Source organism: Phreatobacter aquaticus, assembly GCF_005160265.1.
In the GTDB taxonomy this organism is placed as follows: Bacteria; Pseudomonadota; Alphaproteobacteria; order Rhizobiales; family Phreatobacteraceae; genus Phreatobacter; species Phreatobacter aquaticus.
Genome location: NZ_CP039865.1, coordinates 2825214 through 2880068 on the forward strand (window position 1 = coordinate 2825214; position 54855 = coordinate 2880068).

55 protein-coding genes and 1 riboswitch (2 of these 56 running past the window's edge) are annotated in these 54855 nt (G+C 65.8%); of the genes, 24 read left to right on the forward strand and 31 right to left on the reverse strand.

Annotated features, from left to right (window positions below):
• Both pepN and E8L99_RS13260 read right to left on the reverse strand, forming a co-directional pair.
• On the reverse strand, positions 1-524 hold the 5' end (the start) of the coding sequence (gene pepN / locus E8L99_RS13255) for an aminopeptidase N (protein ID WP_137099988.1). It extends 2116 nt beyond the left edge of the window; 524 of the gene's 2640 nt are visible here — the first part of the coding sequence; its start codon is at positions 522-524; the stop codon falls past the left edge of the window.
• Positions 525-573: 49 nt separating this feature from the next.
• Positions 574-1968 (reverse strand): cation diffusion facilitator family transporter, encoded by a 1395-nt coding sequence (locus E8L99_RS13260; protein ID WP_137099989.1) that lies wholly within the window; start codon positions 1966-1968, stop codon positions 574-576.
• Between the two features lie 137 nt (positions 1969-2105).
• Here E8L99_RS13260 and E8L99_RS13265 point away from each other — a divergent pair, with 137 nt between their 5' ends.
• Together E8L99_RS13265 and E8L99_RS13270 are read left to right on the forward strand one after the other, a co-directional pair.
• Positions 2106-2927 carry an alpha/beta hydrolase gene (locus E8L99_RS13265; protein ID WP_137099990.1) on the forward strand — a complete coding sequence of 274 codons (822 nt, stop codon included), beginning with the start codon at positions 2106-2108 and terminating at the stop codon, positions 2925-2927.
• Positions 2928-2994: 67 nt separating this feature from the next.
• Entirely contained in the window at positions 2995-3351 is a 357-nt protein-coding gene (locus E8L99_RS13270; protein WP_137099991.1) for a c-type cytochrome, read from the forward strand.
• Positions 3352-3429: 78 nt separating this feature from the next.
• Here the strand turns inward: E8L99_RS13270 and E8L99_RS13275 are convergent, their stop codons facing one another.
• From E8L99_RS13275 to E8L99_RS13320, 10 genes are all read right to left on the reverse strand, one after another.
• A complete protein-coding gene (locus tag E8L99_RS13275; protein ID WP_137099992.1) occupies positions 3430-4647 on the reverse strand; it encodes an acyl-CoA dehydrogenase in 1218 nt (405 codons plus the stop codon).
• Between the two features lie 90 nt (positions 4648-4737).
• Positions 4738-5949 (reverse strand): MFS transporter, encoded by a 1212-nt coding sequence (locus E8L99_RS13280; RefSeq protein WP_137099993.1) that lies wholly within the window; start codon positions 5947-5949, stop codon positions 4738-4740.
• 70 nt (positions 5950-6019) lie between these two features.
• Positions 6020-7720, reverse strand: a complete 1701-nt coding sequence (ade, locus tag E8L99_RS13285) for an adenine deaminase (protein ID WP_137099994.1) — start codon at positions 7718-7720, stop codon at positions 6020-6022.
• A 45-nt stretch (positions 7721-7765) separates the two neighbouring features.
• Entirely contained in the window at positions 7766-9382 is a 1617-nt protein-coding gene (locus E8L99_RS13290; protein WP_137099995.1) for an ABC transporter ATP-binding protein, read from the reverse strand.
• Positions 9379-10320, reverse strand: a complete 942-nt coding sequence (locus E8L99_RS13295; protein WP_391527447.1) for an ABC transporter permease — start codon at positions 10318-10320, stop codon at positions 9379-9381. Before E8L99_RS13295 ends, E8L99_RS13290 begins: the two co-directional genes overlap by 4 nt.
• Positions 10317-11258 (reverse strand): ABC transporter permease, encoded by a 942-nt coding sequence (locus E8L99_RS13300; protein WP_137099996.1) that lies wholly within the window; start codon positions 11256-11258, stop codon positions 10317-10319. Before E8L99_RS13300 ends, E8L99_RS13295 begins: the two co-directional genes overlap by 4 nt.
• Positions 11259-11326: 68 nt before the next feature.
• A complete protein-coding gene (locus E8L99_RS13305) occupies positions 11327-12931 on the reverse strand; it encodes an ABC transporter substrate-binding protein (RefSeq protein ID WP_137099997.1) in 1605 nt (534 codons plus the stop codon).
• A 170-nt stretch (positions 12932-13101) separates the two neighbouring features.
• On the reverse strand, positions 13102-14517 hold the full coding sequence (locus E8L99_RS13310; protein ID WP_137099998.1) for an amidase: 1416 nt from the start codon (positions 14515-14517) through the stop codon (positions 13102-13104).
• 100 nt (positions 14518-14617) lie between these two features.
• A complete protein-coding gene (locus tag E8L99_RS13315; protein ID WP_137099999.1) occupies positions 14618-14929 on the reverse strand; it encodes a hypothetical protein in 312 nt (103 codons plus the stop codon).
• A 256-nt stretch (positions 14930-15185) separates the two neighbouring features.
• Positions 15186-15938, reverse strand: a complete 753-nt coding sequence (locus E8L99_RS13320) for an extensin family protein (RefSeq protein ID WP_315862585.1) — start codon at positions 15936-15938, stop codon at positions 15186-15188.
• Positions 15939-16227: 289 nt separating this feature from the next.
• On the opposite strand from E8L99_RS13320, the gene dusA reads away from it, so the two are divergent.
• Positions 16228-17253, forward strand: coding sequence for a tRNA dihydrouridine(20/20a) synthase DusA (gene dusA / locus E8L99_RS13325; protein ID WP_168201670.1), 1026 nt, complete (start codon positions 16228-16230; stop codon positions 17251-17253).
• Positions 17254-17311: 58 nt separating this feature from the next.
• On the opposite strand, the gene E8L99_RS13330 is transcribed toward dusA, so the two are convergent.
• Entirely contained in the window at positions 17312-17572 is a 261-nt protein-coding gene (locus E8L99_RS13330) for a hypothetical protein (RefSeq protein ID WP_137100001.1), read from the reverse strand.
• A 274-nt stretch (positions 17573-17846) separates the two neighbouring features.
• Here E8L99_RS13330 and E8L99_RS13335 point away from each other — a divergent pair, with 274 nt between their 5' ends.
• Complete coding sequence (locus E8L99_RS13335; RefSeq protein ID WP_137100002.1) at positions 17847-18701, forward strand: sulfite exporter TauE/SafE family protein; 855 nt, start codon at positions 17847-17849, stop codon at positions 18699-18701.
• 11 nt (positions 18702-18712) lie between these two features.
• On the opposite strand, the gene E8L99_RS13340 is transcribed toward E8L99_RS13335, so the two are convergent.
• The 3 genes from E8L99_RS13340 to E8L99_RS13350 all read right to left on the reverse strand — a co-directional run bounded on the left by E8L99_RS13340 (position 18713) and on the right by E8L99_RS13350 (position 22056).
• Complete coding sequence (locus E8L99_RS13340; protein ID WP_137100003.1) at positions 18713-19567, reverse strand: hypothetical protein; 855 nt, start codon at positions 19565-19567, stop codon at positions 18713-18715.
• A gap of 156 nt (positions 19568-19723) precedes the next feature.
• Positions 19724-20548: a class D beta-lactamase gene (gene blaOXA, locus E8L99_RS13345; protein WP_137100004.1), complete on the reverse strand. Its 825-nt coding sequence runs from the start codon at positions 20546-20548 to the stop codon at positions 19724-19726.
• A gap of 83 nt (positions 20549-20631) precedes the next feature.
• The gene (locus E8L99_RS13350; protein ID WP_137100005.1) at positions 20632-22056 is read right to left on the reverse strand and encodes a class I adenylate-forming enzyme family protein; all 1425 of its coding nucleotides are present in this window, start codon (positions 22054-22056) and stop codon (positions 20632-20634) included.
• A 230-nt stretch (positions 22057-22286) separates the two neighbouring features.
• On the opposite strand from E8L99_RS13350, the gene E8L99_RS13355 reads away from it, so the two are divergent.
• Positions 22287-23105, forward strand: a complete 819-nt coding sequence (locus E8L99_RS13355) for a Bug family tripartite tricarboxylate transporter substrate binding protein (RefSeq protein WP_168201671.1) — start codon at positions 22287-22289, stop codon at positions 23103-23105.
• Positions 23106-23115: 10 nt separating this feature from the next.
• Here E8L99_RS13355 and E8L99_RS13360 read toward each other — a convergent pair whose 3' ends face one another.
• Both E8L99_RS13360 and E8L99_RS13365 read right to left on the reverse strand, forming a co-directional pair.
• Positions 23116-23820 carry an outer membrane protein gene (locus E8L99_RS13360; RefSeq protein ID WP_137100007.1) on the reverse strand — a complete coding sequence of 235 codons (705 nt, stop codon included), beginning with the start codon at positions 23818-23820 and terminating at the stop codon, positions 23116-23118.
• Positions 23821-24264: 444 nt separating this feature from the next.
• Positions 24265-25689, reverse strand: coding sequence for a class I adenylate-forming enzyme family protein (locus E8L99_RS13365; RefSeq protein ID WP_137100008.1), 1425 nt, complete (start codon positions 25687-25689; stop codon positions 24265-24267).
• Positions 25690-25844: 155 nt separating this feature from the next.
• Between E8L99_RS13365 and E8L99_RS13370 the strand changes: the two genes are divergently transcribed.
• The gene (locus E8L99_RS13370; RefSeq protein ID WP_137100009.1) at positions 25845-26819 is read left to right on the forward strand and encodes a Bug family tripartite tricarboxylate transporter substrate binding protein; all 975 of its coding nucleotides are present in this window, start codon (positions 25845-25847) and stop codon (positions 26817-26819) included.
• A gap of 10 nt (positions 26820-26829) precedes the next feature.
• Here the strand turns inward: E8L99_RS13370 and E8L99_RS13375 are convergent, their stop codons facing one another.
• Together E8L99_RS13375 and E8L99_RS13380 are read right to left on the reverse strand one after the other, a co-directional pair.
• Positions 26830-27528 carry an outer membrane protein gene (locus E8L99_RS13375; protein ID WP_137100010.1) on the reverse strand — a complete coding sequence of 233 codons (699 nt, stop codon included), beginning with the start codon at positions 27526-27528 and terminating at the stop codon, positions 26830-26832.
• Between the two features lie 167 nt (positions 27529-27695).
• The gene (locus E8L99_RS13380) at positions 27696-29231 is read right to left on the reverse strand and encodes a bifunctional metallophosphatase/5'-nucleotidase (RefSeq protein ID WP_137100011.1); all 1536 of its coding nucleotides are present in this window, start codon (positions 29229-29231) and stop codon (positions 27696-27698) included.
• Here E8L99_RS13380 and E8L99_RS13385 point away from each other — a divergent pair.
• Together E8L99_RS13385 and E8L99_RS13390 are read left to right on the forward strand one after the other, a co-directional pair.
• Entirely contained in the window at positions 29209-29589 is a 381-nt protein-coding gene (locus tag E8L99_RS13385) for a hypothetical protein (protein ID WP_137100012.1), read from the forward strand. The genes E8L99_RS13380 and E8L99_RS13385 overlap by 23 nt on opposite strands.
• 2 nt (positions 29590-29591) lie before the next feature.
• Positions 29592-30026 (forward strand): hypothetical protein, encoded by a 435-nt coding sequence (locus tag E8L99_RS13390; protein WP_137100013.1) that lies wholly within the window; start codon positions 29592-29594, stop codon positions 30024-30026.
• Here the strand turns inward: E8L99_RS13390 and E8L99_RS13395 are convergent.
• Genes E8L99_RS13395 through cobS form a run of 3 tightly spaced genes read right to left on the reverse strand, consistent with a single transcriptional unit; the run spans position 30023 to position 31737 of the window.
• Positions 30023-30739, reverse strand: a complete 717-nt coding sequence (locus E8L99_RS13395) for a retropepsin-like aspartic protease family protein (RefSeq protein WP_137100014.1) — start codon at positions 30737-30739, stop codon at positions 30023-30025. The two genes, E8L99_RS13390 and E8L99_RS13395, sit on opposite strands and share 4 nt — an antisense overlap.
• Complete coding sequence (locus tag E8L99_RS13400) at positions 30736-30924, reverse strand: DUF1289 domain-containing protein (protein WP_137100015.1); 189 nt, start codon at positions 30922-30924, stop codon at positions 30736-30738. Before E8L99_RS13400 ends, E8L99_RS13395 begins: the two co-directional genes overlap by 4 nt.
• Positions 30925-30942: 18 nt before the next feature.
• The gene (cobS, locus tag E8L99_RS13405; RefSeq protein WP_137100016.1) at positions 30943-31737 is read right to left on the reverse strand and encodes an adenosylcobinamide-GDP ribazoletransferase; all 795 of its coding nucleotides are present in this window, start codon (positions 31735-31737) and stop codon (positions 30943-30945) included.
• 108 nt (positions 31738-31845) lie between these two features.
• Here cobS and cobT point away from each other — a divergent pair, with 108 nt between their 5' ends.
• Positions 31846-32889 (forward strand): nicotinate-nucleotide--dimethylbenzimidazole phosphoribosyltransferase, encoded by a 1044-nt coding sequence (cobT, locus tag E8L99_RS13410; RefSeq protein ID WP_137100017.1) that lies wholly within the window; start codon positions 31846-31848, stop codon positions 32887-32889.
• A 15-nt stretch (positions 32890-32904) separates the two neighbouring features.
• Here the strand turns inward: cobT and E8L99_RS13415 are convergent, their stop codons facing one another.
• From E8L99_RS13415 to E8L99_RS13430, 4 genes are all read right to left on the reverse strand, one after another.
• Positions 32905-33525 carry a response regulator transcription factor gene (locus E8L99_RS13415; RefSeq protein WP_137100018.1) on the reverse strand — a complete coding sequence of 207 codons (621 nt, stop codon included), beginning with the start codon at positions 33523-33525 and terminating at the stop codon, positions 32905-32907.
• Positions 33522-34739 (reverse strand): sensor histidine kinase, encoded by a 1218-nt coding sequence (locus E8L99_RS13420; RefSeq protein WP_137100019.1) that lies wholly within the window; start codon positions 34737-34739, stop codon positions 33522-33524. The genes E8L99_RS13415 and E8L99_RS13420 overlap by 4 nt, the downstream gene beginning before the upstream one ends.
• A 180-nt stretch (positions 34740-34919) precedes the next feature.
• Complete coding sequence (locus E8L99_RS13425; protein WP_137100020.1) at positions 34920-36101, reverse strand: pyridoxal phosphate-dependent aminotransferase; 1182 nt, start codon at positions 36099-36101, stop codon at positions 34920-34922.
• Between the two features lie 117 nt (positions 36102-36218).
• Complete coding sequence (locus tag E8L99_RS13430) at positions 36219-37592, reverse strand: HD-GYP domain-containing protein (protein ID WP_137100021.1); 1374 nt, start codon at positions 37590-37592, stop codon at positions 36219-36221.
• 188 nt (positions 37593-37780) lie between these two features.
• Between E8L99_RS13430 and E8L99_RS13435 the strand changes: the two genes are divergently transcribed.
• From E8L99_RS13435 to gcvPB, 6 genes are all read left to right on the forward strand, one after another.
• A complete protein-coding gene (locus E8L99_RS13435) occupies positions 37781-38443 on the forward strand; it encodes a hypothetical protein (RefSeq protein ID WP_137100022.1) in 663 nt (220 codons plus the stop codon).
• Positions 38444-38547: 104 nt separating this feature from the next.
• Positions 38548-39012, forward strand: coding sequence for a DUF805 domain-containing protein (locus tag E8L99_RS13440; protein ID WP_137100023.1), 465 nt, complete (start codon positions 38548-38550; stop codon positions 39010-39012).
• Positions 39013-39079: 67 nt separating this feature from the next.
• Positions 39080-39186, forward strand: a riboswitch (glycine riboswitch).
• A 178-nt stretch (positions 39187-39364) separates the two neighbouring features.
• On the forward strand, positions 39365-40510 hold the full coding sequence (gene gcvT / locus E8L99_RS13445; protein WP_137100024.1) for a glycine cleavage system aminomethyltransferase GcvT: 1146 nt from the start codon (positions 39365-39367) through the stop codon (positions 40508-40510).
• 21 nt (positions 40511-40531) lie between these two features.
• A complete protein-coding gene (gene gcvH / locus E8L99_RS13450) occupies positions 40532-40906 on the forward strand; it encodes a glycine cleavage system protein GcvH (RefSeq protein ID WP_137100025.1) in 375 nt (124 codons plus the stop codon).
• Positions 40907-40989: 83 nt separating this feature from the next.
• A complete protein-coding gene (gene gcvPA, locus E8L99_RS13455) occupies positions 40990-42345 on the forward strand; it encodes an aminomethyl-transferring glycine dehydrogenase subunit GcvPA (protein ID WP_137100026.1) in 1356 nt (451 codons plus the stop codon).
• Between the two features lie 11 nt (positions 42346-42356).
• On the forward strand, positions 42357-43931 hold the full coding sequence (gcvPB, locus tag E8L99_RS13460) for an aminomethyl-transferring glycine dehydrogenase subunit GcvPB (RefSeq protein ID WP_137100027.1): 1575 nt from the start codon (positions 42357-42359) through the stop codon (positions 43929-43931).
• Positions 43932-43940: 9 nt separating this feature from the next.
• On the opposite strand, the gene E8L99_RS24100 is transcribed toward gcvPB, so the two are convergent.
• Positions 43941-44834, reverse strand: coding sequence for a class I SAM-dependent methyltransferase (locus E8L99_RS24100; RefSeq protein ID WP_315862537.1), 894 nt, complete (start codon positions 44832-44834; stop codon positions 43941-43943).
• Here E8L99_RS24100 and E8L99_RS13470 point away from each other — a divergent pair.
• A complete protein-coding gene (locus E8L99_RS13470; protein WP_315862538.1) occupies positions 44818-44994 on the forward strand; it encodes a hypothetical protein in 177 nt (58 codons plus the stop codon). The two genes, E8L99_RS24100 and E8L99_RS13470, sit on opposite strands and share 17 nt — an antisense overlap.
• A 45-nt stretch (positions 44995-45039) precedes the next feature.
• On the opposite strand, the gene E8L99_RS13475 is transcribed toward E8L99_RS13470, so the two are convergent.
• Positions 45040-45609, reverse strand: coding sequence for a type 1 glutamine amidotransferase domain-containing protein (locus tag E8L99_RS13475; RefSeq protein ID WP_137100028.1), 570 nt, complete (start codon positions 45607-45609; stop codon positions 45040-45042).
• A 154-nt stretch (positions 45610-45763) separates the two neighbouring features.
• Here E8L99_RS13475 and E8L99_RS13480 point away from each other — a divergent pair, with 154 nt between their 5' ends.
• From E8L99_RS13480 to E8L99_RS13515, 8 genes are all read left to right on the forward strand, one after another.
• On the forward strand, positions 45764-46537 hold the full coding sequence (locus tag E8L99_RS13480; protein ID WP_137100029.1) for a hypothetical protein: 774 nt from the start codon (positions 45764-45766) through the stop codon (positions 46535-46537).
• Positions 46538-46739: 202 nt separating this feature from the next.
• A complete protein-coding gene (gene ileS, locus E8L99_RS13485; RefSeq protein WP_137100030.1) occupies positions 46740-49694 on the forward strand; it encodes an isoleucine--tRNA ligase in 2955 nt (984 codons plus the stop codon).
• A gap of 510 nt (positions 49695-50204) precedes the next feature.
• On the forward strand, positions 50205-50450 hold the full coding sequence (locus E8L99_RS13490) for a hypothetical protein (RefSeq protein ID WP_137100031.1): 246 nt from the start codon (positions 50205-50207) through the stop codon (positions 50448-50450).
• Between the two features lie 125 nt (positions 50451-50575).
• On the forward strand, positions 50576-50821 hold the full coding sequence (locus tag E8L99_RS13495) for a hypothetical protein (RefSeq protein WP_137100032.1): 246 nt from the start codon (positions 50576-50578) through the stop codon (positions 50819-50821).
• Positions 50822-50946: 125 nt separating this feature from the next.
• On the forward strand, positions 50947-51195 hold the full coding sequence (locus E8L99_RS13500) for a hypothetical protein (protein ID WP_137100033.1): 249 nt from the start codon (positions 50947-50949) through the stop codon (positions 51193-51195).
• 210 nt (positions 51196-51405) lie between these two features.
• Positions 51406-52125, forward strand: a complete 720-nt coding sequence (lepB, locus tag E8L99_RS13505) for a signal peptidase I (RefSeq protein ID WP_137100034.1) — start codon at positions 51406-51408, stop codon at positions 52123-52125.
• 98 nt (positions 52126-52223) lie between these two features.
• Positions 52224-52571, forward strand: a complete 348-nt coding sequence (locus E8L99_RS13510; RefSeq protein ID WP_137100035.1) for a YciI family protein — start codon at positions 52224-52226, stop codon at positions 52569-52571.
• A 4-nt stretch (positions 52572-52575) separates the two neighbouring features.
• Positions 52576-53826: an RNA polymerase sigma factor gene (locus E8L99_RS13515; RefSeq protein WP_137100036.1), complete on the forward strand. Its 1251-nt coding sequence runs from the start codon at positions 52576-52578 to the stop codon at positions 53824-53826.
• On the opposite strand, the gene E8L99_RS13520 is transcribed toward E8L99_RS13515, so the two are convergent.
• Both E8L99_RS13520 and E8L99_RS13525 read right to left on the reverse strand, forming a co-directional pair.
• On the reverse strand, positions 53816-54244 hold the full coding sequence (locus E8L99_RS13520) for a hypothetical protein (RefSeq protein WP_137100037.1): 429 nt from the start codon (positions 54242-54244) through the stop codon (positions 53816-53818). The two genes, E8L99_RS13515 and E8L99_RS13520, sit on opposite strands and share 11 nt — an antisense overlap.
• Positions 54245-54583: 339 nt before the next feature.
• Positions 54584-54855 carry the 3' portion of a hypothetical protein gene (locus tag E8L99_RS13525; RefSeq protein WP_252511107.1) on the reverse strand. Its footprint extends 157 nt past the window's final position, so 272 of the gene's 429 nt are visible here — the last part of the coding sequence; the start codon falls outside the window, past its right edge; the stop codon is at positions 54584-54586.

The following is a 54855-nucleotide window of genomic DNA, read 5'->3' on the forward strand; positions in this document are numbered from 1 at the left end:
TCCTCAAGGTCTCCGGTTTCGACGAGATTGCCGTTGCCCAGCAGCACCGGCGCCAACGCCCTGTCAGCCTCGATCCGCGTCGTATAGACGGCGAGCACGTCCGGCCGGTCGGGGAAATAGGTGATGCGGCGGAAGCCCTCCGCTTCGCACTGCGTGCAGAACGTGCCGGAAGACCGATAGAGCCCCATCAACTGCGTGTTGGCCTCTGGGTTGATGCGGGTCTCGATCTCGAGAGCAAAGGCGCGCGCCGGCGGATTGAAGATCGTCAGGCGCTCGGGTGTCGCCTCAAACCCCTCTGGGGGCAGTGCCACGCCGTCAACCGATAGCGAGACCAGCACCAGGTCATCGCCGTCGAAGACCAGCGGCGCGCCGGCGACGCCCTGCGGATGTGGCACGACGTCGATACGGGCATTCACGCGGGTGGCAGTCGGATCCAGCGCAACATCGAGCGCAACCGTCGTCACACTGTGGTTGGCGACGCGATATTCGGAGAGCCTGACAGGCTGGGCCTGATCGGTGCGCATGACGGATGATCCTGCAAGCGGCTCAAGGGGCCGCGGATGTCGGCCGAGCCTAGGGCGCAGTGGCCGGGGAGGGAAGGGAACGGGTCGGTTCCGTATGACCAACCACCCGCACCACCTTCGGAAAGGCGCGCCGGAAGCGCCGCTCGACCATGTCCACGGCGTCATGGACGTCATTCACCGGCAGACCTGGATTGGCCCTGCAATGATAGTTCACCACCAGCCCATGCCGGGTCTGGCGGGCGCGGACGCTGTGCACATCGGTGATGGTGCCGACCTCCGCCGCAAGCGACGAGAGGCTGGCGGTCAATTCGGCGAGCAGGGCCGGATCGCAGTCGGTGCCAGCCAGCATTTCGACCTGGAGCGGCTCGATATGCGTTTCCACCTCCACCTCGGTTCCCAACTCGCCGCGGATCGCCTGCTCCAGATGGCTCGCGACGTCGTGAGCCTCCCCCAGTGACAGCGCGCCGTCGACCTCCAGATCGAGCCCGATCGACAGCTTGTCGCCGAGATGTTGCACGGTGACATGGTGCACCGCGAGGCTTTCCGTCCGCGCTGTCAGGTGCACACGCTCCATCACGGTCTCGTCGTCGAGGGCGATCGGATTGGCGGTGACGGTTGCGACGGTGCCGGCATGCGCCGCCTCGGCGGCGCGCGCCACCGACGCCTTGATTTGCGCGACGCGTTCCAGCGGCAGCGTGCGGTTCACCGCAACGATGATCTCGGCCAGCACCTCCGCACCCGCCTCGCGAACCCGCACCTGCTCCAGTTCCACGACCCCTGGCACTGCTTCCACGGCTTCCTGGATCGCTTCGGTCGCGCCTTTCGGAGCGCGATCCATCAGGGCGTCGATGGTCCGCTTTCCAAGCCTGAAGCTCATGACGCAGATCATCAGGGCAACAATGATCGCGGCGATCGCATCGGCAAGCGGAAAACCCAGCCAGACGAAGCCGAGACCTGCCAGAACGACCGCCGAACTCGCCATATCCGCGGCGAAATGCAGCGCGCCCGATTCCAGCGCGTGGCTGCCGGTCTCCGCCGCGATCCGGCTCATCACCCTGACACGCCAGAAGTCCACGGCGATGACGCCGATCATCAGGCCGGCCATGATCGGCGTCACCTCGACGGCATGGCCACCGCCGGTCAGGCGACGCACGGCCTCGGTGACGACGATGCCGGACACGAGGAACAGGAATGCCGTCTCGGCCAGTGCAGCCAGCGATTCGACCTTGCCGTGGCCGTACTGGTGGTCGTCATCGGCGGGCTTGTCGGCAAGCCGCACCGCGTAGAAGGTGAGCAGGGTTGCGGCCGTGTCGACCAGGCCGTGGGCTGCCTCTGCCAGGATCGCAATCGACCCGCTGGCAAGGCCGACGGCGAATTTCGCCGCGGTCAGCACGACTGTGATGAGGATGGACGCGAGCGCCGCTTTTTGCTTGATCGAAGCCATGGGATCGGATCCGGACGGTGCCAGCGCTACCCGTTACGGACTGCGCCGCAGCCGGTCAATGCCGCGCCCCCAAAACTGTTGTCGCCCTGCCAAAGTCGGCGAAGGGCTGTGGAATTCACCTGCTGGGATCTCCCGCCATGCCGATTGATCTGGAAGTCGAATATAACAACCGGGCACGGGTGCCGGAGCATCCGGCGGTGATGGCAGGCTGGGCGGCGGATGCCGCGGCCTTCCGCGCCTCCAGGCCGGACGCCCAGCTGGACCAAGCCTACGGGCAGGGCGAGCGACACCGCTACGACCTGTTTCCAGCCCCCACGCCGCGTCCCGGCGCACCCGTCCTGCTGTTCATCCATGGCGGCTACTGGCAGGCGCTCGACAAGTCCTGGGCAAGCCATATGGCAAGGGGTGCCAATGCCCACGGCCTGGATGTCGCGGTGATGAGCTACGACCTCTGCCCCGCGGTCCAACTGGGCGACATCGTCGACCAGGCGATCCTCTGCGCCCGCGAGCTTCACAAGCGGACGGGCCGGATGGTCCTGCCATTCGGGCATTCGGCAGGCGGACATCTCGCCGCCTGTCTGGCCGGTGCCAACTGGTCCTGGATCGGCGAGGCCAAGCCGGTCATCGCCGCAGCCATGCCCATCTCCGGCCTGTTTCACCTGTCGCCTCTGCTGCAGACCTCGGTCAACAAGGCGGTCGGGATGGATGTCGGTGCCGCTTCCCGCATGTCGCCGCTGGTCTGGACCCCGCCGGTCGGTCTCAAGGTCACGGCCGTGGTCGGTGGCGACGAATCCAGCGAATACCATCGCCAGACGCGCGCGCTGGTCGAATGCTGGGGTGCGGCGGGTGCCGAGACGAAGGAGATCGTCGTACCGGGTGCCAACCATTTCACCATCATCCTGCCCTTCGCAGATCCGCAATCGGCGTTGACGGCGGAGCTTGTGGCGCTGGCGACTTGAGGGACCGCAAGGCGGCGCGGATGCCGGTGAACCATGCTGGCGCAAATCAGCATGGAGAATCTGGCCGATGGTCCGCTTTGGCGCGCTCGCACTTGTGTTTCTGGCTCTCTCGCCCCCTGCGGAGGCCAGCGACCGCCGCCATCGGCAGAACGCCCTGATCGAGCGCGGGCGTACGCTGGTGCGCGAGAACTGTTCGCGCTGCCATGCCATTGACCGCACAGGCACGAGCACGTTCCAGGGAGCTCCGGTGTTCCGGGAATTGTGGCGGCGCTATCCCGTGGATGTGCTCGAGGAGGCCTTGGCCGAAGGCTTCTCGGCCGGCCACCCGGCCATGCCCGAATTCACCTTCTCCGGCGAAGGCGCGGCCGCCATCGTCGCCTATCTGATCTCGATCCAGACGCGTCCACTGCCGCGTCCACGCTGACCGCGTGTGCGAGTGCCCGCAACGACAAAGGCCGGCCCGAAAGGGCCGGCCTTTTCGTGATTCTGGTCGAGTTTCAGATCAGAAGAACGCCTGGATGCCGGTCTGCGCGCGGCCGAGGATCAGCGCATGCACGTCATGGGCGCCCTCATAGGTGTTGACCGTCTCAAGGTTCACCATGTGACGGATCACATGATATTCGGCCGAAATGCCGTTGCCGCCGTGCATGTCGCGCGCCATGCGAGCGATATCCAGCGCCTTGCCGCAATTGTTGCGCTTCAGCAGCGAGATCGCCGGCGGGGCCGCGGTGTGGTCGTCCATCATGCGGCCGAGACGCAGCACCGAATGAAGCCCGAGCGTGATCTCGGTCTGCATGTCGGCAAGCTTCTTCTGCACCAGCTGGGTGGCAGCCAGCGGCCGGCCGAACTGCTTGCGATCCAGCGTGTACTGGCGGGCACGGTGCCAGCAATCTTCGGCAGCGCCCATGGCGCCCCAGGCGATGCCATAGCGGGCGCGGTTGAGGCAGCCGAACGGGCCGGACAGGCCCTTGGCATTCGGCAGCATGTTCTCGGCCGGCACGAACACGTCGTCCAGCACGATCTCGCCGGTGATCGAGGCGCGCAGCGACACCTTGCCCTCGATCTTCGGGGTGGTGAACCCCTTCATGCCGCGCTCGACAATGAACCCGCGGATGCCGTCGTCGGACTTCGCCCAGACGACCGCCACGTCGGAGATCGGCGAATTGGTGATCCACATCTTCGAGCCCTTGAGCACGAAGCCGCCATCGACGCGGGTGGCGCGGGTCTTCATCGACGACGGATCGGAGCCGGCATCGGGCTCGGTCAGGCCGAAGCAGCCAACCCATTCGCCGGTCGCGAGCTTCGGGAGATATTTGCGGCGCTGCTCGTCCGAGCCATAGGCATAGATCGGATACATGACGAGCGACGACTGCACCGAGCACGCCGAGCGATAGCCGGAATCGACGCGCTCGACCTCGCGGGCGATCAGACCATAGGCGACATAGCCGAGATCGGCGCCGCCGAACTCCGAGGGGATGGTCGCGCCGAGCAGGCCCAGTTCACCCATCTCGGTCATGATCTCGCGATCGAACCGCTCCTCAAGGAAGGCCGACGTCACGCGCGGCAGGAGCTTTTCCTGGCAATAGTCGCGCGCGGTGTCGCGCACCATGCGCTCTTCCTCGGTGAGCTGGCTGTCGAGGTTCAACGGGTCTTCCCAGTTGAAGTCCTCGTTGTCCTTCACATAGGAGCCGGGGGCGGTGTGAAGTGCTGCAACCGACATGGCGTCTCTTCCTCGAAACTTGATGATCGCGGATGTCTTAGACGCAAATCTCGCCGAACTCCAAGCGGCCAACTGTCATAGGCGACCTGCTCATCGGGCAGTGGAGGGTGTCGGCATGTGCGTCAGACGGGCCAGAGGCGAGGCGACCGAGACCAGCGCCGAGATCGCAAAGGCAGCAGCCACAAGCATCATCGCCGCATCGAGACCGAAAACCTGCGCGGTAAGTCCTCCGGCAAGTGCGCCAATCGGCCTGATGCCATAAATCGCCACCTGGATCGTCGCGGTCACACGGCCGATCAGATGGGCCGGCGTCACTGTCTGGCGGACCGATGTCTGCATGACCAGCCAGAGCATCGGCCCGAAGCCGATCAGCCCGAAGGCCAGCGCCGCCACCGGCAGCCCGCCGATCCGGGGCGACAGCACCATCAGCAGTGCTCCGATCGTCGAAGAGATCGGGCCGAACAGCAGGACGGTGCGCGGCTGGACGCGCGCGAAGATGAAGGGAGCGGCCGCAGCCCCCGCGATCATGCCGAGCCCATTGATGCCCTGGGCAAGGCCCGCACCGGCGACATCGGTGCCGAGGCGCTGGAGCGCGAAGGGCACGAAGATCGCCAGCAGAGCCACGAAGGCGAAGTTCCAGAAGATCGCGCAGAGACCGATGGCGCCGAGGATCGGCTCGCGGAGCACGAATCGCGCGCCCTCAGCGATGGCCTGGGTCACCGGCGGCCTCTCGGGAGCCGCAATGCGCGATGCGGGCGGGCGCAATCCGTAGGCGAGGGCGAGCGAGCCAAGCGCGAGGCTTGCCGCGAGAGGATAACCTGCCAAAGGCGACAGCCGTTCGGCCAGAAATCCCACGACGAAGGGCGCGGCAGTGGCCGCGAGCGCGCGTGACAGTTCGATCCGGGCATTGGCCTTGGGAAACTCTGCCGGGGCCACCAGTTGCGGCACAAGGCCGATCTGGACCAGCACGAAGGTCACTGTGCCGACTGCCGCGAGGAAGGCCGCCAGTGCCAGAATAGCCAGGCTTCCCGCGAAGGCCGCGAGCGTCGCCGCAGCCATGGCGATCACGCTGAGGGTGAGGGCGGCCAGCAGCACCACCCGCTTGTCACTCCTGTCGACCAGCACACCGGCCGGCAGCGACACGACGAGCCAGGCGGCCGTTTGCGCCGCGACCAGCGCGCCGACCAGGCCTGGCCCGGCATGCAGAACCAGAACCGCTGTGACGGGCAGGGCGGCAAGGGCGATCTGGTCGGCAGCCTGGACAAGACCGGCGGTGGCAAAGAGGCGGGCAAAGGGCGTCATGGCGTTCTCCAACGCCTATTTCGTCTCACGCGCCGCGCTTGCCCGACACCCGAAAACTCCGCCCGTTTCCTCAGATCAGCGCGAAGCGGTCGACATCGACCATGCCGCGATCCGAGATCTTCAGATGCGGAATGACCGGCAGCGGCAGGAAGGCGACCTGCAGGAAGGGTTCCGCCAACACGACCCCCAGCGCCCTGGCTGCCTTGCGCAAATCTTCGAGCGGCGTGATCAGGCTCTCGAAGGGCTGGTCGCTCATCAGGCCGGCAATCGGCAGGGGTAGTTCGGCCCGGACCTGTCCGCCTTCCACCACCACGAAGCCTCCGCGGATCTCCACAAGGCGGTTCACCGCGATCGCCATGTCGGCGTCATCGGCGCCGACCACGCAAATATTGTGGCTGTCATGGCCGACAGACGAGGCAATGGCGCCGCGCTTCATGCCAAAGCCATGGACAAAGCCGCGCCCGATATTGTCGTTGATGCCATGCCGGGCGACGACCGCCACCTTGACCGCATCCTGGCCGAGATCGATGTCGACGAAGCCGCCTGCGACCGGCAGGTCCATCATCAGGTGCTGGGTGATGATCTTGCCGGGCATCACGCCGATGACGGGGACGGCGCCGATGGATGCCGGCACGCGGAAATCCTCAGCCGAGACGCGCCGTGCCTTCATGCTGTCGAGCCCGACCGGCGTGACAGGCTGGCGTCCGGCATAGGCCGCTTCCTCAATCCGCACGCCACCGCAGAAGACGTCGGATACGGCGCAGGCTTCGAGATCGTCGAGCAGCACGATATCCGCGCGTTTCCCCGGCGCGATCATGCCGCGGTCCCTGAGCCCGAAGGTGGTTGCCGCCGTCAGCGAGGCCGAGCGATAGGCGGCCAGCGGCGGCACCCCCAGCTTGATCGCGGTGCGGATGATGAAGTCGAGATGGCCTTCTTCGGCAATGTCGAGGGGGTTCCTGTCATCGGTGCAGAAGGCGAGGAACGGCGAGGTCGCGACCGTCAGGAGCGGTGCCAGAGCATGAAGGTCCTTGGACACAGATCCCTCGCGGATCAGGATCGTCATGCCCTTGCGGATCTTCTCCATCGCCTCGTCGGAGGTCGTGGTCTCGTGGTCGGTGCGGATGCCGGCGGCGATATAGCCGTTGAGATCAAGGCCACGCAGCAGGGGCGCATGGCCGTCGATATGCCGGTCGGAAAACGCCTCGATCTTGGCGAGGCAGCCCGCGTCGCCATGGATCACGCCGGGGAAATTCATGAATTCGGCGAGGCCGATCACTTTGGGATGGTCGCGGTAGGCGATCAGGTCGGCCGCCTCCAGGCGAGCCCCCGAGGTCTCCAGATGGGTTGCCGGCACGCAGGACGAGAGCTGGACGCGCAGGTCCATGACTGTCCGCGACGCTCCCTCCAGCATATAGTCGAAAGCGGCGCGTCCCAGCACATTGGCGATCTCGTGCGGGTCGCAGATCGCCGTCGTCACCCCATGCCTTGCGACGCAGCGGTCGAACTCCATCGGCGTGACCAGCGAGGATTCGACATGCAGATGGGTGTCGATGAATCCGGGCACCGCGATCCGCCCGCGCCCCTCTATCACCCGTGCGCCCTGATAGGCGCCATAGGTCCCGACGATCGTGTCGCCGCATATGGCAATATCGGTTGGAACGAGATCGCCGGTGACGAGATCAAGCAGCCGGACGTTCCGGATCACCAGATCGGCGGGTGCCGAACCGCGCCCTTGCGCGATCCGGCGGGACAATGTTGCGGCATCCGTCATGCCCAAGCCTAGCGCTGTCACGCCTGCTTCGCCAAGGGTGCGGCGTCAGGCGACCCGGGCGAACTCGAAATCCTTGCCCGGTGCGGCCTCGAACAGCGCCTTGGTATAGGCGTGGGTCGGATTGGCGAAGATCTCCGTCGTCTTTCCGTGTTCAACCACCACACCGTTCTGCATGACCGCGATCCGGTCGCAGATTTGCGCTGCCACCCGAAGATCGTGGGTGATGAACAGCACGGCGAGCTCGAACTTCTTGCGGACGTCATCCAGCAGAGCGAGGACCTGCTTCTGCACCGACACGTCGAGCGCCGAGACTGCCTCGTCCGCAATCAGCACTTCCGGCTCCATGGCAAGCGCCCGGGCGATGCAGATGCGCTGGCGCTGGCCGCCCGAGAACTGATGCGGATAGCGGTCGAGCGCATCGGGGGCCAGCCCGACAAGCGCCATCAGGTCGCGCGCCTTTTCCAGAGCCTCGGCGGGTGAGACGCCGAAATTGATCGGCCCCTCGACGATCGACTGGCCGACCAGCCGGCGTGGATTGAGCGACCGGTACGGGTCCTGGAAGACGATCTGGCAGTGCTTGCGATGCGGCCGCAACTGCCGCTCGGACATCAGCGCGACGTCCATGTTGCCGACCAGGATAGCTCCCGATGTCGGTTCGATCAGACGGGCGATGCAACGCGCAACCGTCGATTTGCCCGAGCCGCTCTCGCCGACAATGCCGAGCGTCTCGCCGCGGCGCACGCGGATATCGACATCGGAGGCAGCCTTCACCTCCCGCTTCTTCTGGAAGAAGCCGCCGCCGCCATAGGTCTTGTTCAGCTTCACCGTCTCCAGCGCGATCGGCCCTTCCATCACCTCGCGGTGCGGCGGGGTCAGGGTCGGCACGGAATTGATCAGCATCTGGGTATAGGGGTGCTGCGGCCGGGTCAGCACGTCCTTGGCCGCACCGGTCTCGACGACCTTGCCCTTCTGCATCACCACCACCCGGTGGGCGATCTCGGCCACCACGCCGAAATCGTGGGTGATGAACAGCACGCCCGTTCCCCGCCGCTGCTGCATTTCCGCAACCAGCTTCAGGATCTGCGCCTGCGTCGTCACGTCGAGCGCCGTGGTCGGCTCGTCGGCGATCAGGAGCGAGGGGTCGAGGACCAGGGCCTGCGCGATCATGATGCGCTGCCGCTGCCCGCCGGAAAGCTGGTGCGGATAGGCGTCGAACATTTTCGCGGGATCAGGCAGGCGCACGGCCTCCATCACCGCCAGCACCTTTTCCTTGCGCTCGGCCTGCGAGAGATCGGTATGGATCTCCAGCACCTCGTCGATCTGCTCGCCGCAGGTGACGACGGGATTCAGCGCCGTCATCGGCTCCTGGAAGATCATCGACATCTTGGTGCCGCGCAGCGCGCGGAGGCGGCTCATCGGCGCGGTCACCATGTCCTCGCCGTCGAGCAGGATCTGCCCGCCATCGACAGCAAGCTGGCCCTTGGGCAGAAGCCCCATGACCGAATGCGCCGTCACCGACTTGCCAGAGCCGGATTCACCGACAACGCAAACGATCTCGCCCGGATTGACCGAGAAGGAAACGTCTTCCACCGCATGCACCCGATCGCCGCCCTTGGGCAGGCGAACCGAAAGATTGCGGATTTCGAGGACCGGGCCGCTCATCCGCGCTTCTCCATTTTCGGATCCAGCGTGTCACGCAGACCATCGCCGAGCATGTTCACCGCCAGCACGGTCAAGGCGAGGAAAATGCCGGGGAACAGGATGTTGTGGGGGAAGACGCGGAACAGCTGACGGCCCTCGGCCATGATGTTGCCCCAGGTCGGGATCTGCGGCGGAATGCCGATGCCGAGGAACGACAGGATGGCTTCCACCAGAATGGCCGAGGCACAGATGAACGTGCCCTGGACCAGAAGGGGCGCGACCGTGTTCGGCAGCACGTGGCGGATCAGCAGCAGATAGGTCGGAGTCCCCGACATGACGGCCGCTTCCACATAGGGCTCCTCGCGCACCGACAACACGACGGACCGCACGAGGCGGACCACCCGTGGCACTTCGGGCACGACGATCGCGACAATGACCGTCAGGACGCCCGCCCTCGATAGAGACACCAGCGCAATGGCGAGAAGGATCGCCGGGATGGCCATGAGGCCGTCCATGATCCGCATGATCACGCTGTCCAGCCAGCGGAAATAGCCAGCCATCAAACCGATGAACAGGCCGATCGACACCGACAGGACAGAGACCGCAACGCCAATGAAGATCGACACGCGCGCGCCATAGACGACGCGCGAGTAGACATCGCGGCCCAATGTGTCGGTGCCCATGTAATGGACCATGGTCTTCCGCGTTCCGTCATCGGTGCGGAAGCTCGATTCCGCCATGGGAACGCGGTTTCTGGCGGCCGGGTTGATGCCGCTGGGGTCGCTGGTTGCGATCAGCGGCGCGATCAGGCCGATGAACACCATGACAAGCACGATGATGGCGCCGACCATGACGGTCGGATTGCGCAGGAGCTTGCGCACGACCGTTTGACGAGCGGCAACCGCGGTCACGGTCTCCGTTGCGCCGGCGGCGGGCGATATGTGGGCAGGCACGGTCAATAGCGGATCCTCGGGTCGAAGATCGTGTAGGAAAGGTCGACGAGCAGATTGATCAGCACGTAGACGAGCGAAAAGGCGAGGATGATCGCCTGGATGACCGGGAAGTCGCGCGCCAGAACCGCATCGACCGTCAGTCGTCCGAGGCCCGGGATCGAATAGACGCTCTCGGTGACCACGACGCCGCCGATGAGCAGGGCGACACCGATGCCGACGACTGTCGCAATCGGCACGGCCGCGTTCTTCAGGGCGTGCTGGAACAGCACCTTGATCTCGGTCTGCCCCTTGGCGCGGGCAGTCCGGATATAGTCCTCATTCAGCACTTCCAGCACGCTGGTGCGCGTCATACGGGCGATCAGCGCGATATAGATGACCGACAGTGTGAAGGCCGGCAGGATGAGGCTCTGCAGGAAGCCGCCTATGCCGTTGGCGAAGCGCTGGTAGCCCTGGACCGGAAACCAGCCGAGCTTGATGGCGAAGACATAGATCATCAGGTAGCCGATCACGAAGACCGGCACCGAGAACCCGATCACCGAGAATCCCATGACGATCCGGTCGATCCAGGTGCCCTGCTTGTAGGCTGCGAGCACGCCCAGCGGGATCGCCACAACGACCGCGATGATCATGGTCAGAAGAGCGAGCGAGAAGGTCGGCTCCAGGCGGTCGGAAATCAGTTCCCAGACCGTCTTGCGGAAGAAGAAGCTCTCGCCGAGATCGCCGCGGACGATGTTCCCCAGCCAGATGAAGAATTGCTGCAGGATCGGCTGTTCTAGCCCGAGTTTGGTGCGGATATCGATGATCTGCTGCGTTGTCGCATTGTCGCCGGCGATGATCGCCGCAGGGTCGCCAGGCGTCAGGCGCAGCATGAGAAACACCATCACCGCGACGGTGAACAGCACGGGCACGATCGCGAGGAGGCGGCGGAGGATGTAGGAAATCATGAGATGCTTGGCCGGATATCCTTCGAGGAGGTGGCGGCCGGATCAGTCCGGCCGCCCTTGACCGCTGATCAGGCGCGGGCCTTCTCGATGTTCCAGAACACCGGCGCAGGGGCCGCGAGCCAGCCCGAGATGTTCGGGCGCGTGGCACCCGGCAGGTACCACTGGCCCAGATGCACGTGGGTCGGGTTCTCGGCGACGCGGCGCTGGACGGCCTCGGCGATCTGCTTCTGCTCGGCCGCGGTGCTGGCACGCGCGAACCTGGCGCGCAGGGCTTCGATCTCCGGGTCGGTCGGCCAGCCGAAGGCCGCCTTGTCACCGGAGGAGTTGAAGAAGCCGGCCATGACCGGGTTGAGGATATCGGCCGAGACCCACGAGGTCAGCATGGCGCTCCAGCCACCCTGGGTCGGCGGGTCACGCTTGACGCGGCGGGCAACGACGGTCTGCCAATCCATCGACTGCATGTCGACGGTGAAGCCGCCCTTCTGCAGAAGCTCCTTGGCGACCGGGGCCAGGTTGGTGAGAACCTGAAGGTCGGTGGAGTGCAGCAGGACAACCGGCTCGCCCTTGTAGCCTGCTTCCTGCAGCAGCTGCTTCGACTTGGCGAAATTCGATTCCAGCTTGTCTTCCATGCCGGCCAGCGTCTCGAGCGGCGAGCCGCAGACGAACATGGCCTTGCAGACCTTGTAATATTCGGCATCGCCGATCGTGGCCTTGAGGAAGTCTTCCTGGTTCAGCGCATAGAGGGCGGCCTGCCGCACCTTCTGGCTGTTGAACGGTGCGGTCGTGTGGTTGAACCGCATCGTGTACTGGTTGCCGAGCGGGTTCCAGTTGAAGATCTTGATGCTCCTGTCCGCCTTGATCAGCGGCAGAAGATCGTGGCTCGGAGCCTCGATGATGTCGACTTCGCCGGCCAGCAAAGCGTTGACCGCCTGCTGCTGGTCGGTGATGACCCGCCACTCAACGCGGTCGACCTTGACCACTTTACCACCGGCGAGGCTGGAGGCCGGCTCGGGGCGCGGCTTGTAGCCCGCGAACTTGGTGTAGACGGCCTTGTCGCCCGGACGCCATTCGTCGCGCTGGAAGACGAACGGGCCGGAACCGATGAACTCGGAGATCTGCGTGTTCGGGTCGGTGTCCGCGACGCGCTTCGGCATCATGAACGGAACGTTGGACGACGGCTTGCCGAGCGCGAAGATGAGGAGGCCGGTCGGCTCCTTCAGCTTGATCTCGAAGGTCCGGGCGTCCTTGGCGGTCATCTCCGCCACGAAGCCCATGACCGTCTGTCCCAGCGGATCGCGTGCCGACCAGCGCTTGATCGAGGCTACGCAGTCTTCCGCCGTGACCGGCTTGTTGTCGTGCCAGAGGAGGCCATCGCGCAGCGTGAACGAATAGGTGAGCTTGTCGGCGCTCTCGGTGAACGTATCCACCATCTGCGGCTTGATCTGACCCTGCGCGTCCATGGCGAACAGCGTGTCGTAGATCATGTAACCGTGGTTGCGCACGATATAGGCGGTGGTCCAGATCGGATCGACGATCCGGAGATCCGAGTGCATCACCACCCGGAGAACATTGGCAGCGCCCTGGGCGCTTGCCTGGCTGGTCGCCGAAAGCGCTCCAGCTGCAGCGGCAGCGCCGGCGACGACGGTGCGGCGGGACAATTTGACGGACGACATAGGGCTACTCCCAGACCAGCCAAGCGGAGAATTGGCGACCCGCTCTGGACGCCGGATGAGACGACGCCTGTCGCAACAGAGTCAATCCCGTTCCGCAGGCAGTCCGCGGCCAAAATGAGTGCAAATGCGGATTGGCTGTGCTGCGCCGTTCGAACGCATCAAGGCTTGCATCAGTGCCCTTGCACGCGGTGGAATGGTTCCACGCTCTCGAATGCGCGCATGGCTTGCAGAACCATTGCGTCGTTGCGTCGCGGACCGACGATCTGCAGTCCGATCGGCAGGCCATCGGCGTCAAGGCCGCAAGGCACCGTGCCGGCGGGCTGCTGTGTGACGTTGAAGGGCGGCGTGAACGGGCACCAGTCGGTCCAGAGCGGCCCCCAATCCGCATGGCCCGCAAAGCCCGCGGGTGGCAGGTCCGCGCCAAGCGGGATGGCTCCGGTTGGCATGGTCGGGGTCATCAGCAGATCATAGCGCTCGTGGAATTCGGCCATGGCGATGATCGTCTTGGTCCTGCGATAGAGCAGCGCGTCCAGCAGGGCGGGGGTCGTCATGGCCTTGCCGATCTCCGCGCAGGCAACCAGGCCCGGATCCATCTGAGCAAGTTCGGCCTTGGAGAAGAGAGCCAGCGCCAGGGCCGCGCCGGCGTTCCAGATGTCCCAGGCAATCGGCGCCGGGTCCCCGATCGGCGGATCGACCTGCTCGACGATCGCGCCCAGTTCCTCGAAGCGTTTGACGGCTGCGGCCACCGCCTTCTCCACGGCGGGATCGACCTTGGTCGCGAAGCCGAGCCGGGGCGAGTAGGCGATCCGCAGACCCTTGACCCCGTCCTCCAGGCCAATGGAGAAATCGGGCGCGGCCGTGTTCCAGGCCAGCGGGTCGCGATGGTCGGGGCCGGAGAGGATCGACAGCAGCCCGGCAACCTCGCGAACTTCGCGCGCCAGCGGCCCGAGATGCGACAGTTCGCCCATCACCGAGAGGGGATAGGCGGCCACCCGCCCGAAGCTCGGCTTGAGGCCGGCAACCCCGCAATAGGCGGCGGGAATGCGGATCGAGCCAAGGCCGTCGGAGCCCAGATGAAACCGCCCGATCCCGAGCGCTGCGGCCGCAGCGCCGCCCGACGTCGATCCGCCGGCGGTGCGCTCGCGGTTCCACGGATTGCGCGTCATCCCGGTCAGAGGCGAGGTCGACAGACCGATCCAGCCGAATTCAGGCATGGTTGTCGTCGCGAGCACGACCAGACCTGCTTCCTGGCAACGCGCGGTGACCGGCGCGTTGAAATCGACCGGTGCGGATGTGGTGACCCGGGAGCCCTTGCGCGACGGCCAGCCAGCCACCGCCATATTGTCCTTCACCGTGACGGTCACACCATCAAAACGGCTCTTCGGCTCGCCCTTCAGCCAGCGGGCCTCCGATTCGGCCGCCCAGGCCAGCGTTCGCGGACGGTCGATGGTCACGAAGGCGTTGATCGACGGCTGCGACGCCTCTGCCCGATCAAGGGCATCCCGGGTGGCTTCCACGGGTGAAAGCTGCTTGCGCCTGAAGGCAGAGGCGAGTGCGAAGGCGTCGAGATCGGCGATGGCTGTCATGAGATGCTCCCGTGCCATAGGCTGACACGGGACGAGGGGCTTCGTTAAGCCCCTTCCTGTGACCAACCGTCATGTGCCGGCTGACGAGGCGCATCCGGAGTCATGGACCGGACTTGCGTCGGCGCTTGCGGCGAGCGGCCTTGATCTCCGCGATACGCTCGACGTCCTCCACCTGCAGGTAGCGGCCGCGCTCCATGATCTCGAGGCTGTATTCCTCATAGGTCAGGCCGAGGCGGTCGGCCTTCTCCATGCGGAAGCGCATGACATCGGCAGAAACGCTCTTCCACGCCGCCCTGTGGGCACGTTGCCAGTGCAGGAAGATGTGCGGATCGCCCTTGCCCCAGGGTGGGCCTTCGTAATCGTCGAGCGGCGGGCCGCCATTGTCACCGGGGCGCGGTTTGCGAGCCTTCATCGCGCGTCCATTCCCTTAGCCATGGCGGCCATGCTCTGCTATGTGAGACTGTGTTCCACTATAAGAGAAATGAGTGCCGAGGCAAGTCCCGGCCGGACGCGTGGCCGGAGAGAGGTCTCTGTCCTGTTCCATGATGTCTCCGCCTGGACGGGCCGGAACGGGCGCTCCGAGCCGGAGCGAGGTCTCTTTCTTGTTCCGAGATGTCTCCGCCGTGGCCGCCTGAACGGAGACAGGCTTTCGCTGCCGCCAACGGGGATTACTGGCAGAGGCGGGACTGGCCATCGCGGCCGCGGCGCTCGCGGTCGAAATGGAGATGGTTGGCGTGGGATGGGTCGGAGCCCGGGCCCAGCACCGTCGTGAACCAGCCGCAACCGGCCTTCCGGACTGCGCCGATGAACCGGGCACCGACCGGCGTTGCCGGACGCTCCACCATGATGCGGCCAGCACTGGTTAGTTCGAACCAGGCGATATCCACGGCCAGCCCCATTCCGTGCGCGCTCATCTTTGCGCCGGCGGCCCGGTTGCGCGAGCGGCATTCGAACCCGTTGCCCGTGCCGAACGCGACCAGCGCGTCATCGGCAAGACCACGGGCGAGGGGGGCGGTGATGTCGCGGGTGAAGCTTGCGAGGCTGAGGGCCAGTGAGCATGCGAGCAGTGGCTTGTCCGGCAACCGCACCACGCGTCCATCCAGACTGATCGCTTCGATCCGGACGGGATTGTCGATCCGGCATTGCGCTTGGCCTTCGGGGGCGGCGGCGGGCGCGAACCGCACGCCCATCTCGTTCAAGGCCCGGTGGCAGGCGGCGACATCACCATCGCTCCCACCATTGGCACTTGGCTCAATGGCCGGGGCAGCAGGCACGATGGCTGGAGGCGTTGCGGCCGGCGGCGTCAGCTCGGTCCGGGGCCGGGGTTCCGGCACGGGCGCGGCGAAGGACGGAGGCTTTGCGCGTCGGCCCTGCGCCATGGCTCCTTCGGGAGCGAGGCTCAACAGCGCCGCAATGACCATTGCCACCAGGCATGGCGCAGTGAAGCCGCTGGCTGTCCCTCCACGTGGCTGCGCTGGTATCCTCAAACTGCGTCCTTGATCGCCGGGCCAAGCTTGGCAGCGAGCGCGCCCGCCCAATGCAATCAATCAAACGCGCGGAACGCCCGAAGGTTGCTCGGAGCACGGCTCGTCACGTGATCGCGATATCGCGGCCTGTGCTCCCGTTTGGCGCCGATCTGGTGTAGAGAGGCGCCCAACCGAGCAGAGAAACCCCGTTGTACCGAGCTCCCCTGACCGCCGCGCCAACTGCATGACTGATCCGACCGACACCAAGAACTGCATGCGTCGCATATCCATCGCCCCGATGATGGATTGGACGGACCGTCATTGCCGGTTCTTTCACCGTCAGCTGACGCGCGACGCGCTGCTCTACACGGAAATGGTCACTGCCAATGCGGTGATCCATGGCGACCGCCAGCGCCTGCTCGGCTTCTCGGCGGACGAGCACCCGGTGGCTCTCCAGCTGGGTGGCTCTGATCCGCAAGCCCTTGCGCAGGCAGCCAAAATCGGCGCCGATTTCGGCTATGACGAGATCAATCTCAACTGCGGCTGCCCCTCTGACCGGGTCCAGGGGGGGAATTTCGGCGCCTGCCTGATGGCAACCCCCGCCCTGGTGGGCGACTGCATCGCGGCCATGAAGGCGGCTGTCGATATTCCCGTCACCGTCAAATGCCGGATCGGCATCGACGACCAGGATCCGGAACAGGCTCTGGATGCCCTGGCCGACTCTGTGGTCGCAGCCGGCACCGACGCCATCATCGTTCATGCGCGCAAGGCCTGGCTGCAGGGACTGTCGCCGAAGGAAAACCGCGAGATCCCGCCCCTCGACTATGGGCGCGTGTTTCGCCTGAAAGCGCGGTTTCCCCACCTGCCGATCTCGGTCAACGGGGGCATCGCCACGCTTGGCCAAGCGCGCGCGCTGCTTGAGCCGCGGGACGGCGTGACGCTCGATGGCGTCATGATCGGGCGCGCCGCCTACCAGAACCCGGCCATCCTCGCGGGCGTGGACGAGGACAGCGACGCCGTGGCGCCGGAAATCCTCGACGCCGCCTTCGAGGCCATGATCCCCTATGCCGAGACGCACCTCGCAGAGGGCGTCCGTCTCTCCTCGATCACGCGCCATCTGCTCGGCCTCTACCAGGGAGTTCCCGGCGCGCGGGCCTTCCGCCGTCACCTCTCCGAGAATGCCGTGAAGCCCGGTGCCGGCCTTGACGTGCTTCGTGACGCGATGGCGCTCGTCGTCGCGCGGCGCGGCACCGCTGCCATCGCCGCCTGATCCGCAAACGAAAAGGGCGGCCCGGAGGCCGCCCGCGTTGCCCGGTGTGCCGCCAGGCTCAGCGACGCGGAACCACGTCGCAGAAGTGGCCGCGGAGGAACTCGTAGCGGCAGCTGGTGCCCTGGCCAGGCTGGTTCTGCGGAGCAGCCTGGGGCGGCGCCGGAAGCTGGATGGCCGCGATCGAGCCATCGGGGCCACCGAAGCTGCCGGCGTCGCCACCGGCAGCACCGCCACCACCGCCACCGACGGCAGCAGCCATGGCGGAACCCGCGGTGAGCGCGAAGAGGGCGGCGACGGCAAGGGTCTTGATCGAGGTCATGGTCCTGTCTCCTGTTGATTGGGGCGGTGCGTCCCATGGCCGTTCAGGCCCGTGGATCCGTTCGCCGATGACGCCCTTGTCGCAGGCCTCCTTTGCAGCCCGGCGCCGCGGGAGGCTCGCTGCGTTTCCCCTGTAACCGTCATGTTTCCGGGCTTGTCCGATGTCCTGTCGGCCAGAATCAGCCCCCTTGCAGGCCGGACACGCGGCGGCGGGTCTTGTTCGCGCGCAGATGCGGGTTTAAGCCGCCCACTCGTTTCCCGCGCGGATGTCCCCCATGCTCTTCGGCGTTCCCTACGACCAACTCGCGATCCTTGCCGTCGGCCTTCTGGCCGCCGGTGCTGCCACGGGCATCCTGGCCGGTGTTTTCGGCGTGGGTGGCGGCGCGGTGATCGTGCCCGTCCTTTACGAGCTCTTCGGTGTGGTCGGCGTGCCGCTGGAGATCCGCATGCCGCTCTGCGTCGGCACCTCGCTTGCCATCATCATTCCGACCTCCATCCGCTCATTCCAGGCCCACAGAGCCAAGGGCGCGGTCGACATGGAGGTGCTGCGCGCCTGGGCCGTGCCGGTTGTCGTCGGCGTGATCGTCGGCTCGGCGGTTGCCCGCTACGCGCCGCCCGGGGTGTTCAAGGCGGTCTTCATCTTCGTCGCGGGCCTCTCGGCCTATCGCCTGCTCACCGGCAAGGAGCTGAAGTTCGGCACCGGCATGCCCGGCCCCGCCGGCATGGTCGCCTCCGGCGGCATCATCGGTGTCCTGTCGAGCCTCATGGGCATTGGCGGCGGCCAACTCGGCAATCTCGTCATGATGGCCTATGGCCACACGATCCATAAGGCGATTGCCACGTCCTCCGGTCTCGGCGTGCTGATCTCCATTCCCGGCGCGCTTGGATACATCTATGCCGGCTGGCCCAAGGCCGCGGAGTTTCCGCAGGTCGCCGCCATCCAGTTCCCTTTCGCGCTCGGCTACGTGTCGCTGATCGGATTCCTGCTGTTCATCCCGACCTCGATCTGGACCGCTCCGATCGGCGCGCGCATCGCCCATTCCCTGCCCAAGCGCAAGCTTGAGGTGGCCTTCGGCCTGTTCCTGCTGATCGTGTGCCTGCGCTTCCTGTGGGATGTCGTGGCGCGCTAGGCCGGCTTCGCCTAAGGGCGGCGCCGCGCACGCGCCGCTTGCCGCAACGCCTCGCCAATATCCGATGTACCGGGTGATACCGCCTGAGGAACGATTACCGCCCCGATTGTCGCTGGGCTGGGAACAGGTTGGCGCAATGCCTGGAGGTTCGTGCCCCCCACGGAAGCCACGCGCTGTGTCAATTCAATCCGGATTGGTCCCGCTCTGGGCGACGGTTGCACGATCGAAATGTCCAGGCTTTGAACGTCGTCTCGCTTGTTGAAGCCCGCTGCGCTGACTGTTACTGGGACCAACTCAATTCCGGCATTTCCTGACAATTTCGATGTTGCGCCGAAATCGACGCCGTACTCGTAACTTTCACCATTCAATTGCGCACCATTGGTACTCTGAGCGTAAGTGGCCTGCAGCCAGTTCTCAAAACCCAAGCCGTTGATAACTGGAAACGCATCCGTCGATCGAAATGGTCCGTTCGGAGTAATGCGCTCACATGGCCTCATCGGTGCCTGCGAATTGATCGAGAACTTGAATGTCGTCTTGCGGGTTGTATTGGAGGTATGTTCCCACCCGAACCCGAAGTTCAATGTAAGTGGCGAGCCGCCAAGTGCGGCGATTTTCGCGTCCGCTCCTGCCGTCGCCTGGCTCGAGTTGACGATTTTGACCTCAAGCTCACCAGATATTTGCCATGGCCCCTTCAAGAAGGGGGCATTTGGATTTCGTAAGGCAAAGCTAGCAAATTCGCATCTGACGCCATTGAGAATACTCGAAACCGGGATGAAATCGCCCCCATCAACAGGTGGGATTGATGCGGTTGAGCAACCAGACAGCCCGACTGACAGAACAGCGACGGAAAGGTATGTTTTGCACATATCTATCATCCGGAAGTTATTGTGGATTAACAATTAGCGCATCAAAAAAAAGTGTATAGTCAAACGTCAGAGATTCGAATGTATTTTGCCGGATAAATAAAATAGACTGTAGAACCCAGTGTCGCGTGTGTATTCGTGGCGATAAGCTTGTCCGTCTCACCCATAAATCCCAAGCCGCGCCAGGATCGTCCGGCCGATCGACAGGCGCTTGGAGGCATCGGCCATGGCGGTCATGTTGATGTTGAGGCAGAAGGCGTGGACGTTCTCGCCTGTGTCGATCCAGCCGGACCACCAGCCGATTTTCGGCGTGCCGGCGGCAAACCAGCCCGTCTTGGCATAGAGCGTGCGCGGCCCTTGAGTCTCCAACGTCACGATCGAGCGGACAATGGCTTGCGCGCGCGATGAGGCGGGCAGCCGGTCGCGGGCAAGCCGGACGTTGAACCGCACCTGTTCCACGGCGCTCGTCATCAGCGGTCCCCGGAGCCAGAACATGTCCACCACGGTTCCCGGATCCCGGTTGCCATAATCCAGCCGCGCCAGCCATTCGCGATAGCGCTCGATGCCGATGCGCCGCGCCAGTTCCTGGTAGACCGGCACATTGGACACGACGATGGCCTCCTTCAGCGACATGTCGCGCTCCCAGGCCTTGATCGGTTGAGGCCTGCCGCCATAGGGAACGATCTCATTCTCGTCAGCGACGGCGCCGGCCTCCAAGGCGATCAGGCTGTTGGCGATCTTGAACGTGGAGGCCGGCACGTAGCGCCGCTCGGCGCGGGCGCGGTCGACATAGGTCCAGACATCGGCTTTGAGGTCGTAGCTGACGAAGCAGCCGCTCACGCCGTGCTCGCGGAAGACCGAGCGCAGGTCGGCCCGCTCACCCGTGGCCGGCTGGGCGCGAAGCAGGCCGGGCGCCGTGACGAGGCTCAAGGCGCCCAACGCCAATTCGCGGCGGCTGGGGTGTGTCAAAGGGGCGAATGACATGGACGAACAAGCTCCCGGCATCGTCGCCTCACGTTGACTGCCTTCATGGCTAACGTGAGACCGATCGCTCGCAATTCGATCATTCAGCGGCGTGCAAGCGCCTTCAGCTTGGCGCGTTCGACCTTGCCCATGGCATTCCGGGGGATGGCGTCCACCACCAGCAGGTGGCGCGGCGCGATCAGGTCCGATCGGCGGGCGCAGGCTGCCAGGAGGTCGGCCTGATCCAGATGGCCGCGCGGAACGACCGCCAGCCAGATCTCATCGACGCCCGATGCGCCAGGAAGCCCGAATGCCGCGACATCGGCAATGTCCGTGCGCCCGGCTGTGAGCTCCTCGATCCGTTCCGGGGCGATCTTCACGCCGCCGCTGTTGATGAGGTCATCCGACCGGCCGGCAATGATCAGGCGCCCGTCCGCCGTCAGGTGGCCGGCATCACCCGGGTAGAACCAGTCGGGCGAACGGTCCGGTGTCAGGGTTCCTGGCGTATAAGCGCGTCCGCCGCCGGGCGTGAGAATGCGCACGCGCCCTGTCGCCCCTGGTGGCAGGGGTTGATCCTGCTCGTCGACGATCTGGATCGTTCGGTCGGGGACCGGCACGCCGACGCAACCCGGCTCGCTCTCGATCATCGCGGTCGTGGCCATGGCGGTGCGTCCGGCCTCGGTCGATCCGTAGATCATGATGATGTGCTGGCAGATGCGGCGCTTGATCGCCTCGAGCAGCGGCTTCGACAGGCTGCTGCCACCGGTTTTCACCAACCGCAGTGAGGCGCAGGAGGCCGGAACTTCCTCCAGCGCCGCGACCAGTTCTGCCAGCTGGTGCGGCGACCCAATGATGGTCCCGACCTGGTAGAGGTCGATCAGCCTTGCGGCTTCCTCCGCGGCCTCGGCGATGCACAGGGTGCGGGCCGACACGAGCACGCGGGCCGCTTGTGCGATGGCCCATTGCGAGTTGAGGCCGATCAGCAGGAGATCGCGCTCGGTTCCCGGTGCCGGCTGGTAGCGATAGAGATCGCGCACGCGCCGGTCGAAATCCTCGACGGTGAAGGGGATCAGCTTCGGCTGGCCGGTCGTTCCCGATGTCAGAGCCAGCAACGACAATCTGTCGGGGGCGGACGCAGTCGGATCGACCGGATAGGCTGCGCCAGCTGGCTCGAACCACCGGCCATCGACGATGATGGTGCGCGCGCCAACCGGCGCCATGATCATGGCATCAGTGAGCACCGCCACAGCCCCGACCGATGGGAGCAGCCGCACCTCATCCGGGCGGGCGGGAAGAACGACCAGTCCGAGGCGCATGGCCGCAGACATCAGGGCGATGAAGCGGATCGGATTGGCGACAGCGACAAGGACGATATCGCCGGGCTTCAAGCCAGCACCATGCAAACGTCCTGCGACCGAGTGGATCGCATCGGACAACATGCCGTAGGTCACGATGCGGTCCGATGTCATGATCGCCGGCCGGGTAGGAAAGAGCCTGCCATGCAGCAGCACTGCGTCGACGAAAATCATGGTTTGGCCTCAGTTCGAAGTTTAAGACGAGTAGAACAGAACCGGTTGATTGGCGACAATACATGCCAGATGTGATGCATGCGGAAATGGAGATGTGCGCCGGTAGCGTGTCGCGCCGCGGGGCGATGATCGGGGCGGCCTTGTCGGCCTTTGCTTTCGACCGCGCCGTCGCCCAATCGCAAGGTCTGAGAATTGTCGCGCCATTTTCGGCCGGAACGGTAATTGATGCCATGGCGCGCCGCCTCGCCGAGGCCTTGTCGTTGCACCTGCCGGAACGACCTGTCGTGATGAATCGCGATGGCGCTTCCGGGACGCTTGCGTTTGCCGAACTGGCCCAAAGCCCAGCCGACGGATCCTCGGTGATCTTCGGTGCGGCCAGCCCCCTGGTCGTCCACCCGCACCTGCGTCGTGACCCCAAGCTCGACCCCGCCGACTATCGGCCGGTCTGCCAGATGTTCGAACAACCGCTGGTTCTGGTGGTCTCGCGACGGTTGGAGCTGCGCAATGTGGCAGACCTCGTGGAATTGGCGAAGAAGCGCGCTGGCGCGCTGAAGTTCGGTCATTACGGCCTGGCCTCGGCCACGCATATCGAACTGCTCGGCTTTGCGCGGACTGCCGGTGTCGAGGTGATCGAGGTGCCCTATCGCGCGCATGGCCAACTGGTGGCCGATCTCGCGAGCGGGGCGCTCGACGCGGCCATTTCGACGCCCGGCACGTTCGACACAGGTGTGATCCAGCCATTGATGCTGATTGCTGGCCAGCCCATCGCTCTCTATCCGGACCTGCCGACCTCGGCTTCGCTCGGGTTCCCCCCGGCACTGCCGGTCTTCGGTGGCGTCTTTGCGCGTGCAGGGACATCCGACGAAACGCTGGCCCGTCTGGCGCGAGCATTCCGGGCAGCGTCCGAGGAGCCGGATTTCCAGGCAACAGCCCGCCGGCTCGGCGTCCTGACGATCTTCGGCGACGGAGATGCCTTCGCCCGCCGCATAAAAGAAGAGAGCCTGCGGGTGCAGGCTCTCCTGGGTCGGCTTGGTCTCGTGTCGCAATGACGCCTAGGCGTCAGAAGCGGTAGGCGGCGCCTGCGCGGACCTGGATCTGCGAGCTCCGCGAAGCGAAGGAATAGCCATTGTTGGTCAGATCGCGCGGCCTGTTGGTGCCGAAGTCATAGTAGAGGGCTTCAAGCCGCACGGTCCAGTTCTGGCTGACCATGTACTCGCTGCCGAGGCCCACGACATAGCCGAGCCGGAAGCTGTCAGAGCGGGCGACCACGAACCCATTGTCGACATAGCTCTGCGACGGGTTCCCAAAGGCCAGACCGCCCGTCACGTAGAACAGGGCCTTGTCGACCGCGACGCCCGCGCGCCCACGCAGGCTGCCGGCGAACTGCGACTTCGAATTGACGAACGCATAGCCGCCGGAGACATGCGCGCTGCCGCTCGCCGTGTTGTAGGTGATGTCGGCCTCGATGCCGAACACGAGATTGGCCGACGTCTGCCAGTTGTAGCCAGCGAACAGGCCGAGCGCGACGCCGACCGGGCTTGAAGTGAATGACGTGTTGGGCGGGTTGTAGATGCCGCCGATGTCGGTCCAGCGATTCTGGCCGATTCCTGCCCCGAGCAAGGCGCCGGCATAGGCGCCGGTCCAGTTGGCCACGCCGGATGTCATGGCGACCGGCACGCGGGGCGCGCCCAGACCCTGGCCATGGGCGCTGCCAATGGTGAGGGCGAGCAGTGCGACGGAGGAGAGAAGCTTGGCGCGGGTCATTCGATCTCGATTGCCAGGTTCAGGGGAAACCAACTATTTGGAATCGATACATCCAGAAACGGAAATCTGCAATCGGTTGCTCCGAGTGTCGCGAAGATGACTCCATGATTGCGACAATCAAGCAACAATTACCCAGCGCGGAAGTCGATATTGACCGACGGCTCATGGGATAAAGCTATGAGACTGATGCGCTGTCGCAGAACAATCCGCCCTTCGCTCTGCGGCGCAACTGTTTCCCGGCCGCGCCGATACACAACGACACCCGACGCAGCCAGCTTGCCCTTCACGTCGGCATCGGTGACCCGCAGGCCAGGCGCACATTGAGCCGGACCTGATCGACGGCATTGATCATCAGCGACCCACACAGCCGGAGCCGGTCTACAGACATGCCGGGATCGAGGTTCCCATAGCGCGAGATGGGTCAGCCATTCGCGACAGGACCATTCAGCGTCCAGCAAGGGCCTTCAGTTTGGCGCGTTCGACCTTGCCCATCGCATTGCGGGGGATCGCATCGACAACCACGATCCGCACCGGCGCAAGCGTCTCGGAGCGCCGGCGGCAGAAGGCAATCAGCTCGTCCGGCTGCACGGGCTGTCGCTGCACGATGGCAAGCCAGATCTGATCGAAACCACCAGCGCCGCGAACAGCGAAGGCCGCCGCATCGGCAATGTCCCGCCGTCCCGCCACCAACTCCTCGACCCGGTCAGGCGCAACCTTGAGCCCGCCGGCATTGATCAATTCGTCGGTGCGCCCTTCGATCACCAGCAGGCCCTCCGCCGTCAGGTGCCCGAGGTCGCCGGGATAGAACCAGTCCGGTGTCCGGTCGGGATAGAGCGTACCGCGCTCGTAGGGCCGCCCGCCGCCTGCCGCAATGATCCGGACGCGCCCCGAGGCGCCCGGCGCAACGGCGTTGTCCTCGTCATCGACAATCTCCAGCCGGGCCGAAGGCACGATGTGGCCGACGCCGCCTGGAATCATCTCGACGGTATCGAGCGACGCAAGTGCCGTCTTGCCAGCCTCTGTCGAGCCATAGCCGACCAGAACTAGCGGGGTGATGCGCTTCCGGATGCCAGCTGCAAGCTCAGCCCCGAGCATCGCCCCCGCCAGCGAGGCCAACCGCACCGATGCGCAGGAGACCGGTGCCTCGTCGAGCGCCGCCAGCAGGCCCGCGAACTGCTGCGGTGAGCCAAGGATGACCCCCACTTGGTAGAGATCGATCAGCCGCACCGCCTCCTCGGCGTTCCGGGCCAGGCACACCGTGCGCGCCGAGGCGAGAGCACGCGCCGTTTCCGACAGGGCCCATTGCGAGGCGAAGCCGATCAGCACCAGATCACGCTCGGTGCCCGGCGCACCATGATAGAGCATCAGGTTTCGCAGGCGCAGGTCGAATTCGCCCACAGTGAAGGGAATGGCCTTCTGCTGCCCTGTCGTACCCGAGGTTAGCCCGAACATGATGAGGCGGTTCGGATCGCGCGATGCGGGATCTATCGGATAGGCGGCATCATCCAACGGCTGGAACCACCTGTCGTCGACGACGACAAGGCGCATCGCCTGAGGCGTGGCCATGGTGCGGCTCGCCAACACGGCGGTGATGCCGACCTCCGGCACTTCGGTGATGGAGCCGCTCGCCGTCATCGAGACCATCCCGAGATTCATCAGGGCCGAGACGAGAGTGAAGTGGCGGATCGGGTTCTCGATATCGACGATCACCATGTCTCCGGACCGGAAGCCTGCCTGGTGAAGGCGCGCGGACACCCAATGGATCTCGTCCGACAGCATCCTGTAGGTGACCCGCCGATCAGCCATGATGATGGCAGGGCGGTTTGGAAAGAGACCGGCGTGCAGGTGGATCGTATCGACGAAGATCATGGCGGGCGTTCCGGCTCAGGCACTGTTGCACGGTCCGACAGAGACGACAGTTCATCGCAGATGGAGTGCGAGAGGCAGGCTAGAGCAAATCGACGATTCCTGACGGGGATTTTTCGGCTAGACGATCGCGGACAGGATGAAGCAGGGCATGCGGCATGCGGACATCATCGCTCGTGACGATCAATCGGCGGACGCTGGCTCTCGGCGTTGGTCTGCTCGCTGTCGCCCCGGTCGGGCGCTCAGCGGTCGGGCAGGACAGGGGGCAGATCCGCATCATCGTGCCCTTCTCCGCGGGAACGACCATCGACGCCCTCGCGCGCGGCCTTGCCGAGGCCCTGGAGCCATCGCTCGGCCGCCGTCCGATCGTCGCCAATCGCGATGGAGCGGCGGGCACGCTCGCCTTTGTCGATCTGGCCCAGGCAGAGCCGGACGGCCTGACGCTGGTCTTTTCCGGACCGACCCAGCTCACCGTCCATCCGCATCTGAGGCGCGAGCCGCATCTTGATCCCGCGGCCTATCTGCCGCTCTGCCAAGTTTATGAGCTGTCCTTCGTGCTGGTCGCCTCCAAGGCCTCCGGCATTGCCGATGTGGCGGACCTGGTGCGGCGGGCGGCAGCGGCCCCCGGCACACTGCGCATGGGCCACCAGGGTCGGGCGGCCGCCACCCACCTGCAGTTGATGGGTTTCGCCACCAGTGCCGGCATCGGCGTCAACGACATTCCCTATCGCGCTCATGGCCAGATGCTGGCGGATCTCGCCAATGGTCAGCTCGATGGCGCGGTGCTGGCAACCGGATCGTTCGATCCCGCGCTGGTTCGCCCACTGGCGGTCTTCTCTGAGCGGCTATCGCCGGTCTATCCGGGCGTGCCGACCATCGGCAGTTTCGGATATCCCATTTCGCTCCAGGCATTCGGCGGATTGTTCGCTCGCGCTGGTCTAGCGCCGGACCGCCAGGCGATGCTGGAGGAGGCGTGCCGCCAGGCTTTCGAACGTCCGGTCTTCCGGGATATCGCCGCCCGAACCGGCGTCGAGGCGATCTACGGCGATCACGCCGCCTTTGCGGCGCGCCTCAGCGGTGAAACACAGCGGATGAAGTCGCTGCTCGATCGGCTCGGGCTGACGCCGAACTGACCCGTCCAGATCAGAAGCGATAGGCGGCGCCGACGCGCACCTGCAACTGGGACGACTGAGCGGTGTAGACATAGCCGGCATTCAGCAGGTCGGTCGGCCGCGCACTGCCGAAGCCGTAATAGAGCGCTTCGAGACGCACGGTCCAAGCCTGGCTGGCCATGTACTCGACACCCGCGCCGAGCGCGTAGCCGATGCGGAAGCCATCGTAACGTGCGCCGATGTTCGGATTGTTCAGGAGATCTGTGCGAATCTGCGACGGGTTGCCGAAGGCAAGGCCGCCGGTAACGTAGAACAGGGCGCGGTCGATGGCATAGCCGGCGCGGGCGCGCAGGCTGCCAGCAAAATTGGCGTGGCCGTGAATCCAGGCCCAGGTGGGTAGGACGACCGCGGTCCCATTGGCCGTGCTGTAGGTCAGATCGGCCTCGAGACCGACGACGAAATTCTGCGACAATTGCCAATTGTGGCCGGCGAACACGCCAAAGGCGACGCCCATCGGGTTCGAATTGTAGTTCGAATTGTTGGGGCCATAAGCGGCGTTGACGTCAGTCCAGCGGTTGAAGCCCCAGCTCGCGCCCGCCAGTAAGCCAGCATAGGAGCCGGTCCAGTTGACCGCGACCGGCGTGCGCGGTGCACCGAGGCTCTGCGCATTGGCGGTGCCGGCCGACAGCGCAGCAACAGCGACCGATGAAAGAAGTGTTGGGCGGATCATGCGGGCGGACCGTTCATATTCGAAGTGTCTATAGTAGCAGGCAGGTTAGCCAGACGCGAGGATTCCGGCAATCGGGGAAACAGCCGTTCAGGCACATTCGCAATCGTCGCGACATATTCGCAACATACGGACGGATATATTGAATCCGGTGTTGCAGGTCTTCTCATTTAGCGCAGTGTTATGCGGCCCTCTGTCCTCGGCGTGATCGTGCCGAGACTGCGCAAATGGACCATCACATCCGAGGCAACCAGCTTGCCCTTCACGTCGGCATCGGTGACGCGCAGGCCGAGCGCCGTATAGCCGTCGCCACCGCGCAGCATGAAGTCGTTGGTCGCGACCTTGTAGACCTTGTCGATGTCGAGCGGCTGGCCGCCGACTTTCACATCGACGATGCGGCTGCCGGCGGGGCGGTCGCGTTCGACCGTGACGGTCATGCCCGAGACATGGGGGAACCGCCCCGCACGCTGTTCGATCTCGGAGACACCGTTCTCCAGCGCGGCGATGATGTTGGCCCCCGTGACCTCGGCCACCACGGTGCGGTTGCCGAAGGGCATTTCGGTCAGCACATCGCGCCGGGTGAAGCGGGTGCCAGCGGGATAGATCTTGTTGCCGCGCATGGCGCCGCCATTGGTGATCGCGACATCGGCGCCCGATGAGATCCGCATGGCGTCGGTGACGAGATTGCCGAACGCCGTCTCCTGCGAGCGCACCATGGCGGTCCGCGTATCGAGTTCGCCGGCGAGCGTGGCGATCACCACGTCGAGCTCCTCCGACAGCATCTTCTCGTATTGCTGGACGCGGGCGATCGTCTCCGGATCGGGGGTCACCAGCCGGCTGTCGTTGACGCGGAACGAGGGCGTGTAGGTGACGCGCTTCTCGGCCCCTTCGCCCGATGTGCCGAGCGTCAGGTCGATGGCGGTGACGTAATAGCCCTCCTCGGAACTCTCCACCATCACGGTGCGGCCGTCATAGGTAATGGCGAGGTCGTGGTCGTGGCCGGTCAGCAGAATATCGACGAGACGCGAGCGGACGATGTCGAGGTCGTCCTTGCGGTCGGTATGGGCGCAGCAGACGACTAGATCGGCGCCGTCGCGGCGGAGGCGGGCGGCTTCGCGACGCACCGTTTCCATGGTCGGCAGGAACTTCATGTCACCGGAGGATGAGAGTTCCGGCGTTGTCGGTAGGGCAACGCCGAACACGCCGAGCTTGACGACGCCGAGGTCGAAGATCTTGCCGTCGATATGGCCACGCAGCATCGATCCGTCTGCAGCCCGCATGTTCGCCGCGTAGAACGGGAACCTCGCCTCGTCCATCCGCTTGAAATAGGCCTCGGGTCCGAAATCGAACTCGTGATTGCCCGGCACGAACACGTCCGGGGCCGCCATGTTGGTGAGCTCCACCGTATGCGCGCCCTGATCGAAACCGGACATCAGCGAGGGCGAATACATGTCGCCAGCGTGGACATAGATCATGGGCAGCCCACGCGCCCGCTCGGCCTTGACGATGGCGTTGAGCCTGGCAAATCCCCCGCGGCCCTTCTCCTCGCCCATCTTGTAGATGTCGTTGACCAGCAGCAGCGTCACCACCTTCGCGCCGGCCTGGGCGATGACTGGCCCGGCGGCAAGCGAGGTCACGGCGGCTCCCGCGCCGAGCCCGAGATTCAGTGTCTGGCGACGGGTGATGACGGTCGTTGGTGCGGTCATGGGACTTGGCCTCGTGGAGGCGGGACAATGGTCCGTGTCGGGGGGCGGTGACAAGAGGCGAGTTCCGCGCCGACAGGCGGAAACATATCGGCTCTATCCCGCCACCATGCGCACCTTCCTCTGGTCCTTCCTTGCCTTCTTCCTTGGCCTTGTTGCCGGCTGGTCCGTCTCGATCGGCGGATATCTCGCCGCCACCACATGGTTCGGCGTCTTCGACCGCGACGGTGGCGGCGCGATGGGGGCGATCTTCATTCTCGGCCCGGCACTCGGCCTTCTGTTCGGCACAGTCGCCGCCACGGTCACGGCGCTTCGGCTTTCGCGCCGGCAGACGTCGGCGCCAGCTCCGCCCGCTGCCTGACCATGCGCGTCCTCATCGCCTCAGTCTTTGCCTTCCTCGGCGGTGCCATTGGCGGATGGCTCGCCACGATGGGCTTCTATCTCGGCTACCTCGCGTTGACCGGCGCGCGCGACCACGACGGCGGCGGCGCCATGGCCTATGGCCTGGTGATTGGCCCTGTCATCGCGATCGTATTGGGCGCCGCCGCGGCTGTCGGCACGGCGCTCAGAATGACCCGCGATCCCCAAAGGTCGGCGGTGTCCCGGTCGGCTGAGCCAGATGGGCGACCGGTGCGGATCCTTCTTTGGAGCTGCTGCGCCTTCCTGATCGGCCTGGTGCCGGGGTTCCTTCTCTTCGTGGCGGGCTTGGCGACGATCGCCGAAACAGCGGCGCTGGCATTGCTCGTGGCGCTCGCCACGGGTCTTGTCATGCTGGTGCGCAGGCGCCGCGCGCCTTAGCTCTTGCCGCGCAGGACCATAACGCCGCCGCGCACCTCATAGCCTTCGAGCCGGTCGAGAAACGTGTGGCCGAGCAGGCTCGACGAGAGCGCACCTGGTTGGGAGACCAGTGCGCGCACCTGGCGCGCAATGATCGGTCCGACACTCACCTTGTCCAGCGTCACGCTGGCCGCCATCGCCTGTCCGTTGGCGGTCGAGACCGGCACGTTGAAGGCAAGGCGGTCGACCTGGATGCCGGCGCGCCTGGCATCGGCATCGCTGAGCACCAGCGCCGTCGCGCCCGTATCGACCAGCATCGGCACGCCGCGCGCGCCATTGACCTCGACACGCACGACATAGGTGCCGCCTGGCCCGCGCGGCACCGTGACCTCCCGCGCGCCGGTCACGCCCTGGGTCGCCATGCCGGGAATGAGATTGGCGGCGAGCCTGCGCCCCACGGCCTCGAACTCGAAGCGGTAGGTGTAGACCACGCCGAGGAACGTGAAGATGGCGAGCCAGGCAACGATCGCCTGGATGGCATCGCCGGCCCGCCCGCGGAACATGCCCATGACGCTGGCTCCGGTCAGCGTCGCAAGCACGGTAAGGCCGACAAGCGAGGCATAGTCGCCGGTATCGAGCGTGCCTGCCGCCATGCCCTCAGACCGCATGGCCGCGACCAGCACGCCGAGGCCGACGGCACCGAGCAGGACCCAGAGCAGTCCGCGTGACGTCATGAGGGTGCGCCCAGGGCCTTGAGGCGGTCCGGCAGGAGAGCCATGACGCGGCGGCGGTCCTCTGGCGTCATGGTCAGCCAGCCGCCGATCTCACCAAGCGTCCGCCCGCAGCCTTCGCAGATGCGGGCCGTCGGATGGATGGTGCAGAGGCGTTGGCAGGGGCTTTCGATGGCGGCGGCGCGCATGGATGGGGTCCGGTGGGCTCAGGCCAAGATAAGCAATGTCATGAGAACGGCAATCTCGCTGACCTGCTGAGTGGCGCCTGCCATGTCGCCGACATAGCCGCCCACATGGCGCCGGGCGAGGGCCACCATCCCGAACGCCACCCCCACAATCACCAGGATCGCGGTGACCGTGCCGGCGACACCGCCAGCCGGCCAGAGCAGGGGAGCGGTCAAAAGGGCGAAAAACCGGGCCTGATCCCAGCTTTCCGGGGTCGGCGCGCCGGTCGCGTAAGCTGCCCCGTCGTCGCGCGCCGGCGGCAGGTAGAACGCCAGCGCCAGCGCCGCGGTGCGCGACAAGGCGCCGCAAGCAGCCAGTGCCAGCGCAGTTCCTCCGATGCCGACCTGGGGGATGAGGCTTGCGAGCGTCGTCACCTTCAGCATCAGGGCAATGATCAGGGCCGCGCCGCCGAAGGTGCCGATGCGGCTGTCCTTCATGATGTCCAGCCGCCTGTCCCGCGTCATGCCGCCGAAACTGTCGGCGGTGTCGGCAAGGCCATCCTCATGGAAGGCGCCGGTCATGATGATCGAACAGCCAACCGCAAGGGTTGCCGCCACTAAGGCGGGCAAGACCAGGGCTGCCGGCACCAGGATCATTCCGGCAAGCCCGCCGAGCACCAGCCCGGCCATCGGCACGGCGCGCGCCAGCACCGCAAAATCCGGCACGCGATGCGGATCGTCCTCGCCGGGCAGGACGGGAAGCGGCAAGCGCGAATAGAAGCGCAGGGACTGGATCGTGTCGCGCCAGAGCGACGGTGCCGGATGGAGGTCGGTCATGGGTCTCGCATAAGGCGCGACGCGGCGTTGCGCCAGCTTGTCTTGAGGTCCCTGGCCCTGCTACGGCTCCGCCCCCGATCTTCTCCGACGAATCCGGAAGCAGCGCTCATGGCTCCCCAGCCCCATGGCCCGACGGGCCTGCCCTTCGACGACATCCGCTCCCTGCTGACCAGCATGCCCGGCCCGGACGAGGCGGCGCTCGCGGCGGTGCGGATGCGTGAGGCGGACCTGACCAAGCCTGCCGGCTCGCTCGGCCGTCTCGAACAGATCGTCGAATGGGTGGCCGCCTGGAGCGCCAACGCCAAGCCGCGTGTCGACCGGCCTCTCGTTGCGATCTTCGCGACCAGCCATGGCGTCACCCGCAACCAGGTCTCCGCTTTTCCCGACAGCGTCAATCGCCAGATGCTGGAGAACTTTGCCGCCGGCGGTGCCGCGATCAACCAGATCTGCGTGGCCAACGACATCGGGCTGAAGGTCTTCGATCTCGCCATCGACGTGCCGACGCCCGACATCGCCACCGACGATGCCTTCGACGAAGCGGGATGCGCTGCGACCATCGCCTTTGGCATGGAGGCGATTGTTGGCGCGGATCTGCTCTGTCTCGGCGAGATGGGCATCGGCAACACCACCGTCGCCAGCGCCGTGCTGAACGGACTCTATGGCGGATCGGCCGAGGACTGGGTCGGACCGGGCACCGGGGTCGACAAGGCTGGTCTCGCCCGCAAGACCGAGACAGTCCGGCAGGCGGTCGCCCGGCATGAGGGCCATCTCGGTGACCCGCTCGAAGTGCTGCGCAGGCTGGGTGGCCGCGAGATCGCGGCGCTTGCAGGCGCCATCATGGCGGCCAGGCTTCAGCGCATTCCGGTTCTGCTCGACGGTTTCGTCGTGTCGGCCGCGGCCGCCGTGCTCCATCGCCTGGATCCGACAAGCCTGGACCATTGCCTCGCGGCCCATGTCTCCGCCGAGCCGGCGCATGCCGAAGTGCTCCGGCGCATCGGCAAGGCGCCGCTGCTCGATCTCGGCATGCGGCTTGGCGAGGCGTCAGGCGCGGCGCTCGCCTGCGGCATCGTCAAGAATGCGCTGGCCATCCACCAGGGCATGGCGACCTTCGAACAGGCCGGCGTCAGCGGCAAGGTTGCCGGCCCGCATTGAGGGGCGGCCAAGGCTTCAGGATGGCCGATGCTCGGTCAGCACGATCCGTACGAGATCGGCGGCATTCTTCGCCCCCAGCTTCTCCATGATGCGGGCGCGGTGCACCTCGATCGTGCGCGGGCTGATGCCGAGGTGGCGTCCTGCCTCCTTGTTGGAGGCGCCGGCCGCGATCTGGCCAAGTACTTCGCGCTCGCGGGGCGTGAGCAGGTCCATGCCAGGAAAATTGCTCTTCACCGGCGCGGCCGGAGCGGCAATCCGCCGGGCAGTGCTGGCGATCGCCTCGCGGACCCGCGACACCACCGTGTCCGCATCGAACGGCTTCTCGATGAAGTCGAGGGCGCCATGCTTGATGGCGTCGACCGCCATCGGAATGTCGCCCTGGCCTGAAATGATGAAGATGGGTGCCGGATAGCTGTCGGCGTTCAGCTCCTTCAGGATGTCGAGGCCGGAACGGTCGGGCATGTGCACGTCGAGGATGATGCAGGCCGGCGTCTGACCGCGGGCCGCCGTCACGAAGGCCTGGCCGTCGGCGAACCCGGTAACGCCGAATCCCTCGATCGAGAACACGACGCTGAGCGCGTCGCGCACCGCCGGATCGTCATCGACCACATAGATTTCGCTCTGGGATTCGGTCATCGGGGCACCGGATTGGGTTGTTCGGGGCGGTCGGCACCCGGCCGCGCCATGAGCAGGGGCGTGCGGGCATCGCGCGGATCGGGGAGGGTGAGGCAGAAGCAGGCGCCGCGCCCGCCTCCACCGGCATCGACGGTGAGTTCGCCACCGTGGTTCTGGGCGATGGTGCGGGAAATGGCGAGGCCGAGACCGAGACCGCTCCGCTTGGACGAGGCGAAGGCCTTGAAGAGATGGGGCAGGGCTGCCGCCGGGACGCCGCTGCCGCTGTCGCGGACCATCAGCCGCACGACACCGTCGGAGGCTTCCGTCTCCACCCAGATCCGGGCATTGGGCTCCTTGCCAACGGCATCCAGCGCATTGCGGACGAGATTGACGATGATCTGCTGGATCTGGATTGCATCGACCAGCACGGCGGGCAGGTCTTCGCAGAACCGCCGCTCGACACGCGCATAGGTGCGATAGCCGAGCATGGTCAGTTCGATCGCCTCCTCGGCCAGCGGGGCGAGGTCGATCAGCCGGCGGTCGGGTTCGCGCTTCTGGATGAAGTGCCGCATGCTCTGGATGATCTGGCCGGCGCGCTCGGTCTCGCGGCGCGCCTTTTCAAGGATCGACGACACGGCGGCATCGAAATGGGCCGCCACCTCGCCCTGGGCATGGGCCTCGATCGCCTTCTCATGGGTCTTGGCCACAGCCTGCAGGTAGAGCATGACGGCGGTCAGCGGCTGATTGAGCTCATGGGCGAGGGCCGCCCCCATCTCGTCGATGGCCGAGACCCGGGCCATATGGAGGAGCTCGGTCTGCAACTCGTTGAGACGCTGCTCGGCTTCCTTGCGGGGGGTCAGGTCGCGCAGGATGCCGATGAACTGGCGGCCATATGGTGTGCTGGCCTCACCGACCGACAATTCGACCGGGACGTCCTGGCCGTCGCGATGGCGTGCCCGGACTTCCACAGCCTGGCCGATCAGCGTGCGGATCCAGGCCGTCTGGCCGGCGGCATCCTCGAGATCGGCCGCCTCCAGCGCCAGCATCGAGGACAGGGAACGGCCTATCGCTTCCTGCGCGCTCAAGCCGAAGAGGCGTTCGCAGGCCTTGTTGAAGATCAGGATCGTCGCCTGCTCATCGATCACGACAATGCCGTCGGCCGCGATATCGAGCACGCTCGAGAGCCGGGCCTCGGAGACCGTGAGGTGAGCTTTGGTGATCTGCTCGATAGCCATCCTCCCGGGGATGACGGGTGCCGACGGGGACCGGAGCCTGGGGAGAGACAGCCCCGGGAGCCCGGCAGAGACCAATCACATTGCTACGGGATTGTTCGTAGCACAACCGATCACTCCGCCTGTCTTAGCGGGGCTCACCTGACAGGATCATTACCGACCTGACCACACGGAACGGGGCCGTCAGAAGGCCTTGAGGGCCTTCAACAGGCGCTCCGCGGCCACCTCGATCTCGCCTTGCGAGCGCAGGTAGCAGAGTCGCAGATGGCCTTCGCCGCCCGGCCCGAAGGCCGCGCCCGGAGCAAGGCCGATCTTGGCGAGATCGACCAGTTTCATGGCGCCGGCCATCGAATCGGTCATGCCGTCGACCCCGAAGAACGTGTAGAACGCCCCATCGGGCCGCGAGAAATGGCAACGCCCGGAAGCCTCGATCGCTTCCGAAATGGTATCGCGGGCCTTGCGCGCCTTGGTGATCTGGTGCTCCACGAAGCTCTCGCCCCGCTCCAGTGCCGCGATGCCCGCGCGCTGGATGAAGATCGGCGAACCCGAGGTGGAATACTGGATGAGGTTTTCCACCACGTCGCCGAGCGAGGGATCGCATTCGACCCAGCCCATGCGCCAGCCGGTCATCGCCCAGTTCTTCGAGAACGTGTTGACCCAGATGATCCGGTCGCCGTCCTGGCGCACGTCGTGGAATGACGGTGCGCGCTTCGGCTGGCCCGCCGTCCAGACGAAGCGGGTATAGATCTCGTCTGCGATGATCCACAGCCCGTGCTTGCGGGCGAGTTCGAGAATGGCGACCAGTTCCTCTTCCGTCGCCGTCCAGCCGGTCGGGTTCGATGGCGTGTTGACGAAGATCGCCTTGGTCTTCGGCGTGATGGCGGCTTCGAACCTGTCGAGGTCTATCTGCCAGCCACGATTGCCGTGGTCGAGCGTGACATAGACCGGCGTCGCGCCGCGCAGGCCGGCCGCTGCCGGCGCATTGGGCCAGACGGGGGAGGGGATCAGCACTTCGTCGCCGGGACCTGCCGCCATGGTCATGGCGATCTGGATGGCCTGCATGCCGGAGCCACAGACGAAGAACCGGTCAGAGCCCAGCGGCCTTCCATAGAGGTTCGAGGCATAGGTCGCGATCGCCTGGCGAAGTTCGGGGATGCCGCGCTGCCAGGTGTAGGTGGTCTCGCCGGCGGCGAGCGAGCGGGTCGCCGCCTCGCAGATGAAGGCGGGCGTCGGGGTATCGCCCTCGCCGACCCAGAGCTGGATCACGTCGCCGGCGGCGCGCGCATATTTCGACAGTTCGACAATGCCGCTGGCGGGCGCGCCGGTTGCCTCGGAACGGAGCGAATCGAGAAGCGACGTCGTCATGGGCAATCCGCGCGGCTGGGAGAGGGAAATCGATCGGTCATCATAGCGGGCCGAGGTGCCCCCTTCTCATGAAATTCGGGCGGCTTGTCCATCACGATTGGAAATGCAGGCCGGCGATCAGGCAGCCAGATTGACGTCGATCGTCTCGAGTGCTCGCCGCAGGGCCCGCAGGCAGTCGGGGTCGATCGCATGCCCCGCCATCCCGTCCATGATGTCGAGCGCCTTCGGGATGGGCATGGCCGCGCGATAGGGGCGGTCGGCGGTCAGGGCGTCAAAGATGTCCGCCGTGGTGATGATGCGCGTCTCCGGCAGAATGTGCGGAGCGGTCAAGCCGCGCGGATAGCCCTTGCCATCGAGGCGCTCGTGATGAGCCCCCGCGATGGGCGCCAGCCGGCGAAACGCGTCGATGCGGCTGAGGATGGCTTCGGAATGCGCCGAATGCTTTTCGATCTCGGCGCGCTCGTCGTCATCCAGCTTGCCGGGCTTGTCCAGGATGGCATTGCTCACGCCAAGCTTCCCGATGTCGTGCAGCAGGGCGGCGCGCTTCAGCCACCGGCGCGCCTCGGCATCATGGCCCATCTGCTCGGCGATCAGGTCTGTGAACAGGGTGACCCGCTCGCTGTGTCCGGCGGTGAACGGGCTCTTGGAATCGATCACGAGGGCGAAGGCCGAGGCGATGTCGTCGAGGTAGTCGTCATCGACGGTTGCGCTCATCTGACCGGGCGCCAGCGCCAGGATGTGCGGCTGCAGGTCGTCCGAGGCGAGCGTCGTCCAGAATTCGGGGCGCTCGGCAACCCTTGCGAAGGCTGCAAGCAGTGCCGGGTCGAACCAGGTGCCGGAGCGGCTGGAGACTTCGCGGACGGCAGCCTGCGGGCCCGCGGCCATGAAGAACACATCGACCACCTGTGCGATGAGGGCGATGCGCGAGAAGATGGGGATGGCTGTGCCGGCGATCCCGGTGGGTTTTCCTCCGCCGTCCCAGTGCTCGTCGAGATTCTGGATGCCCTCCGCGACAGCCTCCGAGAAGCGCATGCGGCGCGCGATCTCGGCTCCGCGATGGCAGCGGGTCTCGATCAACTCGCGGGCAATCTGGCCGCCATTCTGGACAATGTTGACGATGGCGCGGAAGCGCTCGGCCAAGCCCGATTTCAGGCCCGTATGGGCCAGCACGAAGCGAAGCGCCTGCGACAGGCTGCCGTTGATCAGCTTGAAGTCGCGTTTGAAGCTCAGATCGTCGGTCAGATAGAGCTGACAGATGCGGGCGGCGTTGCTGGAGCAGCCGAGGTCCTTGAGCAACAATGTGTAATAGAGGTCGGCCAGCGCTGTCTCCGGCAAGCCGGCCTCGCGCCCGATATGAAGGCCGATCCAGCAGCACCGGATGCAATGGCCGACCGGGTGGCCTTCGGTAATGTCGAGCGCATGGCTGAGCGCGCCCAGGAGCTCTGCAAGCTTGATGTCCTGCGCCGCAGCGCGGTCGGGGGACGCGTCCATCCAAGGGTCTCCGGCCAATCGGAGCTATTGGCGCATATCCGGATTAACATCCCGTGCCGGAAGGCTGTCGCGGCCCTCGCGAGGCACCGCGCGAACGAGCCGCTTGATGCATGCGACGACCGCCTTTGTTCTGCCGCGCACCTGTTGCTATAAGCGCGGCTCGCGATTTCGGATTTCGGGGTGACGGCGTGCGGCGTTTGATCAATGTGACGGGCCTGATCGTGGCCACTCTGGCGCTTGGCGGCTGCGGCAGCAGCGGCTCCTGGTTCGGTGGACAGCAGACAGCGGGCCAGACGGCGCAGACCCAGCAGAACCCGGCGGGCGCTGGAGCGCCTATCCCCAATGCGATCTTCGGCCAGCCGATACCGGCTCAGCAGGCGGAAATCCGCGCCGACCTTTGCCCGCGCATCGAGGTGCGAGACGGCTCCAACATCTGGCGGACGGGCGGCGAGGGGCCGACCGAACTCGTCTATCAGGCGACCATTACAGATCTCGCCCGCGAATGCCGGATCGAAGGGCAGACCATGATCGTGCGCGCCGGCATCGAGGGCCGCCTGCTGGTCGGACCGAAGGGCGGCGCCGGGCGGGCAACCTTGCCGATCCGCATCGCGGTGGCGCCCGGCCTCCATGGGTCGGTCTGGTCCAGGCTCTATCAGGTCGCGATCAACGTTCCGGCGGATTCGCCGAGTGTCGCCTTCACCCAGGTCGAGGACGCGATAGCCTTCCCGCTGCCCGAGCCGGGGGCCCTGGCCAACTACATCATCTGGGTCGGCTTCGACACGCAGGCCCAGGTGCGCGACCAGCCGGCGCGCAACCGCCCGCGGCGCGCCCGCACAGCCGCCGCACAATAAGCTGGCGTGCCCCGGGCGAAGCTCGCCCGGCCATGGCCTGATTTGACCCGCGCTCTGATTCGCTCGAACCTCCGTCAGGAAGGAACCGGGGATAGGGGCTTTTCATGCTGCAACTCCTGACGACATTCGACGGTCGGATATCGCGCAAGTCCTATTGGATTGGCGGCCTTCTGCTCTTGGCCATGATGGTGGTGATGTTCATTGTGATCGGTGGGGCATTCGCCGTGGTCTATGCGCTCACCGGCTGGAGCCCGTCGGCCAACTCGCTGGCCGAGCGGCTGACTGTCGTGGTCATGACGCTGATCATTCTGCCACCCGGCTACGCCTTGCTGCGCAAGCGGGTCAACGACCTCGACCATCCGTCCTGGACCGTGCTGGTCAGCCTCGGATTGATCGGGCTGGACCTTGTCGCCAATCTGCTCGGTGGCAGCTACTTCCAGGGGGTCGCCATGACCGTCGTCGGCCTTTTGGTCACGGCAAATTGTCTCTGGGCCATCGCGATCGGCGTGATCCCCGGCACGGCGGGCCCCAACCGCCACGGCCCCGATCCGCTGACGCCTGCGGCTTAGGCACCGCTGCCCACAACCTCGCCTTGACTCGGCACGCCGTTCCCGGCACTCCCTTCACCGTGTCAAACGAAACCCGGCGGGAGAGTCCGGGTGGTCTTTTTATCTAGAGATCTCCCGGCGCCGAAGGAGCAACGGCCCCGGAACCTCTCAGGCAAAGTGGACCGCCGGGGGATTGGCATTCTGGAAAGTGGCCGCGCGTCCAAACGCGGCCCACCGACGGAGTAAGCGGGATCCTTGTCCCGTGAATCTCTCAGGTCCTGCGACAGAGGGGCGCGAGCGGGCGACAAGCCCGCATTGTGACGTGACCGGGGTTCGCTCCGGGCGCGTCTTCGCGCTCGATAGGCGGGACACCATGGCTGAAGCCACCGACGGCCCTCTGCTCACGACCCCGCTCCATGCCCTGCATGTTGAGCTTGGCGCCAAGATGGTGCCCTTCGCCGGCTATGACATGCCGGTTCAATATCCGACCGGCGTGCTGACCGAGCACAACTGGACGCGCGCCGAGGCAGGCCTCTTTGACGTCAGCCATATGGGCCAGTGCTTCCTGATCCCTGCCGATGGACAGTTCGAGACGGCCGCAGCCGCGCTCGAGAAGCTGGTCCCGGCCGACATTCTCAGCCTCAAGCCGGGCCAGCAGCGCTATTCACAGTTCACCGACGAGGCCGGCGGCATCCTCGACGACCTGATGGTCACGCGGCTCGGCCTGGAGGGGCACCAGCACTGGATCTATCTGGTGGTGAACGCCGCCTGCAAGGATGCCGATTACGCGCATCTGAAGGCCCATCTGCCGGCCGGCGTCACGCTCAAGATTGCCGATGAGCTCGCGCTGATCGCGGTGCAGGGGCCAACCGCCGTCGCGGCGGTGGCGAGCCTCGCCCCCGACATCGCCAATCTGAAGTTCATGACCTCGACCGACCTCAAGCTTGGCGACATCTGGGCCCATGTCTCGCGCACCGGCTATACCGGCGAGGACGGCGTCGAGATCTCGGTCAAGAATGCTGATGTCGTCGCCCTGACCCGGCTTCTGCTCGCCGATCCCCGCGTCAAGCCGATCGGTCTTGGCGCCCGCGACTCGCTGCGCCTCGAGGCCGGTCTCTGCCTCTATGGCCACGACATCGACACCACGACCTCGCCCGTCGAGGGCGGGCTGACCTGGTCGATCCAGAAGCGCCGCCGGGCCGAGGGCGGCTTTCCCGGCGCCGCCCGCGTCCAGAAGGAACTGGCCGAGGGGACCTCACGGCTGCGCGTCGGCATCCAGCCGGATGGCCGCCAGCCGGCCCGCGAAGGCACACCGGTCAAGGCGCTGGATGGCACCGCCATCGGGACGATCACCTCTGGCGGCTTTGGCCCGACCGTCAACGGTCCGGTCGCCATGGGCTATGTCAACCGCCGCTTCGCCGAGCCCGGCACGCCGGTTATCCTGGAAGTGCGCGGCAAGGACCTGCCGGCCAAGATCGTGACAATGCCTTTCGCCCCCCATCGCTATTTCCGCGGCTGAAACTTCGAGAGGACCCTCGCCATGGCGACCGTCAAATACACCAAGGACCACGAATATATCCGCGTCGAGGGCGATACCGGCACGGTCGGCATCTCCAGCTATGCCCAGCAGCAGCTGGGTGACGTCGTGTTCGTCGAGCTGCCGGGCGTCGGCAAGAGCTTCAAGAAGGGCGACAGCGCCGCCGTCGTCGAGAGCGTCAAGGCCGCCTCCGACATCTATTCGCCGGTCACCGGCGCGGTGACAGAGGTCAATCCGGACCTCGAGGATGCCCCCGGCACCGTCAACGACGACCCCGCCGGCAAGGGCTGGTTCTTCAAGGTCAAGATCGCCAACGCGGCCGATCTCGACGACCTCATGGACGAGGCTGCCTACAAGGCCTTCGTCGACACGCTCTGAGATCAAGGGCCCTTCGAGGCTAGCTGACCAATCGAGTTGTTTTGGCCAGCGCTGCTGGGCCTGCCGCCAGACTGGAGACCGGAATGCGCTATCTGCCACTTACCCCCGAGGACCGCACCGACATGCTCGCCAAGGTCGGCGTCGCCTCGGTCGACGACCTCTTCGCCAATGTGCCCAAGGCCAAGCTGGTGAAGGGTCTCGCCAACCTGCCGAAAGCCAAGGGCGAGCTCGAGGTCGAGCGCATCCTGGGGGCCTTCGCGGCCGAGAACATCTCGGCCTCCGAAGTGCCGTTCTTTGTCGGCGGCGGCGCCTACAAGCACCACGTGCCGGCCTCCGTCGACCATCTGATCCAGCGCTCGGAATTCCTGACGAGCTACACGCCCTACCAGCCTGAAATCGCACAAGGCACGCTGCAGTACCTGTTCGAATTCCAGACCCAGGTCGCCATGCTCACCGGCATGGAGGTGGCCAATGCCTCCATGTATGACGGCTCCACCGGCACCGCCGAGGCCGTGCTGATGGCGCACCGCGTCACCAAGCGCAGCAAGGCCATCCTCGCCGGAAACCTGCATCCCCATTACCGCGACACGGTCGAGACCCTGTCGCGCATGGCCGGTGACACGCTTGTGTCGCTTGCGCCCAATCCCGGCGATGCCGGCGCCGATCTCAAGGCGGTCGCTGCGGCCATCGATTCAGAGACGTCATGCGTCGTTATCCAGACGCCCGACGTGTTCGGCAACCTCCATGACCTGACCACAATCGCCAAGAAGGCGCAGGATGCCGGCGCTCTGCTCATCGCCGTCGTCACCGAGATCGTCTCGCTTGGCGCGCTGACCGCGCCTGGCGCGATGGGCGCCGACATCGTGGTGGCCGAGGGCCAGTCGCTCGGCGTCGGCCTGCAGTTCGGAGGCCCCTATGTCGGCCTGTTCGCCGCCAAGCAGAAATATGTCCGCCAGATGCCCGGCCGCCTCTGCGGCGAGACGGTGGATGCCGAGGGCCGGCGCGGCTTCGTGCTGACGCTGTCGACTCGCGAGCAGCATATCCGCCGCGAGAAGGCGACCTCCAACATCTGCACCAATTCCGGGCTGATGTGCCTTGCCTTCACCATCCACATGTCGCTGCTCGGTGAATCCGGCCTGCGCAAGCTTGCTGCCGTCAATCACGCCAATGCCTGCGACCTCACGGATCGCCTGGCCGATGTCGCCGGCGTCACGGTGCTGAACAAGACCTTCTTCAACGAGTTCGCGATCGCGGTGGAAGGCGACGGCGCCAAGGTCGTCGAGAAGATGGCGAAGAAGGGCGTGCTGGCCGGTGTGCCGGCGTCCCGCCTCTGGCCGAAGGACAAGGCGCTGAAGGGCGTCATCCTGGTCGCCAACACCGAAGTGAACACCGACGATGACCGCGCAGCCTTCGTGGCGGCGCTGGAATCGAGCCTCTGAGGAGCGGGACCATGACCATGAACAACCAGGGCCGTCCCTCCGCCGCCGGTGATGCAGGCACCGCTTCCGCCCATCCGACCTTCACCGGCAACAAGGCGCTGCAGATCGAGGAGCCGCTGATCTTCGAATTCGGCCGTCCCGAGACGAGCGGCGTCGACCTGCCGGAGCCGAAGAAGGTCAAATCGCGCCTCGGCGGTCTCGCCCGCAAGGACGCGATCGGACTGCCGGGCCTCTCCGAGCCCGAGGCGATGCGCCACTATGTGCGCCTCAGCCAGAAGAATTTCGGCATCGATACCGGCCTCTTCCCGCTCGGATCCTGCACGATGAAGCACAATGCCCGCCTCAACGAGAAGATGGCGCGGCTGCCGGGCTTCGGCGACGTCCATCCGCTCCAGCCGGTCTCCACCGTGCAGGGCGCGCTGCAGGTGATCGACACGCTCGCCCATTACCTCAAGGAACTGACTGGCATGCCGGCGGTCGCCATGAGCCCGAAGGCGGGCGCCCATGGCGAGCTCTGCGGGATGATGGCGATCAAGGCGGCGCTTGAAGCGCGCGGCGAGGGCGATCGCAAGGTCGTCCTGGTGCCGGAATCGGCCCATGGCACCAATCCGGCGACCGCCGCCCTCATCGGCTTCGAGGTGCGCTCGGTTCCGGCCAATGCCGACGGCACCGTGCATGTCTCCGACGTCAAGGCGGCGCTCGGCCCCGATGTCGCGGCGATCATGCTGACCAATCCGAACACCTGCGGCATTTTCGAGAAGGAGATCGTCGAGATCTCCAAGGCGATCCACGATGCCGGCGCCTATTTCTACTGCGATGGCGCGAATTTCAACGCCATCGTCGGCAAGGCGCGTCCCGGCGATCTCGGCGTCGATGCCATGCACATCAACCTGCACAAGACCTTCTCGACGCCCCATGGCGGCGGCGGTCCGGGCGCGGGCCCGGTTGTCCTGTCGGAGCGGCTCGCGGCCTTCGTGCCCTATCCCTTCGTCACCGCCGACAAGGCCTTCGCTCTCGTGGAGGAGGGGGGCCAGCTCGCCAAGGGGCAGAAGCCCTTCGGCCGCATGTCGGCCTTCCACGGCCAGATGGGCATGTTCGTCCGCGCGCTCGCCTATATGCTCAGCCACGGCGCTGACGGCATGAAGCAGGCCTCCGAGGATGCTGTCCTCAACGCCAACTACATCCGCGCCTCATTGGCCGATCTCATGAGCCTGCCCTTCGGCAACCAGCCCTGCATGCACGAGGCGCTGTTTGACGACGACTGGCTGAAGAACACCGGCGTCTCGACCCTCGATTTCGCCAAGGCGATGATCGACGAGGGTTATCATCCGATGACCATGTATTTCCCGCTGGTCGTCCACGGTGCCATGCTGATCGAGCCGACGGAATCGGAATCCAAGGCCTCGCTCGACCTGTTCATTGCGACGCTTCGTGATCTCGCCCTGTCGGCGAAGCGTGGCGAGGTCGACCGGTTCAAGGCGGCGCCCTATCACGCGCCGCGCCGCCGTCTCGACGAGACGCGTGCCGCACGCAATCCGGTGCTGCGCTGGGTGAAGCCGGCGCCCTACGCGGAGGCGGCGGAATAGGTTCCGCCGTCAGGTCTTTGGCCAGAACCCCGTGAAATTCTGCGGCAGGGCCGAGGTCCTGCTGCCGATCTTCGGGGCAGCTTTTTGCGTGTGCCGGCCTTTTTCAAACACGACGATGCTGTCGTAGAAGTGCATCGACAGCGTCGAGCGTGTGAACTCGGTCGGTTCCAGGGCATTGCGCGCATGGTCGGCGTTCAGCTCGTCCACCAGATCCTTGCAATGTTCGATGAAGCTGGACTTGCGCTTCAGTCCGCCCTCGAACTCGTCCCAATAAGCGGTATGCAGGTCCTCGACCATGTAGACGCCATTCTTCGCGATCTGCGGATAGAGCAGGTCGAACGACGCCTGGATGTGGGACATCACGTGGCTGCCATCGTCGAGCACGATATCGGGGGTGCCGAACTCGGCCAGCACCTCCGCCAGAAAGGCCTGGTCTGACTGGTCGCCGATGCGAACATCGATCTGGTCTTCTGCAAAGGCCTGGCAGGCTGGGTTGATATCGATGCCGACGATGCGCGCATGGGGCCCGAGATAGCGCTTCCACATCTGCAGCGAGCCACCTTCGCCGCAGCCGATTTCAACCATCAGGACATCCGTGTTCACGAAGCGCGAGAAATGGCGCTCGTAGGCGGGGAAATAGTGCTTCCACTTGTGAATCGGGCGCTTGGTATTGGTTTGAAAGTCAGACCAGAGAGACATGCAGGAGCCTTTGTGCGGGCGCATCGGGTTTCGCGTGAACGTGACGCTACCGGACATCGCAGGAGCGGCCAAGCCGGCGACGGCCTGCTGGGACGTCGTGGTCAGGTCGCGGAAGCGAGGTCTCTCGAGGCGCTGCAATAGCGTGCTGGCTGCGGGGTGGGGCACGGTCGATGGGCGTCCAAGCGACTTGTTGCTGTCGGCCACGCTGCGCGATCTCGACCTTGCCGCGCGTCGCGGCGAGGTCGACCGGTTCAAGGCGGCGCCCTACCACGCGCCGCGCCCGCGTCTCGACGAGACGCGGGCCGCCCGCAATCCGGTGCTGCGTTGGTCGAAGCCGGCGCCCTACGCGGAGGCGGCGGAGTAACAATGCCGGGCCCGCGCGGCTTTCCAGTCGCGCAGGCCCAATGTCTTATGCCGCACGCTGGTGCCTGCCCTCTTCGATCTCCTCGATGATCTTGGCCACGAAGGCCGGCAGATCGTCGGGCGACCGCGATGTGATGATGCCCTCGTCGGTCACCACCTCCTTGTCGACCCATTCGGCGCCGGCATTCTCCATGTCGGTCCGGATCGACTTGTACGATGTCATCTGCCGGCCCGCCGCGACACCGGCTTCCGCCAGCAGCCAGGGGCCGTGACAGATGGCGGCCACCACCTTGCCCGCCGCGGTGAACTGCTTGATGAGGTCGATGGCCTTTGGCTCGACCCGCAGTTTGTCGGGATTGATCACGCCGCCCGGTAAGACGAGCGCGTCGTAGTCGCTGGCGCTCACCTGATCGATCGTCTTGTCGACAGCAACGCTCGCGCCCCAGTCTGCCTTGTCCCAACCGCGGATCGCACCGGGATCGAGTGTCTTGGTGGGAGAGGCGACATCCACGATTGCGCCGTTGGCCCGCAATTGCTCCAGCGGCACGATCAGTTCGGACTGTTCGAATCCATCGGTGGCCATGATCAGGATCCGGGCTTGGGCAATGGCTGTCATAGAAATCTCCGTGTTTGGGGGTATCCCTCACCAACGGCCGGGCTGTGCCCCGGTTCCCCTTCAAAGCGGCGGCCTGGGTCGTTTCCCCGGCCGCGCTGACTTGCTAACTTGGCTTTAAGCCAGCATTCAGCTCGGCGAATCGAGGATTTGCGCCATGGCACGAGCCAGGATCCGTTTCGCTCTCGCGGCGATCATCCCGTTGATGCTGCCGTGCCTCGACATGAGCCGCGCCCGTGCCCAACTGCAATCGACACCCGCCCCCATGGACGACAGCGCGGCGCAGGCCGCTCTTGTCCAGTTCAATGCGCTTTTTGAAGCCGCAAAGCCCGGGGGCACGCTGCCGCGCATTGCCGATCCAGCCGTGCGGCGGTTGCTCGACGCGATCTGGGACATTCGATCGCTCGATCCGACGCGCCGCGCTGGCGCAGCCGACGTGCCCGTGCTCCTTCGCTTCTGTGCCGCGGGCGGCGGTATCTGGCAGGCCTATTTCCAGTTCAATCCCCGCGGCCGCGGCAATCCTGACCTCGACGGCAATATGACCACATATGCCGACGAGATCATGCCGGGGTTTGCCTTTTCTGTGCGCTGCGCGGGGGCCTCGCTGGAAGCGGCGGGTGCCTATGTTGCGTCCTTGCCCGCCGAACAGATGAATCAGGCCCGCCGTGACGGCTGGAACCGCATGCGTGCCGGCGCGGCACAGGTCGCCCTCGGCGCGCTGGCGACGCTCGGCGATGCGAGCGTCGCCCCCGCCCATGCCAGCGAGCTTGCGCGCGCGCTGAACGATTCGGCACCGCGCTTCGCGGCCGGGCTGGAGCGTGTCGAGAGCCAGACGGTGGTCGCGGCGGCCCGTACCACGCTTGCATCGGTCCGGACGGCTGACGTCCGGGCCGCCCTCGAGGCCTTCGTCTCAGCCCTGTCAAAGCCCTGACGCCGCCGCTCCGCGCTTGCCTTTGACGCCGCATTCCCCTTAAGAGACGGCATGCGCCCTGCCTTCCGCTTCGCGGCCTCAAGCCCCATGCGAATTACCGGCCCGGTCTCCTGAGGCCGCGACATCGCGCGCCCGGAGCTCCGGGATACCGAACCGCTCTCCCTGCCTCGCGGCGACCGAGCCGCATGATCCGGTAAATCCGATGTCCGATCCGTTCGACTATTCGAAGACCCTCTTCCTGCCCGAGACGCCGTTCCCGATGCGCGCCGGCCTGCCGGAGAAGGAACCGCAGATCCTCAAGTCATGGGAGGAGATGGGCCTCTACGATCGCCTGCGCCGCACCGCCAAGGGTCGCGACCGCTTCGTCCTCCACGATGGCCCCCCCTATGCCAATGGCCACCTCCATATCGGCCACGCGCTCAACAAGATCCTCAAGGACATGGTGACGAAGTCGCAGCAGATGCTGGGCTTCGACAGCGACTATGTGCCCGGCTGGGACTGCCACGGCCTGCCGATCGAGTGGAAGATCGAGGAAGAATATCGCGGCAAGGGCAAGAACAAGGACGATGTGCCCGTCGTCGAGTTCCGCCAGGAATGCCGCGCCTTCGCGACCCGCTGGCTGGAAATCCAGCGCGAGGAGTTCAAGCGGCTTGGCGTGGTCGGCGACTGGGCCAATCCCTATCAGACCATGACCTTCCACGCGGAAGCCCAGATCGCCGACGAGATCATGAAGTTCGCCGCGACCGATCAGCTCTATCGCGGCTCCAAGCCCGTGATGTGGTCGGTGGTGGAAAAGACCGCGCTCGCCGAGGCCGAGGTCGAGTATCACGACCATACCAGCGACACCGTGCATGTGGCTTTCGCCGTGCGCGCCGTCGATCTCGATGCAAGCCAGGTCGACAAGGACAAGCTCGCGCTGCTCAAGAATTCGCGCGTCGTCATCTGGACCACCACGCCCTGGACCATGCCGGGCAACCGCGCCATCTCCTATTCCAACCGCATCGGCTATGGCCTCTACCGGGTGATGGCCGCGCCTGCCGACAACTGGGCGCGCGTCGGCAACACCTATGTGCTGGCAGACAAGCTGGCGGCTGACGTCTTCAAGGCCGCCAAGGTCGAGAGCTTCGAGCGCGTGACCGACGTTTCGGCAGCCGAACTCGCAGGGATCACCGCGGCCCATCCGCTGGCGAACCTCGGTTATGGCTTCGACGTGCCGCTGCTGGACGGCGACCACGTGACCGATGATGCGGGCACGGGCTTTGTCCACACCGCCCCGGGCCATGGCCGTGAGGACTTCGACATCTGGATGGCCAACGGCCGGATCCTGGCCGAGCGCGGCATCGAGACGCGGATCCCCTATACCGTCGACGGCGACGGCCGCTTCACCACGGAGGCACCGGGCTTCGAAGGCCGCCAGGTCATCACCGAAAAGGGCGAAAAGGGCGATGCCAACCAGGCCGTCATTGAGGCTCTGATGGCCGCCGACTCGCTGGTGGCACGTGGCCGACTGAAGCATCAGTACCCGCATTCCTGGCGTTCCAAGAAGCCGGTGATCTTCCGCAACACGCCCCAATGGTTCATCGCCATGGACAAGCCCTATGCGGATGGCACGACGCTGCGCCAGCGCGCGCTGAAGGCGATCGGCGATACCCAATGGGTGCCGGAATCCGGCGAGAACCGCATCCGCGGCATGATCGAGAACCGCCCGGACTGGGTGGTCTCGCGCCAGCGCGCCTGGGGCGTGCCGATCGCGGTCTTCGTCCACCAGGAGACGAACGAGATCCTCAAGGACGAGACGGTCAACCTGCGCATCATCGAGGCCTTCCGCCAGGAAGGCGCCGACGCCTGGTTCAAGGCCGACGCCAAGCAGCGTTTCCTTGGGCCTCAGCACAAGGCGGACGAGTGGGTGAAGGTCGACGACGTGCTCGACGTCTGGTTCGATTCAGGCTCAACCCATGCCTTCACGCTGGAAAGCCCGCAGGACTTCCCGAACTTCGCCGGCCTCAAGCGCAAGGTCGACGGCGGCGCCGACACGGTCATGTATCTCGAAGGCTCAGACCAGCATCGTGGCTGGTTCCATTCATCCCTGCTGGAAAGCTGCGGCACCCGTGGCCGGGCCCCTTACGACGTCGTGCTGACCCACGGCTTCGTGCTCGACGGCGAAGGCCGCAAGATGTCGAAGTCGCTGGGCAATACCGTCGCGCCGCAGGACGTGATCAAGCAGTCCGGCGCCGATATCCTGCGCCTGTGGGTGGCGGCCTCCGACTATTCGGATGACCTGCGCATCGGCAAGGAGATCCTGCAGACCACGTCCGATGCCTATCGCAAGCTGCGCAACACCATGCGCTGGATGCTCGGCGCCCTGAAGCATCACGACGGCTCTGATATCGCCGGTGAGGTGCCGGAGCTTGAGCGGCTGATGCTGCACAAACTCGCCGAACTCTCGCCAGAGATCCACGCGGCCTATCGGACCTATGACTACAAGAAGGTCTTCGCGCTCCTGACCCAGTTCATGAACGTCGACCTCTCGGCCTTCTATTTCGACATCCGCAAGGACCGCCTCTATTGCGATCCGTGGTCGTCGCATGAGCGCAAGGTGGCGCTGGCGGTGATCGAGGAGGTCTTCAAGGCGGTCACCACCTGGCTCGCGCCGATCCTGTCCTTCACCTGTGAGGAAGCCTGGTGGGATCGCTACGGCCGCGATGGCAGCGTCCATCTCGAAGGCCTCTACACGGCCGACAGCGCCTGGCTGGATACCGATCTCGACGCCAAGTGGGAGAAGATCCGCAAGGTGCGTCGCGTTGTCACCGGCGCGCTCGAAGTCGAGCGGGCGGCCAAGCGGCTGGGCTCGTCGCTGGAGGCAGCACCCACCGTGTTCATCGCAGATGCGGACCTGATGGCGGCGCTGGACGGCGCCGATCTCGCCGAGATCGCCATCACCTCGGCGGCGACTGTCGCTGCGGGCGAGGGGCCGGCGGATGCCTTCCGTCTCGACGAGGCCAAGGGCATCGCGGTCGTTTCGGCCAAGGCGGCGGGCGTCAAATGCGCGCGGAGCTGGAAGTACTTCGACCCGGCGACCGCCGATCCGCACCATCCCGACATCACGCCGCGCGATGCGGCCGCGATGAAGGAATGGAGCGGCCGCCACGCCCTGTAGGCGGGTGCGGGGCAGGGCAGTGGCCCTGGCCCTAAGTCCATATGCCCTTTGCCCCGGCTTCCTCGCGACCCGCGGGGAGGGGCCCTTGACCGTGCCAACCGGCGGGGCCGCGTCAACGCGTGCGCCGCTGGAGAAGGCCTTGCAGGCGTGCTGCGGCCGGTGCGCTGGGCGCCATCACACTGCCTTTTTGGCGCCCGGCTCCTGCGGCCATACCTCTTCTGCCTCCTGAATCGCCAAGCTCAACAATTGGTCAAAATGCATGATCGCGAACGCGTGATTGCGTCGTGAATTGCGTCCGCGCATGACTTTCCCTCGGGGAATGCGTTCGTGCATATTTGCAAGCTGACGTTTCTAAATGAGTGTGCGTTTTCTCATTTTCGTGATTGGCATGTGATCGGGAAGAGGTCCATCTCAGTCCTCGTCGGCGGCGGACACCTCCCACCGACCACGAACCGAACATCCACCGACCAGCCAGTGTCCCTCCCGGCCGGTATGAATTGGAGAAGACCCATGAAGAAGATCATCCTTGCTGCCGCTCTGGCCGCCCCCTTCGCCCTCGGCACCGCTGCCTTCGCTCAGGAGGCCGGTGGCTTCGTCGGCGCCCCCTCGAACGACATCGTGACCACGCCTGCGACCGGTCCGGCCGCTGCCCCCCGCGAGTTCATTGGTCGTGCCAAGCAGGCCCCGATGACCCGCTCCGAGCGCGTCGAGATCGACATCCAGCAGGTTCCCGCCACTGTCGGCGGCAATTCCTGATCCCTCTTCCGGACCCCCGTCCGGTTTCCCGATGCCGGCGGCGGACACCTCCCGCCGGCACCGCTCAAGCCAATAACCGGCCCGCTTCGTGTCCCTCCCGGCCGGACACCCTTTGGAGAATTCCCATGAAGAAGATCATTCTGGCTGCTGCCCTCGTCGCCCCCCTCGCCCTCGGTTCGGCTGCCTTCGCGCAGGATGCCGGTGGCTTCGCTGGCGCCCCCGTCAACGACATCGTGACCACGCCCCAGACCGGCGCTCGCGAGTTCACCGCCCGTAACCGCGCCGTCCGTCAGGTCGTTCCGGTCACCCGCGCCGAGCAGGTCGAGATCGACATCCAGCAGGTTCCGTCGACCACCGGCGGCAATTCCTGATCCCCCTGCCGGGTCATGAGACCCGGCATCGGTCCCGGCGGCGGACACCTCCCGCCTCGACCGCCCCAACAGATAGCCCGGCCATCCGTGTCCCCCATTGGCCGGGTCCGCATTGGAGAAGACCCATGAAGAAGATCATTCTGGCTGCTGCCCTCGTCGCCCCCCTCGCCCTCGGTTCGGCTGCCTTCGCGCAGGATGCCGGCGGCTTCGTCGGCGCCCCGTCGAACGACATCGTGACCACCCCCCAGGCCGGCTCGCCCCGCGAGTTCACCGCCCGCACCTCGGCCGTCGGCCAGTCGGTCCCGGTGACGACCGCCGAGCGCGTGCAGATCGACCGTCAGGTCGTGCCGAACTCGACCGGCGGCAACAACTGAGCTGCCGATGGGCGGGCGCTGTCGCCCGCTAGGAAACGTGCATGGGGCCGCGGGCGCGAATGCCCGCAAGGACCCTGCCTGCGAGACGCCGGAGAGCTCCCCCGCTCCGGCGTCTTTCGCATATGTGAGCCGGCAGACGGCCGTTGAAGCCGCCTCAAGCCAGCCGCATTTGCGACCGATGGTCCGCGCCCTGCGTGCCTGGATCCTGCCATGACTCGTCTCCGTGACCTCGCCAACACCGTTTTCGGCGCCGTTGTCATCGTCATCGTGCTGAGGTCCTTCGCCTTCGCCACCTATCACATCCCCTCCGAGAGCATGGTTCCGACCCTTGAGGTCGGCGACCGGGTGGCGGCGCTGAAATTCCCCTTCGGCTTCAGCCGCTATTCCCTCGTTGGCGGCGAATATCTGCCGCGGTTTCCCGGTGATACCGGCCGCATTCCCGGGGCCATGCCATCGCGCGGCGATGTCGCGGTCTTTCGCCATCCCATCACCGGCCAGGATTTCATCAAGCGCGTCGCCGGCTTGCCGGGAGACCGGGTGGCGATCCGCGAGGGCCGGCTCTGGCTGAACGGCGAGGCCGTTCTGCTGAGCGAGCCACGCCAGTGGATCTATCGCGATCCCGCGGGCGATGTCGTCGCCGTCACCGCCTGGCGCGAGACCTTTCCCGGCGCCGAGCCGCATACGATCCTGCTGCGCGACCGCAGGTCGCCCATGAGCGACATGGCCGAGCAGGTGGTGCCCGAGGGCCGGCTGTTCATGCTGGGCGACAACCGCGACAATTCCTCCGACAGCCGTTTCGCCACCATGGGCTTCGTGCCGGTGGAGAATCTGATCGGCCGCGCCGGTGCCATCCTCTATTCCCTCGCCAGCTGCGACCACGAGGCAGGCTTGCGCTGCGCGCCGCGCCGCATGCTCGAGCGGGTGGAATAGGTTTCGCGAAGAAAATCGACGGGCCTGTCGAAATCGCGAGGGCTCGCGCGTCTTCGGTCCAGCAGGGCATGATGCCCCGCAAGGACAAGGAGACGACAATGCAGTTCGCGATTCTGATCTATGGCAATGAAACCGCCATGATGGCCATGAGCGAGGCCGAACAGGCCACGATGCTCGGTGCCTACAAGGCCTATTCGGAAGCACTGGTGGCGGCCGGCGCCATGCGCGGCGGCGAGCGCCTCAGGCCGTCGCCCACCGCCGCCTCGGTGCGCATCGTCAATGGCAAGTCGGAAGTCCTGAACGGTCCCTATGCCGAGACGCGCGAGCAGCTCGGCGGCTTCTATCTGATCGATGTGGCCGACATGGACCTGGCTTTGGCCTGGGGCGCTCGTTGCCCGGGCGCGAGCCATGGCACGATCGAGGTCCGGCCGATCTGGACCATGTGAGACCATGGAGAGGACCGATCCTCGCGGCGCTGCGGGCACGGCGGAAGCCGTCGCCCGCCAGGCCTATGGCAAGCTGGTCGCCTGGCTGGCCGCCCGCACCCGCGATGTCGCCGGCGCCGAGGACGCCTTGTCCGAGGCCTTTGTGGCGGCACTCCGCCATTGGCCGGAGGCGGGCATTCCCGCAAGCCCCGACGCCTGGCTGATGACGGCGGCGCGCCGCCGCCTGATCGATGGCCATCGCCGAAGATCGGTGGAAGCGAAGGCGATCGAGGATCTGCTGGTGCTTGCCGGGGACGAGGCGGCTGAGGACGCGGCGGCCGTTCCCGACGACCGGTTGTCCCTGATGTTCGTCTGCGCGCATCCGGCCATCGAGCCGCGCATGCGCGCGCCGCTCATCTTGCAGACCCTGCTCGGCTTCGATGCCGGCACGATCGCCTCGGCCTTCCTGGTCGCTCCCGCCACGATGGGCCAGCGGCTGGTGCGGGCCAAGCGCCGGATCGCAGAGCTTGGGCTGGCCTTCGCCGTGCCGGAGCGCGACGAATGGCCGGAACGGCTCGATGCGGTGCTGGAGGCGATCTATGCCGCCTATGGCGAGGGCTGGGCCGATCCGAGCGGCCAGGAGGCGCGCCTGCGCAATCTCGCCGAGGAGGCAATCTGGCTCGGCCGGCTGCTGGTCGCGCTCCTGCCCGACGAGCCGGAGGCGGCAGGCCTGCTCGCCCTCATGCTCCATTCGCACGCCCGCCGGTTCGCGCGCCGCGACGCTGATGGCCGCTATGTGCCGCTCGCCGCTCAGGAGATGGCGCGCTGGGACGAGGGGCTGATCGGCGAAGCCGAGGCGTTGCTCGCCCGTGCCGCCCGGGCCGGCCGCTTCGGCCGCTATCAGCTCGAAGCCGCCATCCAGTCGGCCCATGTGGTGCGCCGCCGCCTTGGCCGGCCGGACTGGCAGGCGATCGGCGTGCTCTATGACGCACTATTCGATCTGACCGGCTCGCCCGTGGTGGCTCTCAACCGCGCCGTCGCCCTTGCCGAGCGGGAGGGCGCGGCAGCGGGGCTTTCCGCGCTCGACGCAGCCGCACGCGATCCGCGCCTGGAGTCCTACCAGCCCTATTGGGCTGCGCGCGCCGCCATGCTCGAAGCGCTCGGCGATCCCACCGGCGCCGCCAAGGCCTATGGCCTGGCGATCGGGCTTGAGACCGATCCGGCGGTGAGGGACTTCCTGCAGGCCCGCTGCGCGGCGCTGCCGCTCAGTCGTTGACGCCTGTCTCGGCGAAGCGGAAGCCATCGGCCTTCTTGGTGAAGTAGAAGCCCGTATCGCCGCAGAAGACCACATAGGAATGGGTGCCCTCGCCGTCCTTGTCATAGACGGGCCGCACGTTCTGCAGGCATGTGCGGTTGCGCTGGGTGAACAGCTGCCGGTAGGTCGTCCGCAGAAACGCGGCCTGATCGTGCATGTCCCCGTTATGCTGCATCGGAAAGCGCGAGAGCGCCGCCACCGCATTCGCGTCGTTCGCGCGCAGAGCCTGGCGGAAGCCGCCGATGAACTCGCGGAACTCCGCCTCGATGGCCGGCGGCCCCGGGGGCACACGTTGGGCGAGGGCGGCGTCCGTCGTGAGGGCGGCGACGACAAGTCCGAAGGCGGCGGCGAAGGCGAAGCGGCGGTGCATGAGCATCATGGTCCATAGGTCCTTGTTGGGCGTCGCCCGAGGTGTCTGGTGGTCGCCTCGGTGGGCCCCGGTGCGGCAGGTCCGACCGCGTCGGCCGTTGAGTCCCGGCAGTGCCGCTATGGTCTTGACCGGATGAAGGGGTGGCGCTCCGGGGGCAGGCGCCTTTCCTGTCTCGCCTTTTGGCAGCGCAATGCTGAGGCTTCATGCCGCAGCGGACGTGACCGTGTTTCCGAGGAGAAGGCATGCGCTTCTGCAGCCATGCTTCCCGGGTCGGGTGGCTGGTCGCAGGTCGCATCGATCGCTGTCCGCGCATAGCGCTGCAGCTTGTCCCAAGCGCGTGGAAGAGGGCTAGTCGTCGACCCCGGTATCAGCGAAGCGGAAGCCGTCCTGCTTCTTGGTGAAGACGAAGATCACGTGGCCGCAGAACATCAAGAAACTGTCGGTGCCTTCGCCGTCGCGCTCGTAGACCGGTCGCGCCGTCTGCAGGCAGGTACGGTTGCGGGCCGTGAACAGGTCCCGATAGATCGTGCGCTGGAAATAGGCCTGATCGCGTGCCGCGCCGTTATAGATCATCGGCAGCCGGGTGTGGGCGGCAACCCCGGCGGGATCATTGGCCCGGA

What these genes read in the sequence shown, in the direction of transcription:
- E8L99_RS13260 (WP_137099989.1), bottom strand. Translation starts at nt 1,968, where the DNA reads ATGGCTTCGATCAAGCAAAAAGCGGCGCTCGCGTCCATCCTCATCACA.
- E8L99_RS13265 (WP_137099990.1), top strand. Translation starts at nt 2,106, where the DNA reads ATGCCGATTGATCTGGAAGTCGAATATAACAACCGGGCACGGGTGCCG.
- E8L99_RS13270 (WP_137099991.1), top strand. Translation starts at nt 2,995, where the DNA reads ATGGTCCGCTTTGGCGCGCTCGCACTTGTGTTTCTGGCTCTCTCGCCC.
- E8L99_RS13275 (WP_137099992.1), bottom strand. Translation starts at nt 4,647, where the DNA reads ATGTCGGTTGCAGCACTTCACACCGCCCCCGGCTCCTATGTGAAGGAC.
- E8L99_RS13280 (WP_137099993.1), bottom strand. Translation starts at nt 5,949, where the DNA reads ATGACGCCCTTTGCCCGCCTCTTTGCCACCGCCGGTCTTGTCCAGGCT.
- ade (WP_137099994.1), bottom strand. Translation starts at nt 7,720, where the DNA reads ATGACGGATGCCGCAACATTGTCCCGCCGGATCGCGCAAGGGCGCGGT.
- E8L99_RS13290 (WP_137099995.1), bottom strand. Translation starts at nt 9,382, where the DNA reads ATGAGCGGCCCGGTCCTCGAAATCCGCAATCTTTCGGTTCGCCTGCCC.
- E8L99_RS13300 (WP_137099996.1), bottom strand. Translation starts at nt 11,258, where the DNA reads ATGATTTCCTACATCCTCCGCCGCCTCCTCGCGATCGTGCCCGTGCTG.
- E8L99_RS13305 (WP_137099997.1), bottom strand. Translation starts at nt 12,931, where the DNA reads ATGTCGTCCGTCAAATTGTCCCGCCGCACCGTCGTCGCCGGCGCTGCC.
- E8L99_RS13310 (WP_137099998.1), bottom strand. Translation starts at nt 14,517, where the DNA reads ATGACAGCCATCGCCGATCTCGACGCCTTCGCACTCGCCTCTGCCTTC.
- E8L99_RS13315 (WP_137099999.1), bottom strand. Translation starts at nt 14,929, where the DNA reads ATGAAGGCTCGCAAACCGCGCCCCGGTGACAATGGCGGCCCGCCGCTC.
- E8L99_RS13320 (WP_315862585.1), bottom strand. Translation starts at nt 15,938, where the DNA reads ATGGTCATTGCGGCGCTGTTGAGCCTCGCTCCCGAAGGAGCCATGGCG.
- dusA (WP_168201670.1), top strand. Translation starts at nt 16,228, where the DNA reads ATGACTGATCCGACCGACACCAAGAACTGCATGCGTCGCATATCCATC.
- E8L99_RS13330 (WP_137100001.1), bottom strand. Translation starts at nt 17,572, where the DNA reads ATGACCTCGATCAAGACCCTTGCCGTCGCCGCCCTCTTCGCGCTCACC.
- E8L99_RS13335 (WP_137100002.1), top strand. Translation starts at nt 17,847, where the DNA reads ATGCTCTTCGGCGTTCCCTACGACCAACTCGCGATCCTTGCCGTCGGC.
- E8L99_RS13340 (WP_137100003.1), bottom strand. Translation starts at nt 19,567, where the DNA reads ATGTGCAAAACATACCTTTCCGTCGCTGTTCTGTCAGTCGGGCTGTCT.
- blaOXA (WP_137100004.1), bottom strand. Translation starts at nt 20,548, where the DNA reads ATGTCATTCGCCCCTTTGACACACCCCAGCCGCCGCGAATTGGCGTTG.
- E8L99_RS13350 (WP_137100005.1), bottom strand. Translation starts at nt 22,056, where the DNA reads ATGATTTTCGTCGACGCAGTGCTGCTGCATGGCAGGCTCTTTCCTACC.
- E8L99_RS13355 (WP_168201671.1), top strand. Translation starts at nt 22,287, where the DNA reads ATGGCGCGCCGCCTCGCCGAGGCCTTGTCGTTGCACCTGCCGGAACGA.
- E8L99_RS13360 (WP_137100007.1), bottom strand. Translation starts at nt 23,820, where the DNA reads ATGACCCGCGCCAAGCTTCTCTCCTCCGTCGCACTGCTCGCCCTCACC.
- E8L99_RS13365 (WP_137100008.1), bottom strand. Translation starts at nt 25,689, where the DNA reads ATGATCTTCGTCGATACGATCCACCTGCACGCCGGTCTCTTTCCAAAC.
- E8L99_RS13370 (WP_137100009.1), top strand. Translation starts at nt 25,845, where the DNA reads ATGCGGACATCATCGCTCGTGACGATCAATCGGCGGACGCTGGCTCTC.
- E8L99_RS13375 (WP_137100010.1), bottom strand. Translation starts at nt 27,528, where the DNA reads ATGATCCGCCCAACACTTCTTTCATCGGTCGCTGTTGCTGCGCTGTCG.
- E8L99_RS13385 (WP_137100012.1), top strand. Translation starts at nt 29,209, where the DNA reads ATGACGGTCGTTGGTGCGGTCATGGGACTTGGCCTCGTGGAGGCGGGA.
- E8L99_RS13380 (WP_137100011.1), bottom strand. Translation starts at nt 29,231, where the DNA reads ATGACCGCACCAACGACCGTCATCACCCGTCGCCAGACACTGAATCTC.
- E8L99_RS13390 (WP_137100013.1), top strand. Translation starts at nt 29,592, where the DNA reads ATGCGCGTCCTCATCGCCTCAGTCTTTGCCTTCCTCGGCGGTGCCATT.
- E8L99_RS13395 (WP_137100014.1), bottom strand. Translation starts at nt 30,739, where the DNA reads ATGACGTCACGCGGACTGCTCTGGGTCCTGCTCGGTGCCGTCGGCCTC.
- E8L99_RS13400 (WP_137100015.1), bottom strand. Translation starts at nt 30,924, where the DNA reads ATGCGCGCCGCCGCCATCGAAAGCCCCTGCCAACGCCTCTGCACCATC.
- cobS (WP_137100016.1), bottom strand. Translation starts at nt 31,737, where the DNA reads ATGACCGACCTCCATCCGGCACCGTCGCTCTGGCGCGACACGATCCAG.
- cobT (WP_137100017.1), top strand. Translation starts at nt 31,846, where the DNA reads ATGGCTCCCCAGCCCCATGGCCCGACGGGCCTGCCCTTCGACGACATC.
- E8L99_RS13415 (WP_137100018.1), bottom strand. Translation starts at nt 33,525, where the DNA reads ATGACCGAATCCCAGAGCGAAATCTATGTGGTCGATGACGATCCGGCG.
- E8L99_RS13420 (WP_137100019.1), bottom strand. Translation starts at nt 34,739, where the DNA reads ATGGCTATCGAGCAGATCACCAAAGCTCACCTCACGGTCTCCGAGGCC.
- E8L99_RS13425 (WP_137100020.1), bottom strand. Translation starts at nt 36,101, where the DNA reads ATGACGACGTCGCTTCTCGATTCGCTCCGTTCCGAGGCAACCGGCGCG.
- E8L99_RS13430 (WP_137100021.1), bottom strand. Translation starts at nt 37,592, where the DNA reads ATGGACGCGTCCCCCGACCGCGCTGCGGCGCAGGACATCAAGCTTGCA.
- E8L99_RS13440 (WP_137100023.1), top strand. Translation starts at nt 38,548, where the DNA reads ATGCTGCAACTCCTGACGACATTCGACGGTCGGATATCGCGCAAGTCC.
- gcvT (WP_137100024.1), top strand. Translation starts at nt 39,365, where the DNA reads ATGGCTGAAGCCACCGACGGCCCTCTGCTCACGACCCCGCTCCATGCC.
- gcvH (WP_137100025.1), top strand. Translation starts at nt 40,532, where the DNA reads ATGGCGACCGTCAAATACACCAAGGACCACGAATATATCCGCGTCGAG.
- gcvPA (WP_137100026.1), top strand. Translation starts at nt 40,990, where the DNA reads ATGCGCTATCTGCCACTTACCCCCGAGGACCGCACCGACATGCTCGCC.
- gcvPB (WP_137100027.1), top strand. Translation starts at nt 42,357, where the DNA reads ATGACCATGAACAACCAGGGCCGTCCCTCCGCCGCCGGTGATGCAGGC.
- E8L99_RS13475 (WP_137100028.1), bottom strand. Translation starts at nt 45,609, where the DNA reads ATGACAGCCATTGCCCAAGCCCGGATCCTGATCATGGCCACCGATGGA.
- E8L99_RS13480 (WP_137100029.1), top strand. Translation starts at nt 45,764, where the DNA reads ATGGCACGAGCCAGGATCCGTTTCGCTCTCGCGGCGATCATCCCGTTG.
- ileS (WP_137100030.1), top strand. Translation starts at nt 46,740, where the DNA reads ATGTCCGATCCGTTCGACTATTCGAAGACCCTCTTCCTGCCCGAGACG.
- E8L99_RS13490 (WP_137100031.1), top strand. Translation starts at nt 50,205, where the DNA reads ATGAAGAAGATCATCCTTGCTGCCGCTCTGGCCGCCCCCTTCGCCCTC.
- E8L99_RS13495 (WP_137100032.1), top strand. Translation starts at nt 50,576, where the DNA reads ATGAAGAAGATCATTCTGGCTGCTGCCCTCGTCGCCCCCCTCGCCCTC.
- E8L99_RS13500 (WP_137100033.1), top strand. Translation starts at nt 50,947, where the DNA reads ATGAAGAAGATCATTCTGGCTGCTGCCCTCGTCGCCCCCCTCGCCCTC.
- lepB (WP_137100034.1), top strand. Translation starts at nt 51,406, where the DNA reads ATGACTCGTCTCCGTGACCTCGCCAACACCGTTTTCGGCGCCGTTGTC.
- E8L99_RS13510 (WP_137100035.1), top strand. Translation starts at nt 52,224, where the DNA reads ATGCAGTTCGCGATTCTGATCTATGGCAATGAAACCGCCATGATGGCC.
- E8L99_RS13515 (WP_137100036.1), top strand. Translation starts at nt 52,576, where the DNA reads ATGGAGAGGACCGATCCTCGCGGCGCTGCGGGCACGGCGGAAGCCGTC.
- E8L99_RS13520 (WP_137100037.1), bottom strand. Translation starts at nt 54,244, where the DNA reads ATGATGCTCATGCACCGCCGCTTCGCCTTCGCCGCCGCCTTCGGACTT.